At 59.4% G+C, this 57,671-nt stretch carries 52 protein-coding genes and 2 tRNA genes (1 of these 54 running past the window's edge); 31 read left to right on the forward strand and 23 right to left on the reverse strand.

The genetic code is table 11. The annotated features are described in order from the left end of the window. Positions 1-222: 222 nt before the first annotated feature. Positions 223-2,337: a DNA topoisomerase IV subunit B gene (gene parE / locus PL597_RS21915; protein ID WP_142912272.1), complete on the reverse strand. Its 2,115-nt coding sequence runs from the start codon at positions 2,335-2,337 to the stop codon at positions 223-225. A 222-nt stretch (positions 2,338-2,559) separates the two neighbouring features. On the opposite strand from parE, the gene PL597_RS21920 reads away from it, so the two are divergent. The 4 genes from PL597_RS21920 (at position 2,560) to PL597_RS21935 (ending at position 6,782) form a co-directional block, all read left to right on the forward strand. Beyond that, complete coding sequence (locus PL597_RS21920; protein ID WP_271366233.1) at positions 2,560-3,441, forward strand: alpha/beta fold hydrolase; 882 nt, start codon at positions 2,560-2,562, stop codon at positions 3,439-3,441. A 211-nt stretch (positions 3,442-3,652) separates the two neighbouring features. Next, entirely contained in the window at positions 3,653-4,423 is a 771-nt protein-coding gene (gene tpiA, locus PL597_RS21925) for a triose-phosphate isomerase (RefSeq protein ID WP_077982212.1), read from the forward strand. A gap of 115 nt (positions 4,424-4,538) precedes the next feature. Then, on the forward strand, positions 4,539-4,994 hold the full coding sequence (gene secG / locus PL597_RS21930) for a preprotein translocase subunit SecG (RefSeq protein ID WP_137410437.1): 456 nt from the start codon (positions 4,539-4,541) through the stop codon (positions 4,992-4,994). 150 nt (positions 4,995-5,144) lie between these two features. Next, entirely contained in the window at positions 5,145-6,782 is a 1,638-nt protein-coding gene (locus PL597_RS21935) for a CTP synthase (protein WP_162520379.1), read from the forward strand. A gap of 205 nt (positions 6,783-6,987) precedes the next feature. Here PL597_RS21935 and fumC read toward each other — a convergent pair whose 3' ends face one another. Both fumC and PL597_RS21945 read right to left on the reverse strand, forming a co-directional pair. Further along, positions 6,988-8,379, reverse strand: coding sequence for a class II fumarate hydratase (gene fumC / locus PL597_RS21940; protein WP_269824648.1), 1,392 nt, complete (start codon positions 8,377-8,379; stop codon positions 6,988-6,990). Further along, complete coding sequence (locus tag PL597_RS21945) at positions 8,336-8,671, reverse strand: hypothetical protein (protein WP_142912270.1); 336 nt, start codon at positions 8,669-8,671, stop codon at positions 8,336-8,338. Before PL597_RS21945 ends, fumC begins: the two co-directional genes overlap by 44 nt. Positions 8,672-8,880: 209 nt before the next feature. Here PL597_RS21945 and PL597_RS21950 point away from each other — a divergent pair, with 209 nt between their 5' ends. Further along, positions 8,881-10,740, forward strand: a complete 1,860-nt coding sequence (locus tag PL597_RS21950) for a L,D-transpeptidase family protein (protein ID WP_269824716.1) — start codon at positions 8,881-8,883, stop codon at positions 10,738-10,740. A 77-nt stretch (positions 10,741-10,817) separates the two neighbouring features. On the opposite strand, the gene PL597_RS21955 is transcribed toward PL597_RS21950, so the two are convergent. Next, entirely contained in the window at positions 10,818-11,519 is a 702-nt protein-coding gene (locus PL597_RS21955; protein ID WP_269824647.1) for an HAD family hydrolase, read from the reverse strand. 190 nt (positions 11,520-11,709) lie between these two features. On the opposite strand from PL597_RS21955, the gene rpiA reads away from it, so the two are divergent. The 4 genes from rpiA (at position 11,710) to PL597_RS21975 (ending at position 16,153) form a co-directional block, all read left to right on the forward strand. Continuing rightward, positions 11,710-12,405, forward strand: coding sequence for a ribose-5-phosphate isomerase RpiA (gene rpiA, locus PL597_RS21960; RefSeq protein WP_077982216.1), 696 nt, complete (start codon positions 11,710-11,712; stop codon positions 12,403-12,405). Positions 12,406-12,421: 16 nt separating this feature from the next. Further along, positions 12,422-12,991 (forward strand): DUF2059 domain-containing protein, encoded by a 570-nt coding sequence (locus PL597_RS21965; protein ID WP_077982217.1) that lies wholly within the window; start codon positions 12,422-12,424, stop codon positions 12,989-12,991. Positions 12,992-13,138: 147 nt separating this feature from the next. Continuing rightward, positions 13,139-14,527: a glutathione-disulfide reductase gene (gene gor, locus PL597_RS21970; protein WP_077982218.1), complete on the forward strand. Its 1,389-nt coding sequence runs from the start codon at positions 13,139-13,141 to the stop codon at positions 14,525-14,527. 249 nt (positions 14,528-14,776) lie between these two features. Further along, a complete protein-coding gene (locus tag PL597_RS21975; protein ID WP_077982219.1) occupies positions 14,777-16,153 on the forward strand; it encodes a class II 3-deoxy-7-phosphoheptulonate synthase in 1,377 nt (458 codons plus the stop codon). 74 nt (positions 16,154-16,227) lie between these two features. On the opposite strand, the gene PL597_RS21980 is transcribed toward PL597_RS21975, so the two are convergent. The 6 genes from PL597_RS21980 to PL597_RS22005 form a co-directional block, all read right to left on the reverse strand. After that, positions 16,228-17,967, reverse strand: coding sequence for a TadG family pilus assembly protein (locus PL597_RS21980; RefSeq protein WP_271366235.1), 1,740 nt, complete (start codon positions 17,965-17,967; stop codon positions 16,228-16,230). A gap of 1 nt (position 17,968) precedes the next feature. Continuing rightward, a complete protein-coding gene (locus tag PL597_RS21985) occupies positions 17,969-18,391 on the reverse strand; it encodes a TadE/TadG family type IV pilus assembly protein (RefSeq protein ID WP_077982221.1) in 423 nt (140 codons plus the stop codon). A gap of 137 nt (positions 18,392-18,528) precedes the next feature. After that, a complete protein-coding gene (radC, locus tag PL597_RS21990) occupies positions 18,529-19,362 on the reverse strand; it encodes a RadC family protein (RefSeq protein WP_269824644.1) in 834 nt (277 codons plus the stop codon). 14 nt (positions 19,363-19,376) lie between these two features. Continuing rightward, positions 19,377-20,216: a type I methionyl aminopeptidase gene (gene map / locus PL597_RS21995; protein WP_173989629.1), complete on the reverse strand. Its 840-nt coding sequence runs from the start codon at positions 20,214-20,216 to the stop codon at positions 19,377-19,379. 31 nt (positions 20,217-20,247) lie between these two features. Continuing rightward, positions 20,248-20,967, reverse strand: a complete 720-nt coding sequence (gene sfsA, locus PL597_RS22000; RefSeq protein WP_271366236.1) for a DNA/RNA nuclease SfsA — start codon at positions 20,965-20,967, stop codon at positions 20,248-20,250. A gap of 137 nt (positions 20,968-21,104) precedes the next feature. Then, positions 21,105-22,967 carry a PHA/PHB synthase family protein gene (locus PL597_RS22005; protein ID WP_271366238.1) on the reverse strand — a complete coding sequence of 621 codons (1,863 nt, stop codon included), beginning with the start codon at positions 22,965-22,967 and terminating at the stop codon, positions 21,105-21,107. Positions 22,968-23,105: 138 nt separating this feature from the next. On the opposite strand from PL597_RS22005, the gene PL597_RS22010 reads away from it, so the two are divergent. Continuing rightward, a complete protein-coding gene (locus tag PL597_RS22010; RefSeq protein ID WP_271366239.1) occupies positions 23,106-23,531 on the forward strand; it encodes a hypothetical protein in 426 nt (141 codons plus the stop codon). 524 nt (positions 23,532-24,055) lie between these two features. Here the strand turns inward: PL597_RS22010 and fnrN are convergent. Beyond that, entirely contained in the window at positions 24,056-24,781 is a 726-nt protein-coding gene (gene fnrN / locus PL597_RS22015; protein ID WP_271366241.1) for a transcriptional regulator FnrN, read from the reverse strand. A gap of 213 nt (positions 24,782-24,994) precedes the next feature. On the opposite strand from fnrN, the gene hemN reads away from it, so the two are divergent. The 8 genes from hemN to PL597_RS22055 all read left to right on the forward strand — a co-directional run bounded on the left by hemN (position 24,995) and on the right by PL597_RS22055 (position 33,091). Continuing rightward, positions 24,995-26,344 carry an oxygen-independent coproporphyrinogen III oxidase gene (gene hemN, locus PL597_RS22020; protein WP_271366242.1) on the forward strand — a complete coding sequence of 450 codons (1,350 nt, stop codon included), beginning with the start codon at positions 24,995-24,997 and terminating at the stop codon, positions 26,342-26,344. Positions 26,345-26,458: 114 nt separating this feature from the next. After that, a complete protein-coding gene (locus tag PL597_RS22025; RefSeq protein ID WP_003495848.1) occupies positions 26,459-26,743 on the forward strand; it encodes an acyl carrier protein in 285 nt (94 codons plus the stop codon). A gap of 85 nt (positions 26,744-26,828) precedes the next feature. Then, positions 26,829-27,308, forward strand: coding sequence for a 3-hydroxyacyl-ACP dehydratase FabZ family protein (locus PL597_RS22030; protein WP_137410427.1), 480 nt, complete (start codon positions 26,829-26,831; stop codon positions 27,306-27,308). Positions 27,309-27,517: 209 nt separating this feature from the next. Then, positions 27,518-28,714 carry a beta-ketoacyl-ACP synthase gene (locus PL597_RS22035; protein ID WP_271366243.1) on the forward strand — a complete coding sequence of 399 codons (1,197 nt, stop codon included), beginning with the start codon at positions 27,518-27,520 and terminating at the stop codon, positions 28,712-28,714. 12 nt (positions 28,715-28,726) lie between these two features. Then, a complete protein-coding gene (locus PL597_RS22040) occupies positions 28,727-30,010 on the forward strand; it encodes a beta-ketoacyl-ACP synthase (RefSeq protein WP_271366244.1) in 1,284 nt (427 codons plus the stop codon). A gap of 141 nt (positions 30,011-30,151) precedes the next feature. Beyond that, entirely contained in the window at positions 30,152-31,180 is a 1,029-nt protein-coding gene (locus PL597_RS22045) for a zinc-binding dehydrogenase (protein WP_077982233.1), read from the forward strand. A 5-nt stretch (positions 31,181-31,185) separates the two neighbouring features. After that, a complete protein-coding gene (locus tag PL597_RS22050) occupies positions 31,186-32,115 on the forward strand; it encodes a lipid A biosynthesis lauroyl acyltransferase (RefSeq protein WP_416372247.1) in 930 nt (309 codons plus the stop codon). A gap of 280 nt (positions 32,116-32,395) precedes the next feature. Next, positions 32,396-33,091, forward strand: coding sequence for a hypothetical protein (locus PL597_RS22055; protein WP_035240634.1), 696 nt, complete (start codon positions 32,396-32,398; stop codon positions 33,089-33,091). Between the two features lie 32 nt (positions 33,092-33,123). On the opposite strand, the gene PL597_RS22060 is transcribed toward PL597_RS22055, so the two are convergent. Beyond that, entirely contained in the window at positions 33,124-33,927 is an 804-nt protein-coding gene (locus tag PL597_RS22060; RefSeq protein ID WP_142912261.1) for a TSUP family transporter, read from the reverse strand. A gap of 183 nt (positions 33,928-34,110) precedes the next feature. Between PL597_RS22060 and PL597_RS22065 the strand changes: the two genes are divergently transcribed. The 5 genes from PL597_RS22065 to recJ all read left to right on the forward strand — a co-directional run bounded on the left by PL597_RS22065 (position 34,111) and on the right by recJ (position 40,272). Continuing rightward, on the forward strand, positions 34,111-35,070 hold the full coding sequence (locus tag PL597_RS22065) for a nucleoside hydrolase (RefSeq protein WP_271366245.1): 960 nt from the start codon (positions 34,111-34,113) through the stop codon (positions 35,068-35,070). Between the two features lie 293 nt (positions 35,071-35,363). After that, a complete protein-coding gene (locus PL597_RS22070) occupies positions 35,364-36,584 on the forward strand; it encodes an LL-diaminopimelate aminotransferase (protein WP_077982236.1) in 1,221 nt (406 codons plus the stop codon). Between the two features lie 60 nt (positions 36,585-36,644). Then, positions 36,645-37,955 carry a homoserine dehydrogenase gene (locus PL597_RS22075; protein ID WP_077982237.1) on the forward strand — a complete coding sequence of 437 codons (1,311 nt, stop codon included), beginning with the start codon at positions 36,645-36,647 and terminating at the stop codon, positions 37,953-37,955. A 186-nt stretch (positions 37,956-38,141) separates the two neighbouring features. After that, entirely contained in the window at positions 38,142-38,366 is a 225-nt protein-coding gene (locus tag PL597_RS22080; protein ID WP_162520377.1) for a hypothetical protein, read from the forward strand. 97 nt (positions 38,367-38,463) lie between these two features. Further along, complete coding sequence (recJ, locus tag PL597_RS22085; RefSeq protein WP_416372246.1) at positions 38,464-40,272, forward strand: single-stranded-DNA-specific exonuclease RecJ; 1,809 nt, start codon at positions 38,464-38,466, stop codon at positions 40,270-40,272. Positions 40,273-40,400: 128 nt separating this feature from the next. Here the strand turns inward: recJ and PL597_RS22090 are convergent. The 6 genes from PL597_RS22090 to PL597_RS22115 form a co-directional block, all read right to left on the reverse strand. Continuing rightward, positions 40,401-40,475, reverse strand: a tRNA-Glu gene (locus PL597_RS22090). A 449-nt stretch (positions 40,476-40,924) separates the two neighbouring features. After that, positions 40,925-40,999, reverse strand: a tRNA-Glu gene (locus tag PL597_RS22095). 303 nt (positions 41,000-41,302) lie between these two features. Beyond that, entirely contained in the window at positions 41,303-42,076 is a 774-nt protein-coding gene (locus tag PL597_RS22100; protein WP_137410420.1) for an amino acid ABC transporter ATP-binding protein, read from the reverse strand. Between the two features lie 11 nt (positions 42,077-42,087). Next, positions 42,088-43,245 carry an amino acid ABC transporter permease gene (locus PL597_RS22105; RefSeq protein WP_080790695.1) on the reverse strand — a complete coding sequence of 386 codons (1,158 nt, stop codon included), beginning with the start codon at positions 43,243-43,245 and terminating at the stop codon, positions 42,088-42,090. A gap of 2 nt (positions 43,246-43,247) precedes the next feature. Continuing rightward, the gene (locus tag PL597_RS22110; RefSeq protein ID WP_080790696.1) at positions 43,248-44,444 is read right to left on the reverse strand and encodes an amino acid ABC transporter permease; all 1,197 of its coding nucleotides are present in this window, start codon (positions 44,442-44,444) and stop codon (positions 43,248-43,250) included. 108 nt (positions 44,445-44,552) lie between these two features. Next, the gene (locus tag PL597_RS22115; RefSeq protein ID WP_162520376.1) at positions 44,553-45,575 is read right to left on the reverse strand and encodes an amino acid ABC transporter substrate-binding protein; all 1,023 of its coding nucleotides are present in this window, start codon (positions 45,573-45,575) and stop codon (positions 44,553-44,555) included. A gap of 376 nt (positions 45,576-45,951) precedes the next feature. Between PL597_RS22115 and PL597_RS22120 the strand changes: the two genes are divergently transcribed. Further along, positions 45,952-47,139, forward strand: a complete 1,188-nt coding sequence (locus tag PL597_RS22120; RefSeq protein WP_271366247.1) for a cystathionine beta-lyase — start codon at positions 45,952-45,954, stop codon at positions 47,137-47,139. A gap of 2 nt (positions 47,140-47,141) precedes the next feature. On the opposite strand, the gene PL597_RS22125 is transcribed toward PL597_RS22120, so the two are convergent. Beyond that, positions 47,142-48,323, reverse strand: coding sequence for an FAD-dependent monooxygenase (locus PL597_RS22125; protein ID WP_271366248.1), 1,182 nt, complete (start codon positions 48,321-48,323; stop codon positions 47,142-47,144). A 30-nt stretch (positions 48,324-48,353) separates the two neighbouring features. Then, positions 48,354-48,599 (reverse strand): zinc-finger domain-containing protein, encoded by a 246-nt coding sequence (locus PL597_RS22130; protein ID WP_035261222.1) that lies wholly within the window; start codon positions 48,597-48,599, stop codon positions 48,354-48,356. Between the two features lie 170 nt (positions 48,600-48,769). Here PL597_RS22130 and PL597_RS22135 point away from each other — a divergent pair, with 170 nt between their 5' ends. From PL597_RS22135 to PL597_RS22145, 3 genes are all read left to right on the forward strand, one after another. Then, positions 48,770-49,546, forward strand: coding sequence for an alpha/beta fold hydrolase (locus PL597_RS22135; protein WP_271366249.1), 777 nt, complete (start codon positions 48,770-48,772; stop codon positions 49,544-49,546). Between the two features lie 143 nt (positions 49,547-49,689). Beyond that, positions 49,690-50,514, forward strand: a complete 825-nt coding sequence (cysE, locus tag PL597_RS22140; protein WP_271366250.1) for a serine O-acetyltransferase — start codon at positions 49,690-49,692, stop codon at positions 50,512-50,514. Between the two features lie 140 nt (positions 50,515-50,654). Beyond that, complete coding sequence (locus tag PL597_RS22145; RefSeq protein ID WP_003502851.1) at positions 50,655-50,858, forward strand: DUF3126 family protein; 204 nt, start codon at positions 50,655-50,657, stop codon at positions 50,856-50,858. 79 nt (positions 50,859-50,937) lie between these two features. Here PL597_RS22145 and PL597_RS22150 read toward each other — a convergent pair whose 3' ends face one another. Then, entirely contained in the window at positions 50,938-52,311 is a 1,374-nt protein-coding gene (locus PL597_RS22150) for a cytochrome P450 (RefSeq protein ID WP_271366251.1), read from the reverse strand. A 115-nt stretch (positions 52,312-52,426) separates the two neighbouring features. On the opposite strand from PL597_RS22150, the gene PL597_RS22155 reads away from it, so the two are divergent. After that, positions 52,427-53,089 carry a TetR/AcrR family transcriptional regulator gene (locus tag PL597_RS22155; protein WP_271366252.1) on the forward strand — a complete coding sequence of 221 codons (663 nt, stop codon included), beginning with the start codon at positions 52,427-52,429 and terminating at the stop codon, positions 53,087-53,089. 88 nt (positions 53,090-53,177) lie between these two features. Here the strand turns inward: PL597_RS22155 and fdhA are convergent, their stop codons facing one another. Beyond that, a complete protein-coding gene (gene fdhA, locus PL597_RS22160) occupies positions 53,178-54,368 on the reverse strand; it encodes a formaldehyde dehydrogenase, glutathione-independent (protein WP_077982915.1) in 1,191 nt (396 codons plus the stop codon). A 319-nt stretch (positions 54,369-54,687) separates the two neighbouring features. Between fdhA and PL597_RS22165 the strand changes: the two genes are divergently transcribed. Continuing rightward, entirely contained in the window at positions 54,688-55,290 is a 603-nt protein-coding gene (locus PL597_RS22165; protein ID WP_271366253.1) for a serine O-acetyltransferase, read from the forward strand. A gap of 15 nt (positions 55,291-55,305) precedes the next feature. Here PL597_RS22165 and PL597_RS22170 read toward each other — a convergent pair whose 3' ends face one another. After that, positions 55,306-56,178: an ATP-binding protein gene (locus tag PL597_RS22170; protein ID WP_271366254.1), complete on the reverse strand. Its 873-nt coding sequence runs from the start codon at positions 56,176-56,178 to the stop codon at positions 55,306-55,308. Between the two features lie 206 nt (positions 56,179-56,384). On the opposite strand from PL597_RS22170, the gene yajC reads away from it, so the two are divergent. Together yajC and secDF are read left to right on the forward strand one after the other, a co-directional pair. Continuing rightward, complete coding sequence (gene yajC / locus PL597_RS22175) at positions 56,385-56,732, forward strand: preprotein translocase subunit YajC (protein ID WP_003524964.1); 348 nt, start codon at positions 56,385-56,387, stop codon at positions 56,730-56,732. 80 nt (positions 56,733-56,812) lie between these two features. Further along, positions 56,813-57,671, forward strand: the beginning of a protein-coding gene (secDF, locus tag PL597_RS22180) for a protein translocase subunit SecDF (protein WP_077982247.1). 1,706 nt of this gene lie beyond the right edge of the window; the window shows 859 of its 2,565 coding nt (coding positions 1-859); its start codon is at positions 56,813-56,815; the stop codon falls past the right edge of the window.

The raw sequence follows: 57,671 nt of genomic DNA on the forward strand, positions 1-57,671 counted from the left end.
AGCGCATCAAGATATCGCTGGGATCGCTCAGCCCGGTCGAATATCGTAAGAGCCTCGGCCTGAGCATTTAAAACAGTCCAACTTTTTATCCGCACCCCCACCGGCTCAGTTCCGCGCGGAAACCAACAGCCCGGAAATGGTCAAATGTGGTGTTGGCCAGTTTCAGGTTCCAAAATGGCCATTATTAGGGCTATTTGGCCAGTATTAGGTTGGTTTTTTCAATCAGATATCCAGATTATCCGCAAAGGCCGCCCGTTCCTGAATGAAGCGGAAACGTGCATCCGCCTTGGTGCCCATCAGATTGTCGACGGCCTCGCGGGTTCCTTCGAAATCCACGTCGTCGATCTCGACGCGCAGCAGGGTGCGCTTTTCGGGATCCATGGTGGTTTCCTTAAGTTGCGCGGCCATCATTTCGCCGAGGCCTTTGAAGCGGCTGATTTCCACCTTCTTGCCCTTGAACATGGTTTCCATCAGCTCAGTGCGGTGGGCGTCGTCGCGGGCGTAGGCGGATTTCGCACCTTGCGCGATCTTGTAGAGCGGCGGCACGGCCAGATAGAGATGGTTGCCGCGAATGAGTTCCGGCATTTCCTGATAGAAGAAGGTGATGAGCAGCGAGGCGATATGGGCGCCGTCGACATCGGCATCGGTCATGATGATGATGCGCTCGTACCGCAAATCCTCTTCGCGGTACTTTGTGCGCGTGCCGCAGCCCAGCGCCTGGATGAGATCGGCGATCTGCTGGTTGGCGGAGAGCTTTTCGCGGCTGGCGCTGCCGACGTTGAGGATTTTACCGCGCAGCGGCAGGATGGCTTGGTTGGCGCGGTTGCGCGCCTGCTTGGCCGAGCCGCCGGCCGAGTCGCCCTCGACGATGAAAAGCTCAGCGCCTTCTGCGGTGTTCTGGGCGCAATCCGCCAGCTTGCCGGGCAGGCGTAGCTTGCGCACGGCGGTCTTGCGATTGACTTCCTTTTCCTTGCGGCGGCGCAGGCGTTCTTCGGCGCGCTCGATCACCCAGTCGAGCAGCTTTGCCGCTTCGCCCGGATTGCCGGCGAGATAATGGTCGAAGGGATCGCGTAGCGCGTTTTCGACGATGCGCTGGGCCTCGACGGTTGCGAGCTTGTCCTTGGTCTGGCCGACGAATTCAGGCTCGCGGATGAAGACGGAGAGCATGCCGGCAGCCGAGATCATCACGTCATCGGTGGTGATGTCCTTGGCGCGCTTGTTCTGCGTCAGGTCCGCATAATTCTTCAGGCCCTTGGTGAGCGCGATGCGGAAGCCCGCCTCATGCGTGCCGCCTTCAGGGGTCGGGATGGTGTTACAATAGGAATGGATCTGCGTGTCGCCGCCATACCAGGTGACTGCCCATTCCAGCGCACCGTGGCCGCCCGTCTTTTCCGTGCGGCCCGAGAAAATTTCGCGGGTGACGGTGAATTCCTTGCCGAGCGTGGCGGCGAGATAATCCTTCAGGCCACCCGGAAAATGGAACACGGCCTTTTCGGGGATTTCGCCGCCGGCGGGCACCATGCCGGGATCGCAGCTCCAGCGGATTTCGACGCCGCCAAAGAGATAGGCCTTGGAGCGGGCCATGCGGAAGATGCGGGCCGCCTCGAATTTCGCGTGATCGCCGAAAATTTGCGGATCGGGATGGAAACGCACGCGGGTGCCGCGACGGTTGTGCACGTCGCCCAGCTCTTCCAACGGACCGATCGGCAGACCGCGCGAGAAACGCTGGCGGTAAAGCTTGCGGTTACGCGCCACTTCCACTTCCAGAAGATCGGAGAGCGCATTGACCACGGAAACACCGACGCCGTGCAGGCCGCCCGATGTCTCATAGGCCTTGCCGTCGAACTTGCCGCCGGCATGCAGCTTGGTCATGATGACTTCGAGCGTCGACTTGCCCGGCACCTGCGGATGGTTTTCCACGGGGATACCACGGCCGTTATCGGTGACGGTCAGGAAACCTTCCGTATCGAGATGGACCTCGATGAAATTGGCGTGGCCGGCGACGGCCTCGTCCATGGAGTTGTCGATGACTTCGGCAAAAAGGTGGTGCAGCGCCTTTTCGTCCGTGCCGCCGATATACATGCCCGGGCGCATGCGCACGGGCTCAAGCCCCTCGAGCACGCGGATCGAGGACGCGCCGTAGTCGTCACCGGTCGGTGATACGGGGGCGGGCGGCGTCACGGCCGCAACGGCTGCGGGTTTCGGCTGCACATTCGCGTTGGCGGGCACGTTGGCGGCCGTGGTCACCGGCGTCTTTGCGGCATCCCCGTTCGTTTCCGTATCGCTGTTTCGTGCTGCCGGAAGACCGGAGAAGAGATCGTTGCTGTCGTCCATCATGTCCAAAGTTCAAAAGCGTGTGTCAGAATTTCGCCATGCGAATCATTATGCCAGTAGCGTCGATCATAACGCCAAACGCGGTTCCCGTCCGATTCAAGGGTCCGTCTGGCAAACGCGGCGCATCCTATGCCACGATTGTGTCAGGGTTTCGCAACAGGAGGATTGCGCTGCCGGCTTTGCGATGGCAAGTCTCGCAGCCACGAATGAACGGTTAGCCAAGGCATGTCCACAGCTCATTTCACGTTTTGTACTCTTTTTAGCCTGACTGTGGCGGCAATGCCGGTTGCGGCCTCTGCCGCTGATGGGCCGCTGCGTCCCTTCAAGGATGAGCTGTTTTCCGCCCATACGGTGCTTTCCAGCGGCGATGGCGGCGCGTCCGAGGTCATCGACTATCAGGAAATGCGCGATATCAATGGTCGCGACGAGGTGCCGGAACGCCGGGTGAAACGACAATATGTCGATATGACGCCGAAGAAGGCGCAGGCGCTCGAAACCGTTTCCGCCGGGGGCAGGGCGCTTGAGGTCGGTCGCGTCGGGCCGGCGAGCGGCCAGGCCTTCACCGTCATCTTCATCCACGGGCGCGGCGGTGACCGGCGGCTCGGCATGAACGACTACACCTTCGGCGGCAACTTCAACAGGCTGAAAAATCTGGCTGTCGCCAATAGAGGCACCTATTATGCGCCAAGCGTTCGTTCCTTCGATGAGAACGGCGTTGCCGATATCGCGGCGCTGATTGCGGATGCGGCGGGAAAGTCGGGCGGTAAGCCTGTTATTCTGACCTGCGCCTCCATGGGTAGTTTCATCTGCTATGGCATCAGCCGTGACAAGGCGGCCGTCGCCAATCTCAAGGGCATGGCGATCCTCGGCGGGGCGGTCGATCCGGGTTTTCCGAAAAGCGCTTTTGCAAAGGCGAAGAAGCCGGTCTGGTTTACCCACGGCAGCGCCGACAAGGTTTATTCGGCCGATCAGCAAGCGACGATCTTCCGCACGTTGTTGAAGGCTGGCGAGCCGGCGCGGTTCACGCGTTACGAGACCGGCAGCCACGGAACGCCGGTGCGCATGACCGACTGGCGGGCGGTCTTGAACTGGATTTTGAGCCGTTAGGGGAGCATTCAGGGCGTCCTCACGACAAATTTTTCAAATTCGCCGCTGGTTTTAACCCTTGCACCGCTTTTTTGTACCAATTGTCGCTGCCTGCGGCTAAAGGAATATCCGGGAAAATTCCGGCAGAGCTTCTGTCGTGATCAAGGGCCTCTGGAGGCCGAGGGTTGGAGCGCCGCCAGCGGCGCTGCTAGACAAAGGGAATGGGATACGCATGACGCCGAATGTTCGACCGCTTGTAGCCGGAAACTGGAAGATGAACGGCACACGTGCCTCGCTCGATCAGATCAAGGCCATGGCAGAGGGCGTCAAGGGCGCGCTTTCCCAGAAGGTGGATGCGCTGATCTGCCCGCCTTCGACCTTGCTTTATGTCGCCACCGCGCTCTGCGATGACAGCCCGCTGATGATCGGCGCTCAGGATTGCCACCAGAACGCCTCCGGCGCGCACACCGGCGATATTTCCGCTGAGATGATCGCCGACTGCTTCGGCACCCATGTCATCGTTGGTCATTCGGAGCGCCGCACCGACCATGCCGAGACCGATCATCTGGTGCGCGCCAAGGCATCCGCCGCCCATCAGGCCGATCTCATCGCAATCGTCTGCATCGGCGAAACGGCGGATGAGCGCAAGGCGGGTCAGACGCTCGATATTCTCAAGCGCCAGCTCGCCGGCTCCCTGCCGGATGAGGCGACGGCGGAAAATACCGTCATCGCCTATGAGCCCGTGTGGGCGATCGGCACGGGTCTGACACCCACCGTGGACGATGTGCGCGAGGCCCATGCCTTCATGCGCGACGAACTCGTCAAGCGCTTCGGCGACGCCGGCAAGACCATGCGCATCCTCTATGGCGGCTCGGTGAAGCCCGCCAATGCGCTGGAGTTGATGGGTGTTGAAAACGTCGACGGCGCGCTGATCGGCGGTGCGAGCTTGAAAGCCTCCGACTTCCTGTCCATCTATGCGGCATACGAGCAACTGACGGCTTGATCGGAGCTTTCCTGCGAGTGGAGCGGGAAAGGGGCTTGGAATAAGCCTTCGCCTCATGTAAAGAGCCGCGAAACCTTCTTTGTAGTGCTCCGCGCGGGGCATGGAATGGATTGTCATGCAGACCGTTTTGATTGTTATTCACCTCATGATCGTGCTGGCGCTTGTCGGCGTGGTCCTGATCCAGCGTTCCGAAGGCGGCGGCCTCGGTATCGGCGGCGGTTCGGGCTTCATGTCCGCGCGCGGAACGGCCAATGCGCTGACGCGCACCACGGCGATCCTTGCCGCGCTGTTCTTCGCGACCTCGCTCGGCCTCGGTCTCCTGACGCGCTACGAATCGCGCCCGACCGACATTCTGAACCGTATTCCGGCCACGCAGGGCCAGGGTAACGGCATTCTCGATACGCTCGGCCCGTCAACGACGCCGTCGACGCCCGCTCCGGCTGAGAATGGCGTTCCGACCAATGGTGCAGCCGCACCGGCTCAGACGACCCCGGCTCCGGCCGCTTCCGGCACGGCCGCGCCGGCCCCGGCGCAGCCAGCCGATCCGAACGCAGTTCCGACCGGTCAATAAGCCCGGTTTTGATTTAACGCTCCGGCAGGCCAAAAGCCTGCCGGTTTTCTTTTGTTCGCATTCCGGCTCGCCCCATCGCAGATTCGTCAACAGCGAATTTTCGAAACAATGAAATTTTGGCTGGCGGAATCAGAGGTAAAAAGGTATCCGGTGAATCCCATGGCGCGATATGTATTCATCACAGGCGGCGTGGTCTCCTCTCTAGGCAAGGGCATCGCCGCGGCAGCACTCGGAGCTTTGTTGCAATCCCGTGGTTATCGGGTGCGGCTTCGTAAACTCGACCCCTATTTGAACGTCGATCCCGGCACCATGAGCCCGACACAGCACGGCGAAGTGTTCGTGACGGATGACGGTGCCGAGACGGACCTCGACCTTGGCCACTATGAACGCTTTACCGGGCGTTCAGCCACCAAGACCGACAACATCACGACCGGCCGCATCTACAAGAACATCATCGACAAGGAACGGCGCGGCGATTATCTCGGCGCGACCGTTCAGGTCATTCCGCATGTCACCAACGAGATCAAGGATTTCGTCACCGAAGGTAATGACGATTACGACTTCGTCATCTGCGAAATCGGCGGCACGGTGGGTGATATCGAGGCGATGCCGTTCATGGAGGCGATCCGTCAGCTCGGCAACGACCTGCCGCGCGGCACGGCGATCTATCTTCACCTGACGCTGATGCCCTATATTCCGGCAGCCGGCGAGCTGAAGACCAAGCCGACCCAGCATTCCGTCAAGGAGCTGCAGGCGCTCGGTATTCATCCCGACATCCTCTTGGTGCGCGCCGACCGGGAAATCCCGGAAGCCGAACGCCGCAAGCTTTCGCTGTTCTGCAACGTGCGTCCTTCCGCCGTCATCCAGGCACTGGATGTGGCGAATATCTACGATGTTCCGATTGCCTACCACAAGGAAGGCCTCGATTCGGAAGTGCTGGCCGCTTTCGGCATCGAGCCGGCGCCGAAGCCGCGTCTGGAACAGTGGGAAGAGGTTTGCAACCGCATCCGCACGCCGGAAGGCGAAGTGACGATTGCGATTGTCGGCAAATATACCGGTCTCAAGGACGCGTATAAGTCGCTGATCGAGGCGCTGCATCACGGCGGCTTTGCGAACCGCGTCAAGGTCAAGCTTGAGTGGATCGAGTCGGAAGTCTTTGAAAAGGAAGATCCGACGCCCTATCTCGAAAAGGTCAACGGCATTCTGGTGCCGGGCGGTTTTGGCGAGCGCGGTTCGGAAGGCAAGATCATGGCGGCACAGTTCGCGCGTGAGCGCAACGTGCCCTATTTCGGCATCTGCTTTGGCATGCAGATGGCGGTCGTTGAAGCGGCCCGTCATCTGGCCGGCATCGAACATGCCTCCTCCACCGAATTCGGGCCGACGTCCGAGCCGGTCGTTGGTCTGATGACCGAATGGGTGAAGGGCAACGAGTTGGAGAAACGCTCCTCCAAGGGCGATCTCGGCGGCACGATGCGCCTCGGCGCCTACAAGGCGGCGCTGAAGAAAGACACCAAGATCGCCGAGATTTACGGCTCCACGGATATTTCCGAGCGCCACCGTCACCGCTATGAGGTGAATGTGGACTACAAGGACCGTCTGGAAGAATGCGGCCTCGTCTTCTCCGGCATGTCTCCTGACGGTGTCCTGCCGGAAACGGTGGAATATCCTGACCATCCGTGGTTCATCGGCGTTCAGTACCATCCGGAACTGAAGAGCCGCCCGCTTGACCCGCATCCGCTGTTTGCCAGCTTCGTTGAGGCGGCGGTGGAGCAGAGCCGGCTGGTTTGACGGTTTGAATGAGATGAAGAGGGCCGCGACAGCGGCCCTTTTTTGTTGGGTGATACCTTCCCTCCGTCATCCTCGGGTCAAGCCCGAGGATGACGTTGAGTATTGGGGGAAAGCTTGTCAGCTGTGCGAGGTAGTGTCATGGGCTTCCAGCAAACAAAAAACGGGCCCGAAGGCCCGTTCTGCATTCCATCAAAATCCAAACCGATTACTTCGGCCCGATCATGTTCTCCGGGCGCACATACTGGTCGAACTCCTCGTTGGTGAGGTATCCGCCGCCAACGGCCTCGTCGCGCAGCGTCGTGCCGTTCTTGTGCGCGGTCTTGGCGATCTTGGCGCAGATGTCGTAGCCGAGCTTGCCGTTCAGCGCCGTCACCAGCATCAGCGAGTTTTCGACGCCCTTTTTGATGTTGTCTTCGCGGGCCTCGATGCCGACGACGCAATTGTCGGTGAAGGAGACGGCGGCGTCGCCCAGAAGCTGGACCGACTGCAGGAAGTTGTAGGCCATCATCGGGTTATAGACGTTGAGCTCGAAGTGACCCTGCGAACCGGCGAAGGACAGTGCTGCATTGTTGCCGAAGATGTGGGCGCAAACCTGCGTCAGCGCTTCCGACTGGGTGGGGTTGACCTTGCCAGGCATGATCGACGAGCCGGGTTCGTTTTCCGGCAGCGAGAGTTCGCCGAGACCGGCGCGCGGGCCGGAGCCGAGGAAGCGGATGTCGTTGGCGATCTTGAAGAGCGCAGCCGCAGCCGCATTGATCGCGCCATGGGAGAAGACCATGGAATCATGCGAGGCTAGCGCTTCGAACTTGTTCGGCGCGGTGACGAAGGGCAGGCCGGTGATCTTGGAAATTTCCTCTGCGACCTTTTCGGCAAAACCAACCGGAGCATTGAGGCCCGTGCCGACGGCGGTGCCGCCCTGGGCGAGCTTGGAAAGCGCGGGCAGGGTGGTTTCGATGTTGGCGATGGCGGAGGCGACCTGCGCGGCGTAACCGGAGAATTCCTGGCCGAGCGTCAGCGGCGTTGCATCCTGCGTGTGGGTGCGGCCGATCTTGATGATCTTCTCAAACTGCTTGACCTTGGCTTCCAACGCCTTGTGCAGGTGCTTGAGGCTCGGCAGCAAGTGATGAACGATCTCTTCCACGCAGGCGATATGCATCGCAGTGGGGTAGGTGTCGTTCGAGGACTGGCTCATATTGACGTGGTCGTTGGGGTGCACGGGCTTCTTGGTGCCCATTTCGCCGCCGAGCATTTCGATTGCGCGGTTGGAAATCACCTCATTGGCGTTCATGTTGGACTGGGTGCCGGAGCCGGTCTGCCAGACGACGAGCGGAAAATGCTCGGTCAGCTTGCCGTCGATCACTTCCTGCGCGGCGGCGATGATGGCCTCACCGATCTTCGGGTCGAGGCCGGCAAGCGCCATATTGGCGCGGGCTGCGGCCTGCTTGACGATGCCGAGCGCGCGAACGACAGAGGCGGGCTGCTTTTCCCAGCCGATCTTGAAGTTGCCGAGCGAGCGCTGCGCCTGGGCGCCCCAATAGCGATCGGCCTGAACTTCAATGGGTCCAAATGTATCGGTTTCCGTCCGTGTGGCTGTCATCAATCTTGCCTTTTTCCTCGTTTTCCTCCGCCAAAACGGCGCCTTCGCCCGCCTTGCGCGGCCGATATATAGAATCATCGCGCCGGCAATGAAAGCGCTGCAATGCGGCGCAGGCAGATATTTCCCGCCGCGCAAAAGCGATTTCGCCGTATGGCGCGGCGCGGGGCGAAAAAGGTGCCGGCGTGTCATTTTTACTACGACGCGAAATGGCCGGCGAACCGGGCTTTCCGGGGTGCCGTGATGAGCTGATGGGGCAGGGCAAAGTGAATGAAATAAATAGAAATTTAACCATTCTCGCCAATTCTGGAAATTACGTTTTTATGGCTTTGGCTGTATTATAAGGTTCATTTCGGCACGGTTGTGGGCTTTTTCGCGTTTTCTTTTCAACTGGCCGTCTATCGGCTAGACAGGCATGAAACTGATGCCCGCCTTTTGCTGGCGGTGCTGGGTGCTACGAGGATCAAATTGCAAGTCACATCTGGAAAAACATCGGCAGCACTGGTGCTGGCTCTCGGTCTTTCCGTTTCCACCGCTCTTCCCGGCAGTGCCGGGGCGGTAACGTTGATGGACCTCCTGCGCGGTGGCCCCGGTAAGATCGCGCGGGATCGCGGCGAGTTGCCGCCGGCCGGCATCGTTACCTCACCCTCCGGATCGAGTGCGGGCCAAAGCGCCGATGCTTCCGATCCCGAGCCATTGCCGCGTGTTTCAGGCCCGCGCTATTACAACTACAAGGCGGATTCGGCCCGTGCGGTAAACACGGCGAATTTCGGTGAAGGCCTTGCCAATCTGAAGTTTAGCGCCACCCCTGAGATCGCCAAGGCACTGGAAGCCTATTACGGCGCCGGCGGCAAGACGCTGTGGGTTTCGGAAGGCGAGCTGACCGCGCGCGCCAACGCTGTCATCGCCTTTCTCGAGACGGTCGATGAAAGCGGCCTCGATCCGGCCGATTACAGCATTTCGCCACCGGCAAAGGATGTGACGGCCAGCATCACCAATGCTTCCGGCGCGGCTGCAACCGCTACGACGGTGGAGATGGCCTCGGCGCCCGTGTCCGACGCCTATCAGCGGGCCCAGATGCAGTTCGAGCTGGCGCTTTCCGCCAAGGTTCTGGCCTATGTTCAGGATACGACCCGCGGCCGTGTCGATCCGAACCGGCTTTCCGGCTATCACGATTTCAAGCGCAAGACGGTGAACCTCGCACCGGTGCTGAAGCTTGCCGGCCTGAGCCCCGATGTTGCCGCGTATCTGCGCAGCCGTGAACCGTCGAGCGCCGAATATCTGGCGCTGAAGGCTGAACTTGCGCGCCTGCGCGACGAGGGCGATGCAGCGCATGTCGTCCGCGTTCCTGCCGATCTGTTGCTAAAGCCGGGCAATAGCAGCGCGGATATGGCCAATGTCGTCATGGCCATCGAACATCGCGCTTCGCCTGCCTTCAAGGCCGAGCATGCGGCAATCATTTCCGCTTACCAGCAAACGCCGGACTATACGCCCGATCTCGTCGATCTGGTGAAGGCGTTCCAGAGCGAAAACGGCCTGAAGCCGGACGGCGTTATCGGCCGCGCGACCGTGCGCGCCATGGTCGGCGAAAGCAATGACGCGAAGATCGCCAAGGTGCAGGTGGCCATGGAGCAGATCCGCTGGCTTCCGGCCGATCTCGGCCAGCGCTATGTCTTCATCAACCAGCCGGCGTTCATGGCCTACTACCACAATGACGGCATGGAACAGTTCGGTATGAAGGTGGTCGTCGGCTCCAAGGCCAACCAGACCTATTTCTTTCAGGACCAGATCCAGACTGTCGAGTTCAACCCCTATTGGGGTGTGCCGCAGTCGATCATCGTCAACGAGATGCTGCCGAAGCTACGCCGCGATCCGTCCTATCTCGACCGGCTCGGTTACGAAGTGCAGGTGGGCGGCCGTGCGGTCTCTTCCACCAGCGTCAACTGGTATGGCTCCACCAACGCCGTTTCCGTGCGCCAGCCGCCGAGCAGCGACAATGCGTTGGGCGATCTGAAAATCCTGTTCCCCAATGCACATGCCATCTACATGCATGACACGCCTGCCAAGAGCTTCTTCAACCGCGACATGCGGGCGCTGAGCCACGGCTGTATCCGCCTCGTCGATCCGCGCCGCATGGCCGCCGCCGTTCTTGGCACCAGCGTCGACAAGGTCGGCGAGCAGATCGCGTCGGGCAAGAACCGCGCCGTTCAGGTGCCGGAGAAGATTCCGGTCTACGTGGCCTATTTCACCGCGTGGCCGGACAAGGACGGCAAGGTGCAGTTCTTTGACGATGTCTATGATCGTGACAGCTATGTGCAGAAGGCCTTTGCCGTGACGACGAAGGCGCGGGCTGCGTCGATCTGATCGGCATATCGTCAAGAGAAAAGCGCCGGAAACGGCGCTTTTTGTTTGATAAGGGCTGGATGAAGCGGCCCGGCCTCTCAGGCAGCCGCTTCGCCCTTCGCAACCAGTTCTTCGAACAGCGCCGGCGTCAATTCGGTGAAATCGTCGATCACCACATCCGGCTCCAGTTCAACCATCGGCACATCCGAATAACCGAAGGTGACGCCGATGGATGGCACGGCCGCGCGTCTGGCGGCGAGAATGTCGTTGATGCTGTCACCGACCATGATCGAGCGCTGCGGGTCGCCGCCGGCCTTTTCGATGGTGCCGAGGATATGGCGGGCATCCGGCTTGCGGAATTCAAACGTATCGCCGCAGGTGATGGCGGTGAAATATCGGCTGAGGCCCAGTTTTTCGAGCAGCGGTAACGCGAGGATTTCGGTCTTGTTGGTGCAGACGGCGAGCGTGATGCCCGCTTCGGAAAGTGCATCCAGCGCGCTGATAATGCCGGGATAGGGCTGGCTTTCGCCGGGCATTTCGGCGCGGTAATGGGTGATGAAGCGCTCATAAAGCGGATCGATCTCTGCTTCCGGCAGTTCCGTTTCGCGCAGCGCGAAGGCGCGCTTGATCATGACCCGCGCGCCCTGGCCGACGAGATGCGTCAGGTCGTCATAGGTGACGGGCGCAAGCCCGGCTGCGGCGATGGTGTGGTTGAGGCTTGAGACGAGGTCGGCGGCGGTATCGACCAGCGTGCCGTCGAGATCGAAAATGGCGAGGGGGGAGAGCAGGCGGGATGTCACGGGAACTGGCCTCTTGCAGAATGCGGGTGCTGAGCGATCGATGCTTTCATTCCCGCCAAGCCTAGGCAAACGGGCCTGTCTTTGCAACCGCGTCACAACGTTCTGTTCGTTGCCTTGAAAAAGGCTTTCGTTTGGCTTTCGACCCGTGTAAACAGCACGGCGACGATAAAGCTACCGGAGTTTCAGGCACATGGATGCCCGCCAGATGAAGATCAAGGCCGCCGAGGCCGCATTGTCCCATGTACAGGATGGGATGCGGCTCGGTATCGGCACGGGCTCGACGGCCGAGGAATTCGTCAGGCTTTTGGCCGAGAAGGTCGCGGCAGGGCTCAAGGTCGAGGGCGTGCCGACATCCGAGCGCACCGCGCGCCTGTGCGTCGAGCTTGGCGTTCCGCTGAAATCGCTGGATGAATTGCCGGAACTGGATTTGACCATCGACGGTGCGGATGAGGTCGATCATGCGCTGCGCCTCGTCAAGGGCGGCGGCGGCGCGCTTCTGCGCGAAAAGATCGTTGCGGCGGCATCCGCCCGCATGATTGTGATCGCCGACCAGAGCAAGGTGGTGGAGACGCTGGGCGCTTTTCCGCTTCCCATCGAAATCAACCCTTTCGGCCAGGTGGCGACGCGTATCGCCATCGAAAAACTGGCGTCGCGTTCCGGGCTTTCCGGCACGCTTGCGCTGCGCTCTTCCGGCGACGGCGCCTTCATGACCGATGGCGGGCACCTTATCCTCGACGCATCTTTTGGCCGTATTCCTGATGCAGAAGCGCTAGCACGCGAGCTGAACACGATTCCCGGCGTCGTCGAGCACGGACTTTTCATAAATTTGGCATCGCTTGCCATTATCGCGGGTCCTGAAGGCGCCCGCGTGATGCAGGCAGTATAACAGGAGCGAGATTTTCATGGTCAAACTAGCGGGACTGGGCAAAGCTGCCGCTGCTTCGATCCTCATTTCCGGCATCGCGTTCGGTACTGCCGCACGCGCCCAGGAAATTTCGGAAGCGCATATCGCCGCCGCACGGCAGGCGATCACTTCTCTTGGCGTTACCGACCGTTTCGACGACATTCTGCCGGGTCTGGCGGAGCGTCTGAAGGCCGAACTCATTCAGGCTTCGCCGAACGTTCAGGATGCGATCACCGAGACTGTTGACGCGAAGGCTCTCGAGCTTGCGCCGCGCCGCGCCGATCTGGAGCGCGAAGCAGCGCTCACCTATGCGCGCGCCTTCACCGTTGAAGAGCTGAACGCCATTTCCACCTTCTACAGCAGCGAAGCCGGCAAGAAGCTCCTGAAGGACGGCCCGATCGCCACGCGCGAACTGATGAAGGCCGCCGATATCTGGGCCGCCGGCATCAACCGCGACCTCAACGCTTCCAGCATGTCGGAACTGCAGAAGGTTGCCGGCGCCGATCTGAAGCCGCTTCCGGCCGATCAGAACGCCACGGGCGGCGCTCCGGCGGCTCCCAAGCCCTGATTGGGTGAACGGACAATTCAGAAATATTCAAAGCCCGGCCGCAAGACCGGGCTTTTCATTTGTGCGTCGCAGCACCTATATGTGCCGTGAATGCGCCGCCGCCCGTCTCGAGGCTGAGGACGGCGGTTTTGATCAGGGGTTTTGACTATGACAGCTTATGACTACGATCTTTTCGTCATCGGTGGCGGTTCCGGCGGCGTGCGCAGCGGCCGCGTGGCGGCCTCGCTCGGCAAGCGCGTGGCGATCGCCGAGGAATATCGCTATGGCGGAACCTGCGTCATCCGCGGCTGCGTGCCGAAGAAGCTGTTCGTTTATGCCTCGCAATTTCCGGAGCATTTCGAGGACTCGGAAGGATTTGGCTGGAGCGTCGGCGAGCGCAGCTTCGACTGGAAGAAGCTGATCGCTGCCAAGGACAAGGAAATCACCCGTCTCGAGGGGCTCTACCGCAAGGGTCTGGAAAACGCCAAGGCCGATATTTTCGACAGCCGTGCGGAACTGGTCGACGCCCATACTGTGAAGCTGACAAAAACCGGCGAGACCTTCACCGCCGAGCGTATCGTGATCGCTGTCGGCGGCACGCCGAACGAGCACAAGGCGCTGCCTGGCCATGAGCTGACGATCTCCTCCAACGAGGCCTTCGATCTGGAAGAACTGCCGAAATCGATCCTGATTGCCGGCGGCGGTTATATCGCTGTCGAATTCGCCAATATCTTCCATGGGCTCGGCGTTGAAACGACACTGATTTACCGCGGCAAGGAAATCCTCTCGCGGTTCGATCACGACATGCGCAAGGGTCTGCATGAGGCGATGGAGGCCAAGGGCATCCGCATCATTCTCGAAGACATCATCGAGGAAGTCAGCAAGGATGGTGCGGGCGGTTTCGTGGCGCGCACCAAACAGGGTAGCTCGCTGCATGTCGGTCTGGTGATGCTGGCGCTCGGGCGAGATCCGAACACCAAGGGCCTCGGTCTCGAAAACGCCGGTGTGAAGCTGGATGCGCGGGGCGCGATCATCGTTGATGATTACTCGCGCACCAACGTGCCTGGTATCTTCGCGCTGGGCGACGTCACCGACCGGGTACAACTGACGCCGGTGGCGATCCACGAGGCCATGTGCTTCATCGAGACCGAATACAAGAACAACCCCACGAAGCCGGATCACGAGCTGATCGCAACGGCGGTGTTCTCGCAGCCGGAGATCGGCACCGTCGGTCTTTCGGAAGAGGAAGCGGGCAAGAAATATCCGGAACTGGAAGTTTATCGCGCACAGTTCCGGCCGATGAAGGCGACGTTGTCCGGCCGTCAGGAAAAGACGATCATGAAGCTGATCGTCAATGCTAGCGACCGTAAAGTCGTCGGCGCGCATATTCTCGGCCATGAGGCGGGAGAGATGGCGCAGCTTCTCGGCATCACGCTGAAAGCCGGCTGCACCAAGGATGATTTCGACCGCACCATGGCGGTTCATCCGACAGCGTCCGAGGAACTGGTGACGATGTATTCGCCGAGCTATCGCGTCGTGAATGGCGAGCGTGTTTAACGTCGGTACAGGCGCGATATAATCGCCGCCCCCATCAGCCTGCCGCCCTTTGAAAGCGAAGTTTTCGAATGGCGGCGGGGTTGTTAAATCGTTTGAATTGACTTTTGTACGTCTGGAACGCCCAAAACGGGCAGAATGAGCCTGTTAGCTCAGGGATCGGCTATGCAAAGCCGATGCTTGGAGCTATAAGCCGCTCAATTTTTCGAGGCGGCCGCGCGACGTCGCGCGGGCGAAAAAAGGGTTAAGAACATGGCACAGAATTGGACCCCCGGCAGCTGGCGGCAGAAACCGATCCAGCAGGTTCCCGAATATCCGGATGCGGCAGCGCTTGCGGCAACGGAAGCCACGCTTGCGACTTACCCGCCGTTGGTGTTTGCCGGCGAAGCCCGCCGCCTGAAGAAACAGCTCGCCAATGTGGCCGAAGGCAACGCTTTCCTGCTGCAGGGCGGCGATTGCGCTGAAAGCTTCCTCGAGCACGGTGCAGACAACATCCGCGACTTCTTCCGCGCGTTCCTGCAGATGGCCGTCGTGCTGACCTATGGCGCGCAGCTGCCCGTCGTGAAGGTCGGCCGCATTGCCGGTCAGTTCGCCAAGCCGCGCTCTTCCAACGTGGAAGTGCAGGATGGCGTTTCCCTGCCGTCCTACCGCGGTGACATCATCAACGGTATCGAATTCAACGAAGCCTCGCGCATTCCGAGCCCGGAGCGCCAGCTCGACGCCTATCGCCAGTCCGCTGCGACGCTGAACCTGCTGCGCGCTTTCGCGATGGGCGGTTATGCCAATCTCGAAAACGTTCACCAGTGGATGCTCGGCTTCATCAAGGACAGCCCGCAGGCGGATCGTTACCGCAAACTGGCCGACCGGATTTCCGAAACCATGGATTTCATGAAGGCGATCGGCATTAGCGCTGACAGCAATCCAAGCCTGCGCGAGACCGACTTCTTCACCAGCCATGAAGCGCTGCTTCTCGGTTACGAAGAGGCGCTTACCCGTGTCGATTCAACGTCCGGCGACTGGTACGCGACCTCTGGACACATGCTTTGGATCGGCGACCGCACACGTCAGCTCGACCATGCGCATGTGGAATATTTCCGCGGCATCAAGAACCCGATCGGTCTGAAATGCGGTCCGTCGCTGACGCCTGACAATCTGATCGAACTGATCGACGCGCTGAACCCGGCGAACGAGGCCGGCCGCCTGACGCTGATTTGCCGTTTCGGCCATGACAAGGTGGCGGACAGCCTGCCGAAGCTCATCCGTGCGGTGGAGAAGGAGGGCCGCAAGGTCGTGTGGTCCTGCGATCCGATGCATGGCAACACCATCACGCTCAATCACTACAAGACGCGTCCGTTCGAGCGGATCCTTTCGGAAGTCGAAAGCTTCTTCCAGATCCATCGCGCCGAAGGCACACATCCGGGCGGCATCCACATCGAGATGACCGGCAAGGACGTGACGGAATGCACCGGTGGTGCGCGCGCCGTGACGGCGGATTCGCTGTCCGACCGTTACCACACCCATTGCGACCCGCGCCTCAACGCCGATCAGGCGCTGGAACTGGCATTCCTGCTATCCGAGCGCATGAAGAGCGGCCGCGACGAGAAGCGTCTGGCGATTGCCAACGCCTGATCCAGGCAATGAGCGCATAAAACAAAAAAGCCGCCGGGAGACCATCCGGCGGCTTTTTCGTGCGTGGTGCCAGATTACTGAACCAACGCGGGCTGCTGGCAGCGGACATCGGTCACCCGGACATCCGCTTCGCCGATCTTGACGCCGAGAACCAGAAGCACATTGTAGAGCAGTTGATCGACCGGCGCTGTGACCGTCGCCAGCGTGTTGGCCAGCGCCGACTGGATGACCGCGAGGCCCCCCAGATCAAGGTTGATGAAAAAAAGCCTGATATCGAGGTTGAGGTTCTTCAACAGCGAACTGACCAGCGTCGTGACGGTGTCTTTGGTCGACACGCTCTTGATCTTGGCCTGTGTAATATCCGACTGGGTGAAGGTTAGCTTCGTCTTTGTCATATTGGTGGCATTGATGAGGGCGCTGCCGTTAATGGCAAGCAGTGCCGAATCCACGATGGCTGCCTTGGTCACGCGCGGATCCCTGCCGAAATTGGCAAAGGCCGAGGTATCGACATTGCCGAGTGCGATTTCCGCAACGCCGGGAACGACTTCCACGTCCACCGTGCCCTGTCCGCCGCCGGTGCATCTGATATCGGCGAGCCGGGCTTCGGCATGGGCGACTTCCACATAAAGCGGGAGATTGACCTTGAGACCGGCAATGGCCTGCAGGCCATCGACCACGACATTGACCGCAAGCCGGGTCTGCGCGGTGCGCACGATGGTGCCCTGACCACCGACGGCGAGCGATGGCGTTTCGACGGGCGGTTCACCGATGGCAAGCGTTGCCTTGACCGAGGCGAGGCCGAGAAGATTGGCGTTGAGATTAAGGCCCAGCTGGTTGCCGCCATTGCCCGCTACGGCGGCGGCGTTGATGAGATCGAAGACGCCGGCGGTGACCTTGAGGTTTTCACCCGTGCCGATCAGCTTGTCGGAGAAGGGGCCGAGATTGAGGATTTCTTCGAGCTTGATCTTGACGTTGCTCTTGTTGACCGCTTTTTGCAGCGTATTCAAAATGTTGACGACCGCCGGCTGCAGGCCGGAGGTTTTCGTCAGCACGTCGAGGAATTTGCCGTAGCTGATTTCCGTCTGCAACACATCCTTATAGGTGCCGGCGGTGAGGTTGAGATCGATGGCCAGCGCCTCAACGATCTTCAGCGCATTGACATCGGCGGCGAGAAGCGCCTGGTAATCCATGACCTTCAACGACACCGTGGTGCCGAGAAGGCCGCCGAGCAGGCTGTTGAGAATCCCCTCATCAAGGCTCGCCAGCCGCGATCCCACTGAAAATGCCGCGATCTTCTGGGATGAGGCCGTTCCGACCGCCGAAACCTTCGGGGGCGTGGTGAAGGCGGAGGCGAAGAATATCTGCCCCTGTTCGACGATGTTCACCTTGATCGCATTGGTGGGCAGGGCATTGTCAACGAAACGCTGGCCGACCGGTACGGTCGCATCCGGCTCATAGTGACCCTTGATGACCTCGGCATACCCCTTGCTGCTGGCAAATTCATTCTGGGGATCGAAGGGTTGCAGGCCCTTTTCGGTCAAAAGACCCTTGTCGGTCTTGACGCCGAGATCCATGCCGTTGAGGGCGAAATATTGCTGGACCGCCTTTTCGGCGTCCGTGGCGTTGGCTGCCGCCGATATGGCCGCGAGATCGGCGGTTTGCTGCAATTGCCGTTTCTGCAATGTCAGATAACCGTAATCGACACCGAGCGCCAATATGCCAATGAAAAGCGGTGCGGTGAGCCCCGCCGAAATGGCGATATTGCCCCTTCTATCTTTCAGGAAGCGCGGAAGCAGGGAATGAATATCTCGCATGTCATACTCCTCCGATCCGGATGGTGGAAAAACGCCGGATGACCGGTTCGGGCAGGGTGTAGCTGTAGAGGCTCCAGATCGGCAGATCGCGGGCGTCATATTCGACCTTGACCGTGAACTGGTTGGCATTGGCGGGATCGGTGGCGACATCGACGGTGAAGCGGCTCTTGTCCATGAAGGCGTAACTGAGGTCGCTTTTTGTGACGAAATCCCGGGCAAGCTGCTGGCGCTCGGTCGTATTGAGGCCGGCAACCGCCGTCCGCGCCGCGTCGGCGGCGATCTGCTGCACCGAATAGGCCGCCATAAGATAAATGCCATAGGCGATCATGGTGAGCAGGACGAGAAAGAATATCGGTGCGACGATGGCGAACTCGACAGCAGACGAGCCGGATCTATCGCGAAAGAAACGCACTCCATTAAACATAAAGCACCCCCGTTCCTTTTGGCATCAAGGTTCGATGCCTTGATTTATTATTTTCGGAAATGCTAATTTATAGGTGTTAATTTTGTATTGATGTCGCCTCTATGGGTTGCAGCTCGCGTTAAACTTTCGCGCTTTCTTCAGATCAACCGAAGCCCTTTGAAGCTGGCGTGACCGTCCTTGCCGATGATGATGTGGTCGTGGACGGTGATGCCGAGCGGCTTTGCCGTATCGACGATGGTCTTGGTCATCTCGATATCCGCGCGCGAAGGGGTCGGGTCTCCGCTTGGGTGATTATGTATTAAAATCAAAGCAGTAGATGAAAGCTCAAGGGCGCGGCGCACCACTTCGCGCGGGTAGACCGGTGTGTGATCCACGGTTCCTTGACCCTGCACCTCATCGGCGATCAGGACGTTGCGCTTGTCGAGGAACAGGACGCGGAACTGTTCGCGCGTTTCATGGGCCATGGCGGCGTGGCAATAATCGATGACCGAGGACCAGGAGCTAAGCACCTGCTTGTTGCGGATCTCGCTTTTCAGCATACGCTGGGAAACGGAGGCAACGAGCTTCAGATCGAGCGCCACGGTTTCGCCCACGCCCTTCACCTCCTGCAACAACGGCAAGGGCGCGCCGAGCACGCCGCCAAGCGTTCCGAAACGGGCGATCAGGGCCTTGGCAATGGGTTTGGTATCGCGCCTCGGGATCAGCCGGAAGAGAAGAAGCTCCAGCAATTCGTAATCGGCAAGGGCTGTGTCACCGCCATCGCGATAACGCGCGCGCAGCCGCTCGCGATGTCCGTGATAGTGGGCGGCATCGGTTTCTTGTTCGACGATGGCTGCCGGCCTTTTCGCGCCGCTTCGCGGTTCGGCAAAAAAGCCGCGCTCATCCGTCTCGCCGAACAGATCGCCTTCGCCCGCCTGAAAGCCGGGAGTTTTGGAAAGATCGGCGGAAGGCGGGGCGGGGCGTTTTGCCATGGGCGGGTCTGGCCTTATGCGGGGGGAAGCGGCGGCAAGCCCGGACGATCAAAACCACCCGGTGACAGCGTGAAGATTTCGCAGCCGGTGGCTGTGACGCCGACAGCATGTTCATATTGCGCGGAAAGGGAACGGTCACGCGTCACCGCGGTCCAGCCGTCCGAAAGCACCTTCACATGCGGTTTGCCGAGATTGATCATCGGCTCGATGGTGAAGATCATGCCTTCGCGGATTTCCGGCCCTTCTTCCGGCTGGCCGTAATGCAGGATGTTGGGCGTATCGTGGAACAGGCGTCCGACGCCATGGCCGCAGAAATCACGCACGACAGAGCAGCGCTCCGCTTCCGCATAGGCCTGGATGGCCGCGCCGATGGCGCCGGTGCGCGCACCGGGCTTTACAGCTGCGATACCGCGCATCAGGCATTCATAGGTCACTTCCATCAGGCGTTCTGCCGCACGCTTGATCTGGCCGACCGGATACATGCGGCTCGAATCACCATGCCAGCCGTCCAGCACATAGGTCACGTCGATATTGACGATGTCGCCCTCACGCAGCGGCTTTTCATCCGGAATGCCGTGGCAGACGACGTGGTTGATCGAGGTGCAGACGGATTTCGTATAACCGCGATAATTCAACGTCGCCGGCAGCGCACCGTGGTCGGCGCCGAATTCGAAGACGAAACGGTCGATGGCGTCGGTCGTCACACCCGGCTTGACGATGGCCGCCAGTTCATCGAGGCAGCGGGCCGTCAACTGGCACGCCTTGCGCATCCCGTCGAAATCCTCAGGCGTATAGAGGCGGATGACGCCGGTATTCTTGAGGGGGGCGGAGGCTGCGTCGATATAGGTGACCATCATAGTGCTTTCTGTGTCTTTACGTTCCTGTTCATAAAACAGCCGGACGCCATTCGTCCATCTTAACCGTTCCGCTGACCGAAATTTGTGAGGGCGAGACCGTGCATTTCACCGCATAGGCCTCCACGCCGCGCACTATTGCCCGCTGAAACGCCAGCGCATAAACGGGATCGAGATCGTCGCAGATGCGCATCCGGTCGCAATCGTCGCGCTGGATGAGATAGAGCATCACTGAACGGTAACCAGCTTCCGCGGCGTCACCCAGCTCGTCCAGGTGCTTGGCACCGCGTTTGGTGGCGGTATCGGGAAATTCGGCGAGGCCTTGCTCGCGCATGAAATGCACGTTCTTGACTTCCACATAGGCATCCGGACGGCCGGGTTCGGATAGGAGAAAATCGATGCGGGAATTGCGGCCGTATTTCTGTTCGCGCCGGATCGTCGAATAGCCGGCAAGTTCGCGGATTCGGCCGTTCAGGATCGCCTCTTCCGTCAGCCGGTTCGGCATGCCGGTATTGATGCCGACCGTAGTGCCATCGGCCTCGACCATTTCCAGCATGTGCCGGTACTTGCGCGTGGGGCTGTCATGTTCGGACAGCCATATGCGGGAGCCCGGTGTCGTCAGCCCGCGCATGGAGCCGGTATTGGGGCAGGAGCCGGTGATCGCCGTGCCGTCTTCCAGAACGGCATCGAAGAGGAAACGCTTGTAGCGGGAAATCAACGTTGCGGGAATAAGCGGGGGTGTGAAGAACATGATGCCTTGAAGATAAGCGTGTGTGTTTGCGGGGTCTTTTATCCCTCATCCCTGTGCTTGTTACAGGAATGAGGATGAGGTGAACGCCGGGGGAAGACACCTTTCTGTCGTGTGTGGTCATCTTTTTCACCGTCATCCTACGAAAGGACGTAGGTTCCCGGCGCATCGCCGAGCACCGGGCGTTTGCCGTCTCCAGGCTTACGCGCCTTCACCCTTTCGGCATTCTGGCTTTCGATCCAGTTCTGCCAGTGGACCCACCAGGAGCCCTTATGGGCGGTGGCGGCGGCCTGCCAGGCGTCGAAGTCTCCGGCCGGTGATGGGCCTGTCCAATATTGGTACTTTTCAAGCTGCGGCGGATTGATAACGCCTGCGATATGGCCGGATGCGCCGAGCACGAATTCGACCGGCCCGCCGAACAGCGCGGCCCCCGTGAAAACCGATTTCGCCGGCGCGATATGGTCGTCGCGGGTGGCGAGATCATAGACCGGGATCTTGATATCGCCGAGATTGATCCGCTTGCCGGCGACCCGCATCAGCCCACGGGCGAGATTGTTCTCGAGATAACAATTGCGCAGATAAAACGAGTGGCTGGCGGCGGTCACCCGGGTCGAATCGGAGTTCCAGTAGAGCAGATCGAAGGGCAGGGGCTCGGCGCCGCGCAGGTAGTTATCGACCACATAGGGCCAAATGAGATCGGAGGCGCGCAGCATGTTGAATACGGTCGCCATGATCGAGCCATCGAGATAACCGACCGCCTGCATGTGCTTGTCCAGCGCCGCCAGCTGGCCTTCATCGATGAAGACCTTGAGATCGCCGGCATGGGTGAAATCGGTCTGGGCGGCCAGTAGCGTGGCGCTGCGGATGCGCTCATCGCCTTGCTGCTGCGCATGCAGCGCCAGCGCGGAGGATAAAAGCGTGCCGCCGACGCAATAACCGATGGCGTTGATGTCCTTTTCACCGGTCCGCTCCTCAATCGTGTCGAGCGCGAAATCGATACCTTCCCTGATGTAGTCGTCCCAGCCCTTGTCGGCGAGGCGCGCATCCGGGTTGATCCAGGAGACCATGAAGACGCTGTGGCCCTGTTCAAGGCACCAGCCGACGAAGGATTTCTGCGGATTGAGATCGAGAATGTAGAATTTGTTGATCCAGGGCGGGACGATCAGCAGCGGCCGTTTGAAGACCTTTTCCGTCGTCGGGGCATAATGGATGATTTCGCAGAGCGGACTTTTCGCCACCACCTTGCCTGATGTGACGGCGATATTCTGGCCGATGACAAATTTGCTGTAGTCGGTCTGGCGCAGTTTCAGGTGACCGTTGCCGGCCGCGACATCCTCGGCCAGTTGCGCCATGCCCTTGACGAGGTTGGCACCGCTGGAGGCGACCGTTTCGCGGAAGACCTGCGGGTTGGTGAAGACGAAATTGGCCGGCGAAAGCGCCTCCGTCACCTGCCGCATGTAGAACAGCGCCTTGGTGCGGGTATGCTCATCCAGCCCATCGGCTTCCGTCACCATCCGGTCGGCGAAACCGACCGTGGTCTGGTAGGCTTTCAGCAGGAAATCGAAGAACGGATTGGTCTGCCAGTCGGCATCGGCAAAACGCTTGCTTCTGCGTTGTGCGGGGCCGCTTTCGGCCACATTTTCCGGGGGCGAATCGGCGTCGCCGGAAAATTGCGCCAGCGATTTCGTCCACAGATCGTAGTAGCTGGAGAGAAGATGGGTCTGCGCCTCCAGTGACCGCTTCGGTTCGGCCATCCAATATTCGGCGACATCGGACAGCGTCTTGACCAGATCGGTCACAGGATCGGCGCTGGTTTGGGGGATGTCACCGCGTTCGCGCGGCGCCAGCCATTCTGAGGCGGCTTTGCCAAGATTTTCGAGCGCACGGGCGATGTTGATCGCGAAGGTTTCCGGGTCGCGGATCAGGTAGGCCTCGGCGGAACTGGCGTCGAAGCCGGGCGTTTTGCCGCCCTTTTTCTCACCGCCGCCGTCAACACCTGCCATGCGCCATCCTCCACCAAATTTGTGTTTGCACATTCTGCATGAAAACGAATACAAGTTCCACCAGCAAGGGGAGGCCGCAAAGGGCCGAACCGCAGTCGAATTCGATATCGGCGATATCCTTACAGGCGGAACATGACGATGGGCAAGCACATGGGGACATGGGGAACATATGCGGAAAATGCGGCAAGAATCGGTGTTCTTTCGCTCTCCGGCGTAATGCTCGCCGCCACGCTTGCCGCCTGCAAGGCTCCGGAGCCGATCGTCGCGCCCGCCCATATGCGCCGCCCGACGGCCGAAATCGTCGGCCCGCGCCCGGTCAGCGACACGGCGGTCAGCCAGAAGCGCAACACCGGCACCTATCCCACTTTCGCCCAGCCGCTGACGGCCGCCGGCACCCAGATGGGTGAGGATGAGGCTTCCACCATGGAAGCAAACCTCTCGCGCCTCGGCGCGGCGCGGAAAAACGGGCAGATTTCCGAAGCTGAATATAATCGCCGGGTTGCCGAATTGCGGGCGCTCGCCGAAAACCAGAAGCCGGTTGCGACACCTGCTGCTTCGCAGTGAGATTATGCCGGGCATTTGACGCGGTTCGCTAGACTGCGCTTTAACGTCTTCACATCCCCCCAATGGAACGAACGATTGCCGCTTGTTTCGTCTCCCCGCCAGGGAGAAGGTCGCGGCAGCGGGATGAAGGGGCGAGGGTAGTGATAACCCGCGAGCTTGCCCCCTCATCCGACCCTTCGGGCCACCTTCTCCCCGGCGGGGAGAAGAAACTTGTGGCGATGCCGAGCCTTCCGTAAAGACATTAGACGGCGCGCGCCGTCCGGCAATCATAACCCCTTCTTTACCCTGCCTTTGAACTATCCGCTTACCCAAGATCTTAAGCGGATGGATGCGGTTTGCCAGCTATGATGCAGCCATAACAAACAGGCCGCTTAAAAAAAGCGGGGCACGGGGTGAAATATCATGAAATGCATCGCCGCTTTGCTGGTTCTTGCCGGTTTTGCGCTCGCACCCGCTCAGGCGCGGGCACCGGACATCAACTTCGGAACACCTGTGCTTCAGGGCCGGTGAGAGGACGAATTCCGTCAGTCGTTGCCCGCGGCTTCGCTCAGCGCGTTGAGATGAGGCACGGTGATATGCCGGTTGTTCTCGATACAGATAATGCCTTCCTTGCGCAGCTTGGTCATTTGGCGGCTAACTGTTTCGATGGTGAGGCCAAGGAAATCGGCGATATCGGCGCGTGAGAGCGGCAGGTCGAAGCAGGATTTGTCGTCGTTTTCCGGGTCGATATGGGTGGCGATCAAATAAAGGAAGCTGGCAACCTTTTCCTGCGCCGATTTGCGCCCGAGCGTCAGCATCCAGTCGCGCGCCTCGTCCAGTTCCTTCAGGGACTGGTTGTGAAGCTTGCGTTCCATATCGGGCACTTCGGAAACCATGCGGTCGACGACGCGGCGCGGGAAGAGACAAATCTCCACATCGGTTGCGGCTTCCGCCGTCATCTTGCTTTCCGCCATGAACGGGCGGCCGAGAAAGTCCGGTGCAAATTGCAGGCCGACGATCTGCTGGCGGCCATCCGACATCATTTTCGACAGCTTCACCACGCCGTTCAAAATATTGCCGTAGGAGGTGACGAGTTCGCCCTGACCGAGAAGCTCATTGCCCGCTTCCAGTTTCTTGCGGCTGGAATGGCGGTTCAGCTCGCAAAGCTGTTGCGGCGTCAGGCTGCTGCAAAGCCCGCCATGGCGCGCCTCGCAGGAGCGACAAACGACAGGTTCTTCCGAATTGTGGATGGTCTTCTGCAGCGTGTCCATAAGCCTTTTCCAATGCTGGCTTTTTCAGGACGATTGCGACCGTAGGTGTCAAATCCGGTCTCATGCAAGGCTTTCGCCACGTAGCCGTCGCCCCCGCGTCTACTTTAGCAAGAACTTACGGCGCAATTTGATTGAAGTCAAAGTTGCAAACTGTCGCAGCCGCTACTGAGAGAGAGGAAATCGACATTTTCTTGATAAAAGGCAAATCGGGCGATGAATACCGAACTTCTTCACAAATATTCGGGTGCAGTGCCACGTTACACGAGCTATCCGACCGCGCCGCATTTCCACGAGGGAATCGATAATTGCATCTATCGCCGCTGGCTCGGCGCGCTCGGTCACAGGAATCGCCTGTCGCTTTATCTGCATATTCCCTATTGCGACCGGCTGTGCTGGTTCTGCGCCTGCCACACCAAGCACACGCTGAAATACGAGCCGATTGCCGTTTATCTTGAAGCACTTAAACAGGAAATCGAAGCCGTCGGCGCGCTGGTTTCGCCTGACGCGGTGGTGAGTGCCGTGCATTTCGGCGGCGGCTCGCCCACCATGCTGAAGCCGGAGGACATAAAGAGCCTGATGGACTGTCTGCGGCGTCATTTCACCTTCGGGCTCGCACCTGAAATCAGCGTCGAGATGGACCCCAACGATCTGGACGACAGCCGCTATGATGCGCTTGCCGCCATCGGCATGTCGCGGGCAAGCCTCGGGGTTCAGGACTTCGATGACAAAGTGCAAAAAACCATCAACCGCATCCAGTCTTTCGAACAGACGAAATCCGTCGTTGATGCGGTGCGGGCGAGGGGTGTTCACTCCGTCAATTGCGACATTCTTTATGGGTTGCCGTTCCAGACCTGCGAGACGCTGAAGAAGACCGTGGACCAGATCGTCTCGCTCGATCCCGACCGGGTGGCGCTTTTCGGTTATGCCCATGTGCCGTGGATGAAAAAACACCAGTCGCTGATCCCCGAACACGCGCTGCCCGACATTGCCGAGCGTTATCGCCAGATGACGATGGCGGGCGAAATGCTGAGGCAGGCCGGATACGGCGAAATCGGGATCGATCATTTCGCCAAGCCGGCGGACACCTTATGCCAGGCCGCCGAAGCGGGTGCGCTGCGCCGGAATTTCCAGGGCTATACGACCGACACGGCCGATGCGCTGATCGGGCTTGGTGCATCATCAATCGGTCGGTTGCCGCAGGGCTATGTGCAGAACATGGTGGCGACGGGCGAATATCAGCGCATGGTGGGCGAGGGCGGCCTTGCCGTCGTGAAGGGTATAGAGTTATCGCGGGATGATCATCTGCGCTCGCATGTCATTGAGCGGCTGATGTGCGATTTTTCTGTCGATCTTTCGGACTTGCAGCACCGTTTCGGGAAGGTGAGCCATTCCGTGAGAGCCCAGGCGCAGCTGTTCGCCGCAGGCGACAGGGATGGCGTGGTGCGGCTGGACGCCGATATTTTTGCCGTGACGGAGGCTGGAAAGCCGTTCGTGCGTAACATCGCGGCAATCTTCGACACCTATCTCGGTAACGGACGCGGCCGTCATTCGGTTGCTGTTTAGGCAACAGTTTTGGGGCAAATTTCAAAGTTAGGTCACGAAACCATTGGCTTTTTTGTGCGACTTGCCTATGTGGTGCGTCAGAAAGAATAATTCATACGAACGACAATAAGGATTATGGGCGTGACAGCTACATTCGACAAGGTTGCCGACATTATCGCCGAAACCAGCGAAATCGACCGCGAAACCATTACGCCGGAGAGCCACACGATCGACGATCTGGGCATCGACAGCCTCGACTTTCTCGATATCGTTTTCGCTATCGACAAGGAATTCGGCATCAAGATTCCGCTCGAGCAGTGGACGCAGGAAGTCAACGAAGGCAAGGTTTCCACCGAAGAATATTTCGTGCTGAAGAACCTCTGCGCCAAGATCGACGAATTGCGCGCAGCCAAGGGCTGAGACGACAATGCCCGCGTCAAGCGGGCATTTCTTTTTAAAGCTCGCCGTCATGGCGGGTTAAACCGACCAGAGACGGGCCGGACGGATGCTGCTTGAATATTTTCAGATGATCGACAGGGTCGAAGCCGTGGACATGGCGACGCGCACATTGAAGGCGCGGTCCGTCGTTCCCGACAAGAGCCCTGTTTTCGAAGGCCACTTTCCCGGCATGCCGCTGGTTCCGGGTGTGCTCTTGATCGAGACGATGGCGCAGGCCTCCGGCATGATGGTTCTGGCATTTTCCGATTTCGCGTCCATGCCGTTCCTGATGTCGGTCGATGGCGCCAAGATGCGCACCTTCGTGGAGCCCGGCGCTGTTCTTGATATCGAAGCGGTGCTGGAGCATGACGGTTCGGGCTTTGCCGTTACCAAGGCGAAGATCACCTCTGCCGGCAAGAAGGTCTGTGATGCGCAGCTGAAACTGCGTACCATGCCGTTCAGCGAAATTCCGCTTGGGCCTGTCGTCAAGAAGCGGGCCGAAGAAGTCGGCCTGATGGCGGCGATTGCCGCGGATGCGCAGAAATAAGCGCTCCCGCCCGTTTCAAAAGGGGAGCGTTTTTCCCGTCGGCCCGGTTTTGACGCATGAAAATCGTGGGCTCGCGACGGTGGATCGGGCCTTCACCATTGCCAATCCGCATCGCGCGCTTTATTCCGCAACGCATGAAGTGGTTGTTCGCAACCGCTGTGGATAGCCGTGACCGTTTCGGCGGGGCCGGCTGCAAAGGATGACAGACGATGAAATCTGACAATGATGTGGTGATAACAGGGGTCGGCATCGTGACCTGTCACGGCGTTGGCAGCCAGGCGCATGTGGCGCTTCTTTCTGGAGCCGCCGCGCCGGCGACGATTGTCGAGACCGAAAAATTCAAGCCCTATCCGGTCCATCCCATGCCGGAGATCGACTGGTCGGCGCAGATCGCCAAGCGCGGCGACCAGCGCCAGATGGAAAACTGGCAGCGTCTCGGCGTTTTTGCCGCCGGTCTGGCGCTCGATGATGCCGGTCTGAAGGAAAATGCCGAAGCCTGCGCCACCATGGACATGATCGTTGCCGCCGGTGGCGGCGAGCGCGACATCAATGTCGATACGCTGATCGTCGATGAGGCGCTGAAGCGCAACGACCGTGAAAAGCTGCTGAACGAGAAGCTGACGACGGAACTGCGTCCGACGCTGTTTCTCGCCCAGCTTTCCAACCTGATGGCCGGCAATATCTCCATCGTGCACAAGGTTACCGGGTCTTCCCGCACCTTCATGGGCGAAGAAGCGGCCGGCATTTCCGCCGTCGAAACCGCGTTTCACCGCATCCGCTCCGGCGAATCGAGCCACGCCCTTGTCGGCGGCGCCTTCTCGGCCGAACGTCCCGACATGATCCTGCTGTTCGAAGCCATCGGCGCGCATGCGCAGGGCGGCTGGCAGCCGCTGTGGTCGCGTGGCGACCAGGACGGCGGCGGCATGATTTCCGGTTCGCTCGGCGCCTTCCTCGTGCTGGAATCGCGCAAGCATGCCAGCGAGCGTGGCGCGCGCATCTATGCCCGCATCGACGCCATTGAGGGCGACCGCGGCAGCCGCGATGACGGCAAGATGGAAAAGCGCATGGAGCGGCTGCTTGCTCCCGCCAAGGACAGTGCTGCGACCGTCGTGTTTTCCGGCGCGAGCGGTTATGACGGCGTGACGGCCCGCGAGAAGGACATTCTCGACAAGGTGCTGCCAAATTCGGTCATTCGTGGTTTCGGCGGTGTCACCGGTCATGGACTTGAGGCGCAGTTTCCGCTCGGGCTCGCTCTGGCGGCGCTGACGCTTGAAAGCGGTGCGAAGGTTCCTACCTTCGATGCGGCTGCGGAAAAGCCAATGGGCGAGGTGGCCACCGAGGCCGTTGTCACCACCGTCGGCCATGTGCGCGGCGAAGGTGTCGCTGTTCTGTCCCGCGACGTTTGAGGAGAAAAGACCATGGCTTCCAACTTCAGGGATCATCTCGGTCGTCCCATCGTCGCTGTCACCGGCATGGGCATTATCACCTCGCTCGGGCAGGGGCTTGCCGATAACTGGGCGGCGTTGACATCGGGCAAATCGGGCATTCACAAGATCACCCGTTTCCCGACGGAGGGGCTTTCGACCCGCATCAGCGGCACGGTGGATTTCATCGATATCCCGGTTCCGAATTCCGTCGAGCGTTCTTATGCCTTTGCGCGCGAAACCACCATCGAGGCGCTGGCGCAGGCCGGTATCTCCGGTGATTTCAATGGGCCGCTGTTTCTCGCAGCGCCGCCGATCGAGCCGGAGTGGAGCGCCCGTTTCGAGCTTGCCGACCGGTCTCCGCCGGCCGCCCAGCCGGGTGACGCCTATGAACGGTTCCTGACGGCGTTCCGCCAGCGTCCCGACCCGGCATTCCAGGAAGCTGCCCTGTTCGGCGCGATTTCCGAGCGCCTCTCCGACCGCTTTGGCACGCGCGGCCTGCCGGTCACGCTTTCCACCGCCTGCGCATCCGGCGCGACCGCGATCCAGCTCGGCGTCGAGGCGATCCGCCAGGGCCGTACCGAACGGGCGCTGACGGTTGCGACTGACGGTTCTGTCAGCGCCGAGGCACTGATCCGCTTTTCGCTGCTGTCAGCACTTTCGACCCAGAACGACCCGCCGGAAAAGGCCTCCAAGCCATTCAGCAAGGACCGCGATGGTTTCGTGATCGCCGAAGGTGCGGCAACGCTGGTGCTGGAATCGCTCGAAGCCGCCGTCGCTCGCGGCGCGAAGGTTCTCGGCATCATCAAGGGAGCCGGCGAAAAAGCTGACAGCTTCCACCGCACACGCTCTTCGCCCGATGGCGGCCCGGCGATTGCGACGATCCGTGCGGCACTGGCCGATGCGGGCGTGGCCGAAAGCGATATCGGCTATATCAACGCCCACGGCACCTCGACGCCTGAGAACGACAAGATGGAATACGGTTCGATGCTGGCCGTCTTCGGTGAAGGCCTGAAGAACATTCCGCTGTCCTCCAACAAGTCGATGATCGGCCATACGCTCACCGCCGCAGGTGCTGTTGAAGCCGTGTTCTCACTGCAGACCATGCTGACCGGCACGCTGCCGCCGACGATCAACTACAACAATCCCGATCCAACCATCACGCTCGACGTGGTGCCGAATGTGAAGCGGGATGCTGAGGTGGGTGCGGTTCTGTCCAACTCCTTCGGGTTTGGCGGGCAGAACGCAAGCCTTGTCATGACGCGCGAACCGGCTTAACCGGTTCCGTTACAACAGGGGCGTTTCCGAATGACTTGCGGAAACGCGCCCGTTTCTTTGATTTCGCATTCCAGCCGCAAAACCGTTACAGAGTTTTGCTGGAATGATTTTAGGTAACGCCTTCGGGCGAAGGACTGATATATGCGCGCTCTTCAACTCGTCGACGACCGGAAGCTCGAAAAAGTGGACCTGCCCGAACCGGACGCTCCGGGCCCGGGCGAGGTGACGCTGCGCGTCAAGGCCGTGGCGCTCAATCATATCGACGTGTGGGGCTGGCGCGGCATGGCTTTCGCCAAGCGCAAGATGCCGCTCACCATCGGTGCGGAAGCCTCCGGCGTGGTCGAGGCCATCGGCCCCGGCGTTTCCAACGTGCTGCCGGGCCAGCTGGTCTCGGTCTATGGCGCGCGCACCTGCGGGCTCTGCAAACCCTGCCGCGAAGGCCGCGACAATCTGTGCGAACATGTTCAAGGCGTTCACGGTTTCCATCTCGACGGTTTTGCGCAGGAAAAGATGAATATTCCAGCCCGCCAGCTCGTGCCGGCACCGCACGGCATTGACGCCGTTGCTGCGGCGCTCGCGCCTGTCACTTTCGGCACCGTGGAGCACATGCTGTTCGACAATGCCAAGCTTGAGCCGGGCGAAACCATTCTCATCCATGCCGGCGGTTCCGGCATCGGCACGGCGGCCATTCAGCTTGCCAAGAAGATGGGCTGCACCGTCATCACCACAGTCGGCTCCGACGACAAGATCGAGCGGGCGAAGGCGCTCGGGGCCGATCATGTCATCAATTACCGGACCGACCGTTTCGAGGGCGTCGTGCGCAAGCTGACGAAAAAGAAGGGTGTCGATGTTGTCTTCGAACATGTTGGCAAGGATACCTTTGTCGCCTCGATGTTCTCGCTGAAGCGTGGCGGCCGTCTCGTCACCTGCGGCTCTACCTCGGGCGTTTCCACCGAAATCAATCTGATGATGCTGTTCCAGCAGCAGCTGAAGCTGCTCGGCTCCTTCGGCTGCCGCATGGAAAACATGGCCAATGCCATGCAGAAGATGGCACGCGGCATCGTTCATCCCGTCATCGACACGGAAGTCACCTTCGACGATATCGACCGGGCACTGGAGCGCATGGAAACGCGCCAGGTATTCGGCAAGATCGTTCTGCGAATGGACTGAGCATCTTGAAGCTGTTCCTGACACGGATTGTCCTGAAACTGGACCACTTCCGGCAGTGGCTGATTGCGACGCTCGCCTTTGGCCTCCTCAACCTGCTGAAGCTTTTTCCCGCCGATGCCGGCATTCGCGCCGCCGACCGGCTGGCGCGCTGGGTGGGGCCGAAAACCGGGCGCCACAAGCTGATGCTTTACAATCTGGCCCGCGCCTTCCCGGAGAAATCCGAGGGGGAGCGGCTTGAGATCGCCATGGATAGCTGGGCCAATATGGGCCGGCTTGCGGCGGAATATGTATTTCTAGACCGGCTGTTCGATTTCGATCCGGAAAAGAACAAGCCGGGCCGCATCGAGGTCGAGGGCATTCCGACCTTCCTCGAGCTGCGCGACAATCCTCGGCCCTTCATCGTCTTTACCGCCCATAGCGGCAATTTCGAGCTCTTGCCGGTTGCCGGCTCTGCTTTCGGTCTCGATGTAACGGTACTGTTCCGGCCGCCGAACAATCCTTTTGTGGCCGACAAGGTGTTCAATTTCCGCAAGGAACGCATGGGCAATCTTGTGCCCTCGCATGCCGGTTCCTCCTTCGCGCTTGCGCGGCAGCTGGAAAAGGGCGGTGGTGTCGGCGTGCTCGTTGACCAGAAATTCGGAAAGGGCCTGACGACGAAGTTCTTCGGCCTTGAAGTTCGCACCAATCCGCTGCTTGCCAAGCTGGTGCGGCAATTCAACTGCGATGTGTATCCGGCCCGTTGCGTGCGTCTTCCCGACAATCGCTACAGGCTGGAAATAGAGCCCAAGGTTGAAATTCCGCGCGATGAGAAGGGCAATGTCGACATTCAGGCGACGGCGCAGCTTCTGAACGACAAGGTGGAAAGCTGGGTGCGCGAATACCCCGGACAATGGCTGTGGTATCACGACCGGTGGGATGTGAAGCACCAGATTTGAGTTCATTGCGGTGCGGCCGGAGTTTGTACGATTTTTACGACATTCGGCCGGAGAATGATGCATTTCGATATTTTTCCGTATTAGCGGAACCTCATTTTTCGTTCATGGATTATCGAAATTGAAAAATTAGCGGCTGGTGTGATATTTTGGACAACAATCCCCGCGGCGTTCCCGCGTTTCGTTACGTCATTTTTAAGCGCAAAGACGCTATAATCGAGGGGCAAAGGGTTAATCCGTTCGCATAGGTAGCGGGGGTTATGCCCGTTCAGGGAGAGTTGGGTTGAAAGATTTGATTGAGTTGTTCTGGCTGCGTTATACGGAACTGCAATCTGCCGTTGGTAAAAACGAAGCCGACAAGATTGCCGTGCTGGAGCGTGAACTGGAACAGCTCCTCGAGCGGGTTGTCGGACGCAAGACAGAAAATTCCGAAGATATTCGCGAGCAGTTCCGTTTTGCCATCGATCTCCTCAACCACGAGGCGGAAGACCTTGGCTGCGTGCAGCGCAACTCCGAGCTTCTGCGGACGCTCGTTGATCGTTACGTCGGCATGCCTTCGAAGGCGAAAGTCGTTGGTGACGAGGACGAGGACACACTGGAGTGGCACCATCGCCACCTGATCCTCGATGAAGACATGCTGAACGATCTGGATGATCCCGTCGTGATCGTTACGCCTGGTTATCGCGTCTCGTTCGCCAATTCTCTCGACGCATTTCAGCGCAATGCGCCGGAAGGTCTTGTGGGTTGCCATATTGCTGAACTGGTTGGCGTCCACCGTTTCCAGAACGACCTCAGAGACAAGCTGGATAATTGTTTCAAGGGCGATACGTCGAAGTATACCTACGCGGAAGACCAGAACGGTCGCACGATCGTGAAATCGTTGGAAATGTCGCCGTGTTACTCATCTGCCTACAAGCTTGTCGGCGCCATGGTCGTCATCCGCGAAATCGAGGACCGCAGACGCCGCGCCACAGCGTGACGTTATACGCCTGTCTCTGACGACAATCCCTTTTATTTCGGGAATATCGTTTCCCATATCGTCGCGATGGACCACGCGGATGAAGCGTCGACAAGAAGCTTCGTCGCCATGGCCAGGCAGGAAAGCACCAGCAGCGGGCGGATGATCTTCGCACCGTTTTTCATCGCGAAGCGGGAGCCGATCTGTGCGCCGATGAACTGGCCGACGCCCATGGCGAGACCGAGCTTCCACAAAACCGCACCACCCATTGCAAAGACGAGAAAACCGCCGAAATTCGAGCCGAGGTTGAGAAGCTTCGTGTGGGCGGTCGCCTTTAGCATTCCGAAGCCGGCAAGGCTCACAAAGGCCAGCATGTAAAAAGACCCTGCGCCGGGGCCGAAAACACCATCGTAAAAACCGATCAGCGGTGCGACCGCAAGCCCGAACACGAAGGGCGTGATGCGGCGATGGCTGTCGATATCGCTGAGCTGTGGCTTGAAGGCGAAATAAAGCGCGATCGCAATCAACAGGAACGGCATGACGGCGCGCATCAGATCGGCTGGCACGAAGGCGGCTGTCAGCGCACCGAGCATTCCGCCGGCCATGGCCATCAGCGCCATAGGCAGTTGCTCTTTGAGGTTCACGTGGCCTCGTCTCGCATAGGCCAGTGTCGCAGAGGCGGAACCGAACTGGGCCTGCAGCTTGTTGGTGCCGAGCGTATCGAGTGGGGCAATGCCCATGATCATCATTGCCGGAATGACGATGAGACCGCCGCCGCCGGCGATGGAATCGATAAAGCCGGCAAAGATGGCGACGCAGAAAAGGACGAGAAAAACGTTGAGGGCGATGTCTTGCACTGGGGATGTCCGGGCAGGCGGCGGGAGAGGGCTTCTTCTTTCACTGAAAAGACTGCCACGCAATATTTTTCTGCATGACATGCCGCTTGCGGGGGGATTGCGGTGTTGCCGCTTATCGTTATGTTTCCGTGGCGCGTCGCCGGAAGAAGCGGATGGCGCTTGAGACATATGGATGAGGACATTATGCATAAAGTGATATTCGATACGGATCCCGGTGTGGACGACGCCATGGCGCTTCTGTTCCTGCATCGTCACCCCGATATCGATCTGATCGGCGTCACCACGGTTTTCGGCAACGCCCCCATCGATATCACCACCCGCAATGCACTCTTTCTCAAACGGGAATGGCAGATGACCGCACCGGTGGCGAGAGGCGCCGGGGTGACCTTCGATCCTGCCCGCAAGGAAGGCCATTGGCCGACCTTCATCCACGGCGAAAACGGCCTCGGCGATATCGATATCCCTGAAACCATCGATCTGCCGCTCGATCCGCGCCCCGCCCATCGCTTTATCATTGAGACGGTGAAGGCCTATCCCGGTGAGGTGACGCTGATCGCGGTCGGCCGCATGACCAATCTGGCGCTGGCACTGCGTGAGGAACCGGATTTCGCCGCGCTGGTCAAGGACGTCATTGTCATGGGCGGCGCCTTCGACATGAACGGCAATGTCTCGCCCGCGGCCGAGGCGAATATTCATGGCGATCCGGAAGCGGCCGACCTTGTCTTTACCGCGCCCTGGCGCGTCACCGTCGTCGGTCTCGACGTGACGACAAAAACCGTGATGACAAGCGCCTTCATGGCTGACATGGCGGAGGCTGGCGGCAAGCCCGTGCAGTTGCTTTCCGACCTGTCGCAGTTCTATATCGATTTCTACAAGACCCGGACCGGCGACGGCATGGTGGTGCATGATAGCTGCGCCTGCGTTTATCTCGTTGCACCGGAACTGTTTACCACCCGCAGCGGCCCGGTGCGCGTCGTCTGCGGCGGACTTGCCGACGGCCAGACGATCCAGAAACCGGATGGCCGGGCTTTTCCGCCGGGCGACTGGGACGGGCATCCGAGCCAGCTTATCTGCACGGATATCGAGCCGGAACGCGTGCTTTCGGTCATCCGTGCGGCAATTGTGAAGGGTGAGCGCGGCTGAAGGGCCGTTCTTGAGCATGGCTTGCCTTGCATTTTCCAAGAATCTGGCGTTATGCAAGTTCCCTGATCATAGTGCGCGATCTGCCTTGCGGGAAGGGCTGCGAAGGCCGAACCGGAAGGACGGGCGGATCACCGTTATGCAGCGTGGGCCGAGAAAAGCCTTGTAGGTTTTCCCGTTCTTTGCGCTACAATGAATAACGCCTGCCGGGTCGGTTCGTGTCGGCGGCGTTTAAAAACAAAAAACGAACCTTCGTTATGGGCCGGTGGAACCGGTCCATTCCCATGAGGAAAGTGATGGAAGAGTTTCACAAGGTCCGGCGTCTGCCGCAATACGTCTTCGAACAGGTCAACCGTTTGAAAGCGAGCGCGCGAGCGGCCGGGGCCGATATCATCGATCTCGGCATGGGCAATCCCGACCTTCCGACTCCGAAGGCCATTGTCGACAAGCTTTGCGAGGTCGTTCAGGATCCGCGCACCCATCGTTATTCCTCGTCCAAGGGCATTCCCGGCCTTCGCCGCGCGCAGGCCGCCTATTATGCCCGCCGTTTCGGCGTCAAGCTGAACCCCGATACACAGGTCGTCGCGACCCTCGGCTCCAAGGAAGGCTTCGCCAATATGGCGCAGGCCATCACCGCGCCGGGTGACGTGATCCTGTGTCCGAACCCCACCTATCCGATCCATGCCTTCGGCTTCCTGATGGCGGGCGGCGTTATCCGTTCGATGAATGTCGAGCCGGATGACAGCTTCTTCGGACCGTTGGAGCGCGCGGTGCGCCACTCCATTCCCAAACCGCTGGCGCTGATCGTCAATTATCCTTCGAACCCGACGGCGCATGTCGCCTCGCTCGATTTCTACAAGGACGTGATCGCTTTTGCGAAGAAGCACGAGATTATCGTGCTGTCCGACCTTGCCTATTCGGAAATCTATTTCGACGACAACAATCCGCCGCCTTCGGTTCTCGAAGTTCCCGGCGCAATCGACGTTGCGGTGGAATTCACCTCCATGTCTAAGACCTTCTCCATGCCCGGCTGGCGCATGGGCTTTGCCGTCGGCAACGAGCGTCTGATCGCGGCGCTGACGCGGGTGAAGTCCTATCTCGATTACGGCGCCTTCACGCCGATCCAGGTTGCGGCGACGCATGCGCTGAATGGCGACGGCTCCGACATCGCGGAAGTGCGCAGCGTTTATCGCCGCCGCCGCGACGTCATGGTCGACACGTTCGGCAAGGCCGGTTTCGAGGTTCCGCCGCCGGCGGCGACCATGTTCGCCTGGGCGAAAATCCCGGAAAAATTCCGCCATCTCGGCAGCCTGGAATTCTCCAAGCTTCTGGTCGAGAAGGCAGATATCGCCGTTGCTCCCGGCATCGGCTTTGGCGAAATGGGCGATGATTACGTCCGTCTCGCGCTCGTGGAAAACGAGCATCGAATTCGTCAGGCAGCGCGCAATCTGAAGCGTTTCCTGTCGAGCGCAGACGAAACGATGCACAATGTCGTTTCGCTGAACGCCCACAGATAAGGGCAACCGAAGGCGGCCGGGCCTCGGCCGCCACCATCACCAGCAATCAGGAACATACCCATGGCAGATTCATTGAGAATCGGCATAGCGGGGCTCGGCACTGTCGGCGCTTCGCTCGTGCGCATCCTCCAGCAGAGAAGCAACGAACTTGCGATTACCTGCGGACGCGCGATTGAGATTATTGCGGTGAGCGCGCGCGATCGTTCGCGCGATCGCGGCATTGATCTCAAGGGTATTACCTGGTTCGACACGCCGGAGCAGATGGCGAGCGAAGCCGATATCGACGTGTTCGTCGAACTGGTCGGCGGCGCTTCCGGCCAGGCGGAAAATGCGGTGCGCGCCGCACTTGCACGCGGTCTCCATGTGGTGACAGCCAACAAGGCGCTGCTGGCCAAGCACGGCGTCGAACTGGCGACCCTTGCCGAAGACAAGGGCGCGCTGCTGAACTTCGAAGCGGCGGTGGCCGGCGGTATCCCCGTCATCAAGGCGCTGCGTGAGTCTCTCACCGGCAACCATGTGTCGCGCATCTACGGCATCATGAACGGCACCTGCAACTACATCCTGACCAAGATGGAGAAGGAAGGGCTGTCCTTTGAGGCGTGCCTGAAAGAAGCGCAGCGGCTGGGTTATGCCGAAGCCGATCCGGCTTTCGATATCGAGGGCAACGATACAGCCCACAAGCTTGCCATTCTGACAACGCTTGCCTTCGGCAACAAGATTTCGGCCGACGATATCTATCTGGAAGGCATCACCAATATTTCCAGCGAGGACATTCAGGCGGCCGCCGAGCTCGGTTATCGCATCAAGCTTCTCGGTGTGGCGCAGGTGACCGAATCCGGTATCGAGCAGCGGGTGCATCCGACCATGGTGCCGCTCGATTCTGTTATTGCGCAGGTTGATGGCGTCACCAATGCGGTGGCGATCGAATCCGACATTCTCGGGGAATTGCTGATGGTTGGCCCGGGTGCGGGCGGCAACGCCACGGCGTCTGCCGTACTGGGCGACATTGCCGATATCGCCAAGAGCCGTCCGGGTGCCCAGCAGGTGCCGGTTCTCGGCCGTCCGGCGAAATCGCTGACGGAATATCGTCGCGCCAAGATGAAGAGCCATGAGGGCGGTTACTTCATCCGTCTGACGGTGAAGGATCAGGCGGGCGTCTTCGCCTCCATCGCCACCCGCATGGCGGACAATAACATCTCGCTCGAATCCATCGTGCAACGCCAGCGCGTGCATGTGGAAGGCGCGCCGCAGACCATCATCCTCGTTACCCATGCGACGATGGAAGATGCGATCCGCAAGGCGGTGAAGGCGATCAAGAACGAGAAATATCTGGTCAGCGAGCCGCAGGTCATCCGCATCGAGCGGACCTGAGACGCTTCATTATTTTGATGACATCAAAAGCCGCGCTTCCAGATGGAGGCGCGGTTTTTCGTTGTATTGCAGCCGGCATCACGCCGGTCGTCGGGCACCCATAAAATTTGAGGGGAAGGCATCGGAAACGCTGGAAAACAAGGCGATTCGGCACTATGGTCAATCCGTTCACCAAGCGAGGGAGGCGTGGCCGTGACATCGATCATCCTGTTCAAGGACAATAAGCGCGCAGGTGTTGCAGCCGCCCATCACCGAGCGCGGCCTCACAATGCCAACGACAATATTCGCAGCATGGAATTCGACATGGGGGAGCATGAGCGCAATTGGTGTTCGCTCGCGGTCTTTTCGTTGCTGCTGCTGGTCGGCGCCCTTTCAATCGTCAGCCCGTTTTTCTCGATTTTTTCGGTGTGACTCCGTCAAGGCGCGTTTTTGCTTGAAAAACACGCCTTCGCCATTTAGCCCGTTCTAACCAAGGCGCGGAACGCGCATGAGAAGATGAAGGGACAGGATGGCAATGTTGGAGCCGGCCGATACCGTGGCCCGCGCATTTCTAAGCGTGGAGCGGTCGGCGACAGAACAGCGCTGGGTATCGCGGCTGGATCAGGCCGGGCAGAACCGCGCGCTGGCGATGTCTCAGGTCCATGGGATTCCCGAATTGATTGCGCGGGTGCTGGCCGGGCGCGGCGTGGGCGTCGATGACGCTTTGGCGTTCCTCGATCCGACCATTCGTTCGCTGATGCCCGATCCGCATATGCTGACCGATTGCGAAAAGGCCGCCGAAAGGCTGGTGCGTGCCATCGAGACCGGCGAGAAGGTGGCGATCTTCGGCGATTACGACGTTGATGGCGCTGCCTCTTCGGCGCTGATGTATCGCTTTCTCGCGCATTTCGAGTTGATGCCGGAAATCTATATTCCCGACCGCATTTTTGAAGGGTACGGGCCGAACCCGGCGGCAATGCAGCAGCTGGCCGCCAATGGCGCGACGCTAATTGTGACCGTCGACTGCGGTTCCACCAGTCATGAGTCGCTTCAGGCCGCAAAGGACGCCGGAACGGATGTGGTGGTGATCGACCACCATCAGGTCGGCACGGAACTGCCGCCAGCGGTGGCGCTGGTCAATCCCAATCGCGAGGACGATCTGTCGGGGCAGGGGCATCTCTGTGCCGCCGGTGTGGTGTTTCTGGTGCTGGTGGCCACGTTGCGGCTGCTGAAGGACAGACACAACCGGCGGGCCTTTACGCTCGACCTCCTGTCGCTGCTTGATATCGTCGCGCTTGCGACGGTCTGCGACGTGGTGCCGCTGAAGGGGCTGAACCGCGCTTATGTGGTGAAGGGGCTGATTGCCGCACGGCACATGAACAATGCGGGACTTGCGGCGCTGTTCAAGAAGGCGGGGCTTGGTGGGCCTGTCACCCCCTATCATTTCGGTTTCCTGATCGGGCCGCGCATCAATGCCGGCGGACGCATCGGCGATGCCGCGCTTGGCAGTCGTTTGTTGACCATCGATGATTCCTCGCAGGCCGAGGTCATTGCCGAGCGGCTGGATGAGCTGAACCGCGAGCGGCAGGCCATGGAAGCGGCGATGCTGGCGGAGGCGGAAGCCGAGGCGCTGTTCGAATATGGCGACGGGTCTGGCGCCGGCGTCATCGTCACCGCTCGCGAGAACTGGCATCCGGGCATTGTCGGCCTGCTGGCCTCGCGTCTGAAGGATCGTTTCCGTCGTCCAGCCTTCGCCATTGCCTTCGATCCCTCCGGCAAGGGCACCGGCTCGGGTCGCTCGATCAACGGCTTCGATATGGGGCGCATGGTGCGCGCCGCCGTGGAGGCTGGGTTGCTGGTCAAGGGCGGCGGCCATGCCATGGCGGCCGGACTGACGGTGGAGCGCGCCAATCTCGGCAAGCTCAGGACTTTCTTTGAAGAAGCGGCCGCAAAGACGGTGAACGAGCTGGTGCAAAGCAGCGTGCTGAAGATCGATGGCGCCATCGGCGCATCAGGCGCGACATTGCAGCTTGTCGACCAGCTGGAACAGGCCGGTCCTTATGGTTCGGGCCATTCGCAGCCGGTTTTTGCCGTGCCGGCGCATCGCCTGCGCGATGTAAGGCTTGTGGGCGCAGCGCACGTCAAAATCACGCTGGAGGCCATGGATGGCTCGCGGCTGGACGGCATCGCGTTTCGCGCCGCAGAAGCGCCTCTGGGGCAGATGCTAATGAATGCACGCGGCAGGAACATTCACGTCGCAGGCACCGTGGGGGCCGATCTCTGGCAGGGCCAGAGGCGTGTGCAGCTGCGCGTACTGGACGCGGCTTTCGCACCCTGACGGGGCTGCGGATCAAACTTCCATTTTATGGGAAAAGCTTACTGACCGCCGGAAACGGTATGCGTCTTCATTCTCACGCATCGCGTGAAAATTCTAATGCAGATCACTGATTTTCAAGGAAAAGCAAGTGGCACGCCCTAGGGGAGTCGAACCCCTCTTTTCAGAATGAAAATCTGACGTCCTAACCGATAGACGAAGGGCGCGTGCGCTTGTGGTGTGGCGCCCTTATAGTCAGGCTCCCGTTGCTCCGCAAGCGGAAAAATCGATTTTTCTCGCTTCGTGACGAGTTTTTTTATGGACGCCGGAAAGGCTGTGGAAAACTGCGCTGGAACCGGCCAAGGCCTTGAAATATCGCCGCTATCGCGGCGCGTCGGCAATGCCTTCATGCCTCGTGGAAGGCCCGGGGAGCGTTTTTCCAACCCTTAGCTGGCATCTGCTGCTCGCCAGACAGAACCGCGCTGTGATTTGGCTGAAAGGGGAAAGGCAAGCGGGTCGATTTGCCTGTTGGCGTTTCGGCCAGCTTGCCTTCCATCGGGGGGACAGCATTCTAACGTGCTCGGCGGGAATCGGTTCCGCTGCATTGATCGCGCGTAGCGATTTTGCGAACTGACGCGGTGCACCTACATTTTGAAGAGGAAAACACGAAGGCAAGTGGCACGCCCTAGGGGAGTCGAACCCCTCTTTTCAGAATGAAAATCTGACGTCCTAACCGATAGACGAAGGGCGCGTGCGCTTGTGGTGTGGCGCCCTTATAGTCAGGCTCCTGAAGGTCTGCAAGCGGAAAAATGCATGATTTGACAAAAAAATGACATGGGCCACCAGAACCCCTGGAAAACAAGGATTCTCGTTTCGTAACAATTGGTTAAACTGCGATGTCGAGCGTATTTTTGTGCTCTTGGCGCTTCGAGAGCGGTGGAATCACAAAATCGAAATCGTCGCGCTCGTGCATGGAGATAAAGATTTCAGCAGATCTCCAGAAACGAAAACGGGGCCGAAACGGCCCCGCTCGATATACGTGTCGATTGCAGTCTCAGTGCAAAATCTGGCTGAGGAACAGCCGGGTGCGCTCATGCTGCGGATTGTCGAAGAATTCGGCGGGCGAATTCTGTTCGACGATCTGGCCCTGGTCCATGAAGATGACGCGGTTTGCGACCTGACGGGCAAAGCCCATTTCGTGGGTTACGCATAGCATGGTCATACCGTCTTCGGCGAGGCTGACCATGGTGTCGAGCACTTCTTTCACCATTTCCGGGTCGAGCGCCGAGGTCGGCTCGTCAAACAGCATAATCTTCGGCTTCATGCAGAGCGAGCGGGCAATCGCCACGCGCTGCTGCTGGCCGCCGGACAGCTGGCCGGGATACTTATTCGCCTGCTCGGGGATCTTGACGCGCGTCAGATAGTGCATCGCCACTTCTTCGGCTTCCTTCTTGGGCATCTTGCGAACCCAGATTGGCGCCAGCGTGCAGTTTTCAAGGATCGTCAGATGCGGGAAGAGGTTGAAGTGCTGGAACACCATGCCGACTTCACGACGCACTTCATCGATCTTCTTGAGATCGTTGGTGAGTTCTATTCCGTCGACATTGATCGTACCTGACTGATGTTCTTCCAGCCGGTTGATGCAGCGGATCATGGTGGACTTGCCCGAGCCCGAAGGGCCGGCGATGACGATGCGCTCGCCTTTCATGACCTTCAGGTTGATATCGCGCAGCACGTGGAAGTCGCCATACCACTTGTTCATGCCGATGAGTTCTATCGCCACGTCCGTAGTCGAGACGGCCAGTTCTTTTGCTTGGGTTTCTGCCATTTGAGCGTCCCTTATCGTTTATGCCCGGTGTCGAGGTGCCGTTCCATGAACAGCGAATAACGCGACATGCCGAAGCAGAATATCCAGAATACGAAGCCTGCGAAAATATAGCCAGTCATGGCGGTGACGGGCGTGGCCCAGTTCGCATCCGATTGGTTGAGTGTGACAATACCGAGCAGGTCGAACATGCCGATGATCGAGACCAGCGACGTATCCTTGAACAGCCCGATGAAGGTGTTGACGATGCCCGGAATGACAAGCTTCAGCGCCTGCGGCAGCACGATCAGCCTCGTTTTCTGCCAGTAATTCAGGCCGAGCGAGTCAGCGCCTTCATATTGTCCCTTCGGAATGGCCTGCAGGCCGCCGCGGATCACCTCCGCCATATAGGCCGAGGAGAACAGCGACACGCCGACGAGCGCGCGCAGGAACTTGTCGAAGGTCCAGCCGTCGGGCAGGAACAAAGGCAGCATGATGCTGGCGAAGAACAGGACGGTGATCAGCGGAATGCCTCTGATGACTTCGATGAAGAGCACGCAGAGCATCTTGATCACCGGCATGTTGCAGCGCCGGCCGAGCGCCAGAAGAATGCCGAAGGGCAGTGACACCGTGATCCCGAAGAATGACAGGATGAGCGTCACCATCAGGCCGCCCCAGAGCTGCGTTTCGACCACAGGCAGGCCGAAGACGCCGCCGATGAGCAGGAAAAATGCAATGAAGGGCAGGATGATGAAAAGCGCCAGCGCATTCAGTCGCTTGAACGGCGCTTTTGGAATCAGCATCGGTATCAGGAGGATGGCGAAGGTCACCATCACCAGGATGGGACGCCAGCGTTCGTCGATCGGATAGCGGCCGAAGACGAATTGTCCGAGCTTCGCCGAAACGAAAGCCCAGCACGCACCGGACTGGCCGTCCGGCAGCGCGCCGCCCTGCGAAGCGGTCAGGCAGGCGATACGATCGCTGCCGGTCCATACCGCGTCGATGAACAGCCAATCGATAATCGGTGGCACAATATAGGCCAGCAGAGCGATGGCAATGACGGTGAAAACCGTATCCTTGGGCGTGGCGAAGAGTTTGGTGCGCAGCCAATGCGTTACCCCGACCGCGCTGGATGGCGCGGGGCGGGCTTCTTCAATGGTCTGTCGCACGAAGGCTTGGTTGCTGATCGTCATCGTCATCTCTCCACCAGGGCCATTTTCGCGTTGAACCAGTTCATGACCACGGCCGTGAGCAGGGACAGCGAGAGATAGATGACCAGCCAGATTGCAACGATTTCAACCGCCTGACCCGTCTGGTTCAGGATCGTGCCGCCAACCGAGACGATGTCGGCGAAACCGACGGCGACTGCGAGTGACGAGTTCTTGGTCAGATTGAGATACTGGCTCGTCAGCGGCGGGATGATGATGCGCATCGCCTGCGGAACGACGATCAGGCGCGTCGTGGTGCTGGCGCGAAGTCCCAGTGCATCCGCAGCTTCCGTCTGCCCCTTCGCCACGGCCTTGATGCCGCCGCGAACGATTTCGGCGATAAAGGAGGCGGTATAGAAGGAGAGCGCCAGGAACAGCGACATGAATTCAGGTGCGACGACCGCGCCCCCGGTGAGATTGAACCGTCCGGCAATCGGATAGTCGAATGTCAGCGGTGCGCCAAGCGCCAGAAATGTGGCCAGCGGCAGGCCGATGATGAGAAGCGTCGCCGTTATTCCGGTGCGGAACTGCTGCCCGGTTCTCTCCTGTCTGGCTTTCGCCCAGCGATAAACGAAGAAGCTGAGGACAATGGCGACGAGAAAGGCCAGCGGCACGAGCCAGGTGCCTTCTCCCCACAACGGCTTGGGAAAGAAGAAGCCGCGATTGTTGAGGTAGGTTCCGAGTGGAAGTTCCAGCGATTCGCGCGCCTGCGGCAGAACCGAGATGACGCCCTTGTACCAGAAAAAGATGACGAGCAGCGGCGGGATGTTGCGGAAAATTTCCACATAGGCCTGCGCGAGTTTCGAAATCAGCCAGTTGTTGGACAGCCGGGCGATGCCGACGATGAAACCGATGATCGAGGCGGCGATGATGCCGAAAAACGCAACCTGGATCGTGTTGAGAATGCCAACGAGCAATGCCCGGCCATAGGTCGCATCGCTGGTATAAGCGATCAGCGACTGGCCGATATCGAAACCGGCTCTTCCATCGAGGAAGCCGAAGCCGGACGAGATGTTTGACCGTTGAAGATTGGTGATCGTATTCGTCACGATGATCCAGACGAAAGCGGCCAGGACGACGACTGTCAGGACCTGATAAAAAATGCCGCGTATGCGTGGATCGTAGATAAATGACGACGCGCTTTGCGCGCGCGATCGTTGCGAACTGACCGCGTTGCCTGCCATAGGCACCTTTCCCTTTTATATGCTCTTTGCGAGCTTATTTATATAATTTGAAGCGGAGGCCGGGCGTTGCCCAGCCTCCTTATATGATCTAGCCGGTAATGGGGCCGATCAACGGACCGGCGGTGCGTATTGCAGGCCGCCCTTGGTCCACAGCGCGTTCTGGCCACGCTCGATCTTCAGCGGAGAGCCTGCGCCGACGTTGCGGTCGAAGACTTCGCCGTAGTTGCCCACCAGCTTGATGATGTTGTAGGCCCAGTCGTTGGTCACGCCGAGATCAGTGCCGATCTTGGTGCCTTCTTCCGTGCCGAGCAGGCGCTTCACGTCCGGATTGGCGCTGTTCTTCTGCTCATCGACATTCTTGGAGGTGACGCCAAGCTCTTCGGCGTTGACCATCGCATAGTGAACCCAGGTCACGATGTCGAACCACTGGTCGTCACCCTGGCGAACGGCCGGGCCAAGCGGTTCCTTGGAGATGACTTCCGGCAGAACGATGTTTTCTTCCGGGTTCTTCAGCTTCAGACGGATGGCGTAAAGACCCGACTGGTCGGTGGTGTAGACGTCGCAACGACCGGAATCATAGGCAGACGTCGCGTCGGATTCCTTTTCGAAAACGACCGGGTTGTACTGCAGATTGTTGGTCTTGAAGTAGTCGGCCAGGTTGAGCTCGGTGGTCGTGCCGGTCTGAACGCAGACGGCGGCGCCGGAGAGTTCAAGAGCGGACTTCACGTTGAGGCCCTTCTTGGCGATGAAGCCTTGGCCGTCATAATAGTTGACGGTGCGGAAGTTGAAGCCCAGCGACGTATCGCGGCTGATCGTCCAGGTGGTGTTACGGGTCAGAACATCGACTTCACCGGACTGGAGAGCCGGGAAGCGGTCCTTGCTCGAAAGGGCGACAAACTTGGCTTTCGAAGGATCACCGAAAACCGCGGTGGCGATACCACGGCAATAGTCAACGTCGATACCGGACCATTCACCCTTGTCATCGGGATTGGAAAATCCCGGAATGCCAGCACTAACGCCGCACGTGACGAAACCTTTCGACTTGACATCCTGAAGCGTCGCAGCCGAAGCGACCGAGGCTCCTCCCAAAACTGCTGCGCCGATGGCGGCTGACAGAATTGCCTTTTTCATTTTTCCCAACCTTTGTTTGTTATCGTCACTTGGAAGAGGACCGGCATATTTATTTTCCCCAGCTCCCCCTTCAGCGAGATCTTTTTCGATCCGCTCTTTCTATCACAATCGCAATTGGCAGCGGGGTCAAGACGTGCGGGCAATAATTGTGCCTATAAAACGGAATTTTCCAAATTTTGGTCGGGAAGTGTGCAAAGGGTGAAAATATAAGCATATTTTTGCGGAAATTTGCACTTGCACAGTATTTGCATACTTCTTGTATTCTGGTCGGCGACGGGTCGCTTCCACCCGTTCTGGCGTCCCAGCCGGACTTGACCTTGCGTTGCACTCTTAGCATTGTCGAACGCGTCAATGTTCCTTCGAAAGTTGATCTGAAATGACCAAGACAAATGACCTGCTTTCCGCCGCAGGTGTGAATACGCGCCTGGCCCACGGCGGCAACGATCCCGCCGACTGTTTCGGTTTCGTCAATCCGCCCATCGTGCGTGGCTCGACTGTGCTTTTTCCCGACGCGGAGACGCTCTCGACCGAAAACCAGAAATACACCTATGGCACCCACGGCACGCCGACGACGGATGCCTTGTGCAATCTCGTCAACGAACTGGAAGGTTCGTTCGGAACTATCCTTGTGCCTTCGGGTCTTGCGGCCATTACCGTGCCATTCCTTGCCTATCTCGCCGCCGGTGACCATGCGCTGATCGTCGATTCCGTCTATTTCCCGACGCGCCGTTTCTGCAATACGATGCTGAAAAAGCTGGGTGTCGAGGTGGAATATTACGACCCGGCAATCGGGGAGGGCATAGAGGCTCTCATCCGGCCGAACACCAAGCTGGTGCATCTGGAAGCGCCGGGCTCCAACACCTTCGAGATTCAGGATGTCAGGCTGATCGCGGATATCGCTCACCGGCATGATTGTGTGGTGACGATGGACAATACCTGGGCGACGCCGCTTTATTTCAAGCCGCTCGATTTCGGCGTCGATGTCTCCATTCACGCCGCCACCAAATATCCTTCGGGCCATTCGGATGTGCTGATGGGTTTCGTTTCGGCCAATGAAAAGCACTGGAAGGCGCTTGATCAGGCCAATGCCAATCTGGGCATCTGCGTTACCTCTGACGATGCCTACCAGATCCTGCGCGGCATGCGCACCATGGGAATCAGGCTGGCGCACCATCAGAAAAGCGCGCTCGATATCGCCACATGGCTGGAGAGCCGTGACGACGTTGTTCGTGTACTGCATCCGGCGCTGCCGAGTTTTGCAGGGCACGAACTCTGGAAGCGCGACTTCAAGGGCGCAAGCGGTGTTTTCTCCTTTGTGCTGAAGGCGGAGGAAGGCAAATACAAGCAGGCGGCGGCCGCTTTCCTCAATGCGCTGACCTTCTTCGGGCTCGGCTATTCCTGGGGCGGCTACGAATCGCTTGCCGTGTCGGTATCGCTCATCGACAGGACGATTGCGAAGGGTCCGTCGGAAGGACCGGTTATCCGCCTGCAGATCGGGCTCGAGGATATCGCCGATCTCAAGAAGGACCTCGAGGCCGGGTTTGTGGCTGCGGCCGGGATTTAACCTCAGCCTTTGGCGCGGTAGCCGTAGAGCCAGTCGAAATCCTTCAGGAAGGCGTCGGTGGGGCGCGTGGAAAACACGAAGTCCCGCGCAATACGCACCGGGCCTGTGGCGTGATAGGCAAAACGGTTGAGGGAGGCCCGCTTGCGGGCCTTTTCTATGCGCGGCAGGCGCAGGCCCTCAAAGCCGGCAAGGGCCTGCGGCAAGGGCAGGGGCTTTTCGGCATTACCGCCTGCCGTCGCCCACGCAAGTTCAAACGCATCCTCTATCGCCATCGCGGCGCCCTGCGCGGCGAAGGGCATCATGGCATGCGCCGCATCGCCGATCAGCACCGTGTCACGGCCATTATGCCAGCGGCCGGGGCCGGCCTGATAGAGCGGCCAGAAGGTCGGATTTTCAGACGAATCGAGCAATCGGACGATATCCGGGCTGAAGCCGCGAAACTGTTCCAGCAGCATGGCTTTCTGCCGCCCGCCCGATTCCGCCCGCCAGGTTGCGCCCGGGTCGGCGCCGAGCGCGATGGCGACAATGTTGAAGCCGCCGACTTCCTTCAGCGGATAAGCGACGATATGGCCGCCGGAGCCGAGATAGGCGGTCACGGCGCTTTTGTTGATGGCTGACGGCACATCGTTTGCGGCGACCGTGAAGCGCCAGGCAATATTGCCGGAGAAGGTGGCTGCGGGGGCGGAAGGGACCGCGAAACGCGCCGCCGACCAGACGCCGTCCGCGCCGACGATCAGGTCATGGTCACGGAAGGTGGTTGCGGCAATCACGTCCACCGTCGCGTTTTCGATGCGCTTGCCGAGATGAAGGCGGCAGAGCGGGTTTCGTGTCACCGCCTGGAAAAGTGCATTCTGCAGCGTCGAGCGGTGCAGTACGCCGTAGGGTGCGCCCCAGCGGCTGCGGGCCACCGCGCCCATCGGCAGGGAGAGCAGCGTGGCCAGCGATTTTCCGGAGGCGAGTTCGACGCTGAGAGGTTCGGTCCAGCGCGCCTCGATATCAGGCAGTACCCCAAGCGTGTCGAGAATGCGGGCGGCATTGGGCGAGAGTTGCAGGCCGGCGCCCACTTCCGTTAGCTCACCGGCCTGCTCGATGATGTCACAGTCGATCCCGTAACGGGCAAAAGACAGGGCAGCGGTGAGACCGGCGATGCCGGCACCGACAATGGCTACGGATTTGATGGGCATTGGTGCGCCCCGATCAGGAAAAGTGGAAGGTCAGGCGGCCTTCACATGGAAGACGCAGCCCGGAGGATTGGTCTGCTCGGCCTTCAGCGACGGATTGTACCGGTAAAGGGTGGAGCAGTAGGAACAGACCTTCTCATTGTCGTCGCCCATATCGATGAAGATATGCGGGTGATCGTAGGGCACGGATGCGCCGGTGCACATGAATTCCTTGACGCCGATCTCGATCATGCGGTGTCCGCCGTCGTTCTGGAAGTGGGGAATGGAATGCCCGGCCATGTTCGTCTCCAAATGCAATATCGTTATCGAGCCGCAATCCGTCTTCTCGCATCGGCTCGTCGTTGCGGATATGTAGCCTCAAACGCATTGCATCTCCATAAAAATCGTCAGCAAAACATGTTCAATCTTGTGCTTTCCTGCCATATGGTCCGGCAAAAAGGATGTCCTTGATGAATCTCAACACGCCGCAATTTTCCGATTTTTCCCATGACGGTCTTCGCCTTGCCTATTTCGATGAGGGCGATCCGGCGGGCGATCCGGTCTTGTTGATCCATGGTTTTGCCTCCAGCGCCAATGTCAACTGGGTGCATCCCGGCTGGGTGAAGACGCTGGGCGAGGCCGGTTACCGGGTGATCGCCATCGATAATCGCGGCCATGGCGCCAGCGACAAGCCGCATGATCCGCAAGCCTATTATCCGCCCGAGATGGCAGGGGATGCGGTGGCGCTGCTCAATCATCTCGGCATCGCGGAAGCGCATGTGATGGGCTATTCCATGGGTGCGCGGATTTCCGCCTTTCTGGCGATGGTACATCCGGAGCGCGTGCGGTCGCTGGTCTTCGGCGGGCTCGGCATCGGCATGGTGGAAGGTGTGGGCGACTGGGATCCGATTGCCGAGGCGCTTCTCGCACCTTCGCTCGATGTCGTCACCCATGAGCGCGGCCGCATGTTCCGAGCTTTTGCTGACCAGACGAAAAGCGACCGGCTTGCGCTTGCCGCCTGTATCGAGACGTCCCGGGTTCTCGTCACCCGCGAACAGGCGGCAAAGATCGATGCGCCAACGCTGATCGCGGTTGGAACGAAGGACGATATTGCCGGTTCCGGTACGGAGCTTGCCGCGATCATGCCGCATGCGCGGGCGATCGACATTCCCGGCCGCGACCACATGCTGGCCGTCGGCGACCGGGTGTTCAAGGCGGCGGTGCTGGAATTTTACCGCTCGCTTTGAGCGGGCGCGGCAAGAAACGTTTTTTCATGCTGCATGAAGAAAAACTGAAGCCTTGCCGCCTTTAAAGTCGTCATTCGAATCCCATTTCTAATGCACGTCTTTTTCTGTATAAAGAACGACCACTGCAAACGAGGAGACCATTCATGGTCGCACGTACCGAGGCCCGTCAGCCGGAACAGCTGGCGATCGTCGATCCCATCTGGGGCAGCCTGCTCAATGAAGCTCGAAGTGCTGCGGCACAGGATCCGCTGCTTTCGGCCTTTCTTTATTCGACGATCCTCAATCACCGGTCTCTCGAAGAATGCGTGATCTACCGCATCTGCGAACTCCTCGATCATCCCGACATGCAGGCCGTGCTGCTGCGCCAGACCTTCCAGGACATGCTGGATGACTGGCCGGAATGGGGAAGCGTGCTGCGCGTCGACATTCAGGCCGTTTACGACCGCGACCCCGCCTGCACGCGCTTCATGGAGCCGCTCCTCTATTTCAAGGGGTTCCAGGCCATCCAGACCCACAGGCTCGCCCATTGGCTGCTGCAAAAGGGCCGCAGGGATTTTGCGCTTTATCTGCAGAGCCGCTCATCGAGTATCTTCCAGACCGATATCAATCCGGCCGCGCGCATCGGCAAGGGCATTTTCCTCGACCATGCCACCGGGCTGGTGGTCGGCGAGACGGCGGTGATCGGTGACAACGTCTCCATCCTCCACGGCGTCACGCTCGGCGGCACCGGCAAGGAAGGTGCGGACCGCCACCCGAAGATCGCCAATGGCGTGATGATCGGTGCGGGGGCGAAAATCCTCGGCAATATCGAGATCGGCAGCTGCTCGCGCATTGCCGCCGGTTCGGTGGTGCTGAAACCCGTTCCGCCGAAGACCACGGTTGCCGGCGTGCCGGCGCGGGTGGTGGGAGAAGCAGGGTGTTCGGAACCCTCGCGTCTGATGGACCAGCTTATCGGGGCCGATATCTGACCGGCCCTGTCGCGCTCTGATGGGCCGGCATTTTCACGGTTGTCCGTGTGGAAGACGCGGATGACGTGCCGCTTTCACTTTACTTTGGCCTTTATCCCATGCCAAAAGCGGGCCAACGTGAACCGCACAGGAGAATAGTGGTGAAAGCCGACGAAATCAAAAAACTCGACGCCTATTTCAAGCGCACTTTCAATGAAAAGATGATTGTGAAGGCGCGTCCGCGCAAGGACGATTCCGCCGAAGTGTATCTTGGCGAAGAGTTTCTCGGCGTCGTTTACATCGATGACGAAGACGGCGACCGTTCCTACAACTTCTCCATGGCGATCCTCGACGTCGATCTGTGATCGTCACCATCCGGTGACGGATGAGTTTCGCATTCAATGAAACAGTCGCCCGTGGTGGTTACACCGCGGGCGATTTGTTTTAACGCTCTGTGATCTGCATCATCAGCCGCTCCTGCGGCCTCAATGTCACCCGCATCAGCGGTTCCGCCGACGCAGTGGTTTTGTTTTCGAGATGGTTCGTCTGAAGGATGACGGCAAGGATCGCCACGGCCTCCATCATCGCGAACGCATTGCCGATGCAGACACGCGGCCCGGCGCCAAACGGCATATAGGCGTATCGGTGGCGCGCCTTCACCTTCTCGGGTTCAAAACGTGACGGATCGAAGCGTTCGGGTTCGTCCCAAAGGGCCGTGTGCCGGTGTACGGCATAAATCGGTACGTACAACACGGCTCCGGCCGGAATGTCATGTTCGCCGAGCCTGAAGTCTTGAAGCGCGGTGCGCGTGATGACGGGGGCAGGCGGGTAAAGCCGCATCGCCTCCGAAAACACCTGTCTGATATAGGTGAGATTGGCGATATGTTCGGCTGCAACCGGCTTGCTGGCGGTGACGGCTTCGATTTCCTCAACCACCTTTCGTTCCACCTCGCGGTTTTGCGATAGAAGGTGAAATGTCCAGGCAAGGCCGAGGGCAGTCGTCTCATGGCCGGCGGTTATGAAAGTCAGCAGATTGTCGATGATATCGGTGTCGTTCATCATGCGGCCGGTTTCCGGGTCCCTGGCTTCCAGCAACATGGAGACGAGATCGGCCCTGTCGGTGGGGTTCTGCCTTCGTCCGGCAATGACTTTTGCAAGGCTGGTGCGCAGGTAATCGACTGCGGCGCGGGCCTTGCGCCGGCCGGGATGCGGCAGCCATTCCGGCGCGCCCAGCATGGCAAGTGCGAAGGTCCAGCCGGTCGGTTTCAGGTAATCGGTGATGCTCTGCTCCACGCGGCCGATATCGATGCCATATCCACCCGACATCATGGTTTCGACGATGATGTCGAAGGTGGTCCGCATCATCTCGTGGCCGATATCGATGTCGGCGGTGGAGGACGAGTGCCAGCGTGTTTGCGTGCGGCGGGCCGTTTCGATCATGACGGGCAGCAATTCCAGCAGCTTTTCATGGCGGAAGGCGGCAGCGACGGATTGCCTTTGCCACCTCCAGTGATCGCCGTCGGCCGTCAGAAGGCCTTGGCCAAGCGCGGGGCCGAGTGCCCGGCGGACATCTTCACCCTTGCCGAGCAGAGCGGCATTCTTCACCAGAGCCTCGTGGATGAGCACGGGATCGGCCAGATGAACCCGCATGATGCCGCCGAGGTGGCTAAAGACCGCGGGTTCGCTGAAAATCTCCGGCGGCAATGCCTTCAACGGATTGCGGATAAGGGAAAGAGCGAGACGCGCCGTGGCGAGTTTCGATACGGATTGCGGTCCGGTCGTATCGGTGGACGGGGTGCGAAGGCCGGTTTCGGTCATCTGCTGGTCCTTTATGCCCGTTGAACAATGGCAACTTGCTGTTAAGGTGTGTACCTTATTTTGAATAATTTAAGGTGATCACCTTAATTTTCAATAGCGGGATGCGATTTCGATAATGAGCAATGATGCGAAACGACCGGCGCGTGCTCGATCCTCCACGCGCGACAGGATTCTGGATACCGCTCTCGACCTCTTCAACGGGCGGGGGCCAGACCGTGTAACGACGGCGGAAATTGCCGGTGCGGTGAAGATCAACGAGGGTAATCTCTATTACCATTTCCGTACAAAGGAATTGCTGGTTCTTGCGCTGTTTGCGCGCTTCGAGGCCGATGCGGTGGCATTGGTCGCGACCGTCGATGGGGCAGATGAGGGGGCGGCGGAAACCTATGCCGGTTTCCTGCGGCAATGGTTCTCGCTGGTGTGGAATTACCGCTTTCTGTTTCGTGACCTCGTCGGTCTGATTGCGCTCGCGCCGGGACTGGTGGAGCCGGTGAGGACGATAAGTGCTGAGATGCGGCTTGCCGTTGGAGACATCGTCGGGCGCATGCAGAAAGCGCGGCTGGTGATTATTCCCGAAAATGAGCGCGATGCGGTTTTGACCAATCTGTGGATCGTCTCGACCTATTGGGCGGCCTATCTCACTCTGCAGGACGGTGTCAGCGAATTTGGACCACAGCAACTAGAGTGGGGCTTGCGGCAGGTCTCCAGCCTGTTCAGGCCTTACCTCTCGGCGGACGCCATTGCCGCGCTCGAAGCGCTTGCCAGAAACGAAGCGTAATATCTCCATTCGGAGACATGGAGATAAAAAACGCCCGCGGCGAGATTGCCGCGGGCGCGTTCATTCCATGGAAGAATTGTCGGCTATATCAGGCTGCCTTTAGCAGATCGCCATGCGGATCAAGCACGAACTTGGTGGCCGCGCCCTGATCGAAGCTTTCATATCCCTGCACGGCATCGTCGAGCGCAATGATCTTGGCGTTGACGATATCGGCAATCGGCAGGCGGTCGTGCAGGATCGCCTGCATGAGCTGGCGGTTGTACTTCAGCACCGGCGTCTGGCCGGTGTGGAAGGATTGCGCCTTTGCCCAGCCGAGGCCGAAGCGCAGCGACAGGGCGCCCTGTTTTGCAGCGTTGTCAACCGCGCCGGGGTCTTCGGTGACGTAAAGCCCGGGAATGCCGATGGAGCCAGCGGCGCGGGTGATTTCCATCATCTGGTTGAGAACGATGGCTGGCTGTTCGCCGCCGGAATGGCCGCGGGCTTCGAAGCCGACGGCGTCGATGGCGCTATCCACCTCGTTGGTGCCGACGATTTCTGCAATCATGTCGCCCAGCCGGTCGCCCTTGGAAAGATCGACGGGTTCAAAACCGACTTTTGCCGCATGGGCGAGACGATCCTTGTTGAAATCGCCGACCATGACAACGGCCGCACCCAGAATGCGGGCGGAGGCGGCGGCAGCAAGGCCGACCGGGCCGGCACCCGCGACATAGACCGTGGAGCCGACGCCGACGCCCGCCTTGACCGCGCCATGGAAGCCGGTCGGCAAAATGTCGGACAGCATGGTGAGGTCGCGGATCTTCGACATCGCCTTGTCGCGATCGGGGAATTTCAGAAGGTTGAAATCGGCATAGGGGATCGTGACATAACGGGCCTGTCCGCCGATCCAGCCGCCCATATCGACATAACCGTAGGCGCCGCCGGCGCGGGCAGGGTTCACGGTCAGGCAGACGCCGGTATCCTGCGACTTGCAGCAGCGGCAACGGCCGCAGGCGACGTTGAATGGCACGGAGACGATGTCGCCGACCTGCAGCATCTCGACGTCGATGCCTTTTTCGATGACTTCGCCGGTGATTTCATGGCCAAGAACGAGGCCCGGCATCGCGGTGGTGCGACCGCGCACCATATGCTGGTCGGAGCCGCAGATATTCGTGGAAATCACCTTGAGAATGACGCCGTGCTCGATGCGGCGGCCATCCGGCGCTTCAAGCTTGGGGTCGTCGATGTCACGGACTTCGACCTGACCCGGCCGCATGTAAACGACGCCTCTATTCCTGCTCATATCCATCTCCTCCGTGGTTTGAACATTGTGCCTGCCGGCTCCTCCACAGGCAGGTGACTCCATGGGCGCAGCAAACCATGTGGCGTGAGATGGGGCGTTCGGGAATACGACACGCGGTGTGGTCGTAACGACAAAAGACGCAGAACTATCCCTCGTCATTCGCTGACGAGTGCACTTCAATCGGCGGCATGGACAGGGTGATCGTCTTCTGTCAAAAATGGATAAAACCAGAAAACTCGCTCGCGGAAGGACCGCGATCCCTCTATAATTTTAATTATATTACAGTTGATAAATTATCGCCTGCTGCCGGAGTTCAGGAATGGCTCTTTTTAAAAGAATTTATATTGCATTATATGTCTCTATCATGGCGCCGCATATCCTTTTACTTCTTTCGGCGAGGCGCGAAAATCCGATATTCAGAGACATCGAGGTATGGAGTGACAGACTTCTCAAGAAGGAGATCAGAAAGCGAACGGACCTCCTCGCAAATTTCGTTGAATTGATGTCTCAAGCACCGGAATTTCGCAGTCTTTTTTATTATCGCTTGCCGAGAGCGCGCTTTTTCAAGTTTCTTTCCCGTCCTGAAAGCACACTTCATATCCATACCCCGTCTATCGGACCCGGTCTTTTTATTCAGCACGGCTTTGCCACAATCATCACCGCGGAGGCGATCGGTGCGGATTGCTGGATCAACCAGCAGGTCACGATTGGCTACGTCGACTCTGCTGGTGCGCCGAAAATCGGCAATAACGTCACAATAAACGCGGGCGCGAAAGTTCTTGGTAACATCGTCGTTGGCAACAACGCCAAAATCGGCGCGAACGCGGTCGTCGTGAAAAACGTACCGGCCGATTGTACTGTCGTCGGTGTCCCCGCCCGGATTATAAGGCGTTCTGGCGCGAGGGTCGAAGAAGCACTGTAGTGGGTGATCGAATTCCTATCTGTCCAACGGTTTTCTGAGGCGGCCGGCGGCGTCCTGAATATATTGCCAGGCGACACGGCCGGAGCGGCCACCACGGGTCGTCGCCCATTCCAGCGCCTCGTGATGCAGGGTCTCTCGGTCCAGTCCAAGATCGAAATGCTCGGCATAGCTGTCGATCATCGTCAGATAGTCTTCCTGGCCACATTTGTGGAAGCCGAGCCACAGGCCGAAACGGTCCGACAGCGACACCTTTTCTTCCACCGCTTCCGAAGGATTGATGGCTGTGGACTGCTCGTTCTCCATCATGTGGCGCGGCAGGAGGTGACGACGGTTGGAGGTCGCATAAAAGAGGACATTGTCGGGCCGTCCTTCAATACCGCCATCCAGCGCCGCCTTCAACGACTTGTAGGCCGTATCATCATGGTCGAAGGAAAGATCATCGCAGAAGACGATGACGCGATGACCTGACGTCTTCAGGATGTCGAGCAAAGCGGGCAGGGTGTGGATGTCCTCGCGGTGCACTTCCACCAGTTTGAGCGAAACGCCGCTCGCCGTGCGCACATCTTCGTGAACGGCCTTGACCAGCGAGGATTTACCCATGCCGCGCGCGCCCCATAAGAGCACGTTATTGGCGGCAAAACCTTCCGCGAAACGCAGCGTGTTTTCGTGAAGAATGTCGCGAACATGGTCGACGCCGCGAATGAGTTTCAGGGCGATGCGGTTGGGGCGGGGAACCGGCTGGATGAAGGAGTTGACCGGGACCCAGACGAAACAATCGGCCGCATTCCAGTCGTTTACGGCGGGCGCCGGCCCGGCCAGACGTTCCACGGCGATGGTGAGCCGGCGCAGTTCTGAAAGAAGCAGGGAGGCCGTTTCTTCTCGAATCATGGTGTTTCTTCCGCTTGTCTGGTGTTCAAAACTCTGTTTTGCGCCCGGCCTAGCATGGCGTTTCAGGCCCATAAAGGTTAAGAGGTCCGGAATCGGTACGGCGTGGGCCCTGCATCTGTTGCAATCCCGGCGTTCCCCACTATATTCCGGCGGCTTGAAAGCTGGGGCGGCATCCAAGGTCGTGCCGTAATTCTGAGGAGTTTTATATGTTCATTAGTCAAGCTTTTGCCCAGGACGCAGCAGGCGGCGCATCGGCCTTCGGTTCCGGCCTTGAAATGCTTTTCCTGTTTGCGCCGCTCATGGTGGTCTGGTACTTTTTCCTTATTCGCCCGCAGCGTGCGCAGATGAAGAAGCGCCAGGAAACGCTGACCAATATTCGCCGCGGCGATCAGGTCGTTCTCGGCGGAGGCATCGTCGGCAAGGTGACCAAGGTCATCGATGACAATGAGCTCGAAGTCGAAATCGCTGAAGGCGTGAAAATCCGTGCCGCCCGCGCCTACATTGCCGAAGTGCGTGTGAAGGGCGAAGTGGTCAAGACGGAAGCCGCTTCCTGATCCTGCCGGATTATCGAATGCCCGATTGCGAATTTTGACGGGTTGCGCGTAGCGCGACCCCAACCCTGACCGAGATCGAAATGCTTCATTTTTCCCGTTGGAAAACAGTCTTCATCTGGCTGCTTGTGCTGGCAAGCGTCGTCATCGCCTCTCCCAACCTGTTTACGGACAAGCAACTGGAAGGCATGCCTGCCTGGTACAAGGACAACAAGGTAACGCTCGGTCTCGACCTTCAGGGCGGTTCGCACATCATGCTCAAGATCGAGCGTTCCGACATCGTCAAGGAACGGCTTGAGACGATCGTGGGCGATGTGCGTACGCAGCTTCGCGACGCCAACATCCGCTATTCGGGGCTTACCGGCAACGGGCAGCAGATCCAGGTCCGCATCAGCGACCCCGCTCAGGTGGAAGCAGCAAAGAATGCACTTCGTGAACTGACGCAGCCGGTGTCCGCCGGCACGCTGGTTGGCGGCTCCATCACCGAAGTGACGATGAATGACGGCGGCGACAATCTGCTCAGGCTCAACCTGACGGATGAAGGCATCGACTACCGTCTGTCGTCCGCCGTGTCGCAGTCCATCGAGGTCGTGCGTCGCCGCGTTGACGAAGTCGGTACCACCGAGCCTCTCATCCAGCGTCAGGGTTCAGACCGCATCATCGTGCAGGTGCCCGGCCTTCAGGATCCGCAGCGCCTGAAATCGCTTTTGAACCAGACGGCAAAGCTGTCCTTCCGCATGGTAGATACCACCATGCCGGTGCAGGAAGCCATGAACGGCCGTCCGCCCGCGACCTCGGAAGTTCTCTATTCGCAGGATGATCCGCCGGTTCCCTATCTGGTGGAACGCCGTGCGCTTGTTTCCGGCGACAATCTCGTCGACGCGCAGGCAAGCTTCAACCAGCAGACCAACGAGCCGGTCGTTACCTTCCGTTTCGACAGCC

Source organism: Agrobacterium sp. ST15.13.013, assembly GCF_027956525.1.
Lineage (GTDB): Bacteria > Pseudomonadota > Alphaproteobacteria > Rhizobiales > Rhizobiaceae > Agrobacterium > Agrobacterium salinitolerans.

What these genes read in the sequence shown, in the direction of transcription:
- PL597_RS22010 (WP_271366239.1), top strand. Translation starts at nt 23,106, where the DNA reads ATGGGCAAGCACATGGGGACATGGGGAACATATGCGGAAAATGCGGCA.
- PL597_RS21985 (WP_077982221.1), bottom strand. Translation starts at nt 18,391, where the DNA reads ATGTTTAATGGAGTGCGTTTCTTTCGCGATAGATCCGGCTCGTCTGCT.
- parE (WP_142912272.1), bottom strand. Translation starts at nt 2,337, where the DNA reads ATGATGGACGACAGCAACGATCTCTTCTCCGGTCTTCCGGCAGCACGA.
- PL597_RS22130 (WP_035261222.1), bottom strand. Translation starts at nt 48,599, where the DNA reads ATGGCCGGGCATTCCATTCCCCACTTCCAGAACGACGGCGGACACCGC.
- PL597_RS22120 (WP_271366247.1), top strand. Translation starts at nt 45,952, where the DNA reads ATGACCAAGACAAATGACCTGCTTTCCGCCGCAGGTGTGAATACGCGC.
- PL597_RS22150 (WP_271366251.1), bottom strand. Translation starts at nt 52,311, where the DNA reads ATGACCGAAACCGGCCTTCGCACCCCGTCCACCGATACGACCGGACCG.
- PL597_RS22155 (WP_271366252.1), top strand. Translation starts at nt 52,427, where the DNA reads ATGAGCAATGATGCGAAACGACCGGCGCGTGCTCGATCCTCCACGCGC.
- PL597_RS22135 (WP_271366249.1), top strand. Translation starts at nt 48,770, where the DNA reads ATGAATCTCAACACGCCGCAATTTTCCGATTTTTCCCATGACGGTCTT.
- PL597_RS22025 (WP_003495848.1), top strand. Translation starts at nt 26,459, where the DNA reads ATGGGCGTGACAGCTACATTCGACAAGGTTGCCGACATTATCGCCGAA.
- PL597_RS22110 (WP_080790696.1), bottom strand. Translation starts at nt 44,444, where the DNA reads ATGGCAGGCAACGCGGTCAGTTCGCAACGATCGCGCGCGCAAAGCGCG.
- PL597_RS22125 (WP_271366248.1), bottom strand. Translation starts at nt 48,323, where the DNA reads ATGCCCATCAAATCCGTAGCCATTGTCGGTGCCGGCATCGCCGGTCTC.
- tpiA (WP_077982212.1), top strand. Translation starts at nt 3,653, where the DNA reads ATGACGCCGAATGTTCGACCGCTTGTAGCCGGAAACTGGAAGATGAAC.
- PL597_RS22005 (WP_271366238.1), bottom strand. Translation starts at nt 22,967, where the DNA reads ATGGCAGGTGTTGACGGCGGCGGTGAGAAAAAGGGCGGCAAAACGCCC.
- PL597_RS22030 (WP_137410427.1), top strand. Translation starts at nt 26,829, where the DNA reads ATGCTGCTTGAATATTTTCAGATGATCGACAGGGTCGAAGCCGTGGAC.
- PL597_RS22065 (WP_271366245.1), top strand. Translation starts at nt 34,111, where the DNA reads ATGCATAAAGTGATATTCGATACGGATCCCGGTGTGGACGACGCCATG.
- PL597_RS22165 (WP_271366253.1), top strand. Translation starts at nt 54,688, where the DNA reads ATGGCTCTTTTTAAAAGAATTTATATTGCATTATATGTCTCTATCATG.
- PL597_RS22075 (WP_077982237.1), top strand. Translation starts at nt 36,645, where the DNA reads ATGGCAGATTCATTGAGAATCGGCATAGCGGGGCTCGGCACTGTCGGC.
- PL597_RS22070 (WP_077982236.1), top strand. Translation starts at nt 35,364, where the DNA reads ATGGAAGAGTTTCACAAGGTCCGGCGTCTGCCGCAATACGTCTTCGAA.
- rpiA (WP_077982216.1), top strand. Translation starts at nt 11,710, where the DNA reads ATGGATGCCCGCCAGATGAAGATCAAGGCCGCCGAGGCCGCATTGTCC.
- PL597_RS22170 (WP_271366254.1), bottom strand. Translation starts at nt 56,178, where the DNA reads ATGATTCGAGAAGAAACGGCCTCCCTGCTTCTTTCAGAACTGCGCCGG.
- PL597_RS22035 (WP_271366243.1), top strand. Translation starts at nt 27,518, where the DNA reads ATGAAATCTGACAATGATGTGGTGATAACAGGGGTCGGCATCGTGACC.
- fdhA (WP_077982915.1), bottom strand. Translation starts at nt 54,368, where the DNA reads ATGAGCAGGAATAGAGGCGTCGTTTACATGCGGCCGGGTCAGGTCGAA.
- yajC (WP_003524964.1), top strand. Translation starts at nt 56,385, where the DNA reads ATGTTCATTAGTCAAGCTTTTGCCCAGGACGCAGCAGGCGGCGCATCG.
- gor (WP_077982218.1), top strand. Translation starts at nt 13,139, where the DNA reads ATGACAGCTTATGACTACGATCTTTTCGTCATCGGTGGCGGTTCCGGC.
- fnrN (WP_271366241.1), bottom strand. Translation starts at nt 24,781, where the DNA reads ATGGACACGCTGCAGAAGACCATCCACAATTCGGAAGAACCTGTCGTT.
- cysE (WP_271366250.1), top strand. Translation starts at nt 49,690, where the DNA reads ATGGTCGCACGTACCGAGGCCCGTCAGCCGGAACAGCTGGCGATCGTC.
- sfsA (WP_271366236.1), bottom strand. Translation starts at nt 20,967, where the DNA reads ATGTTCTTCACACCCCCGCTTATTCCCGCAACGTTGATTTCCCGCTAC.
- recJ (WP_416372246.1), top strand. Translation starts at nt 38,464, where the DNA reads ATGGCAATGTTGGAGCCGGCCGATACCGTGGCCCGCGCATTTCTAAGC.
- PL597_RS22040 (WP_271366244.1), top strand. Translation starts at nt 28,727, where the DNA reads ATGGCTTCCAACTTCAGGGATCATCTCGGTCGTCCCATCGTCGCTGTC.
- fumC (WP_269824648.1), bottom strand. Translation starts at nt 8,379, where the DNA reads ATGACAGCCACACGGACGGAAACCGATACATTTGGACCCATTGAAGTT.
- radC (WP_269824644.1), bottom strand. Translation starts at nt 19,362, where the DNA reads ATGGCAAAACGCCCCGCCCCGCCTTCCGCCGATCTTTCCAAAACTCCC.
- PL597_RS21965 (WP_077982217.1), top strand. Translation starts at nt 12,422, where the DNA reads ATGGTCAAACTAGCGGGACTGGGCAAAGCTGCCGCTGCTTCGATCCTC.
- PL597_RS21945 (WP_142912270.1), bottom strand. Translation starts at nt 8,671, where the DNA reads ATGGTTAAATTTCTATTTATTTCATTCACTTTGCCCTGCCCCATCAGC.
- PL597_RS22115 (WP_162520376.1), bottom strand. Translation starts at nt 45,575, where the DNA reads ATGAAAAAGGCAATTCTGTCAGCCGCCATCGGCGCAGCAGTTTTGGGA.
- PL597_RS22045 (WP_077982233.1), top strand. Translation starts at nt 30,152, where the DNA reads ATGCGCGCTCTTCAACTCGTCGACGACCGGAAGCTCGAAAAAGTGGAC.
- PL597_RS21975 (WP_077982219.1), top strand. Translation starts at nt 14,777, where the DNA reads ATGGCACAGAATTGGACCCCCGGCAGCTGGCGGCAGAAACCGATCCAG.
- PL597_RS21920 (WP_271366233.1), top strand. Translation starts at nt 2,560, where the DNA reads ATGTCCACAGCTCATTTCACGTTTTGTACTCTTTTTAGCCTGACTGTG.
- secG (WP_137410437.1), top strand. Translation starts at nt 4,539, where the DNA reads ATGCAGACCGTTTTGATTGTTATTCACCTCATGATCGTGCTGGCGCTT.
- PL597_RS22100 (WP_137410420.1), bottom strand. Translation starts at nt 42,076, where the DNA reads ATGGCAGAAACCCAAGCAAAAGAACTGGCCGTCTCGACTACGGACGTG.
- map (WP_173989629.1), bottom strand. Translation starts at nt 20,216, where the DNA reads ATGGTCACCTATATCGACGCAGCCTCCGCCCCCCTCAAGAATACCGGC.
- PL597_RS22105 (WP_080790695.1), bottom strand. Translation starts at nt 43,245, where the DNA reads ATGACGATCAGCAACCAAGCCTTCGTGCGACAGACCATTGAAGAAGCC.
- hemN (WP_271366242.1), top strand. Translation starts at nt 24,995, where the DNA reads ATGAATACCGAACTTCTTCACAAATATTCGGGTGCAGTGCCACGTTAC.
- PL597_RS21980 (WP_271366235.1), bottom strand. Translation starts at nt 17,967, where the DNA reads ATGCGAGATATTCATTCCCTGCTTCCGCGCTTCCTGAAAGATAGAAGG.